The sequence below is a fragment of the Oceaniglobus ichthyenteri genome (genome assembly GCF_003057885.1).
Classification (GTDB): domain Bacteria; phylum Pseudomonadota; class Alphaproteobacteria; order Rhodobacterales; family Rhodobacteraceae; genus Oceaniglobus; species Oceaniglobus ichthyenteri.
Window position 1 is genome coordinate 1 of the sequence record NZ_QAGK01000002.1, and the last position, 57,671, is coordinate 57,671.

Below are 57,671 nucleotides of genomic sequence, written 5' to 3' on the forward strand. Positions count from 1 at the left end.
ATCGCGTCAACGGCGGTCTTCGCGTCCATTGTCCTCGGACCAATGGCGGACAATTCCCGCTGTCGTAGATGCCCCGCGCACAGGCCCCACCGAAGAAGGCAAACGCCTTGTCGTGGGCGACGTACACCATCTCCTGCGTTTCGCGAGGATAGGCCGGACATACGGCATTCGGCTGTGACACAGGCGAACATGGGCGACCTTGACGGTCGTGGTGACGCCATCGATCAGAACAACTTCATGGCTCCAGTCGAATTGGTAGGCTTACCGGGATCGAAGCTCAGAGGAACATAGGCCGCGGCGGAAGCTTCCCGGGTCGCCTTCGACCAACGCGCCGCATAGCGCCGCACCGCATCATAGCTGCCGTCATAACCCCGGTTGCGCGGTTCTTCGTAAATCCGAACCAGTGTCAGCCGCTGGCGCTTGGGTTGCCGGTCATTCTCGGCCAGCATCTCATCCAGGTCGGAACGCCAGGGATCGATCTTGGGCCGGGGCTGGATGGATCGGTCATAGCTGAACTCGGTCGCGCCCGACCGGACCACCTTGCGCACCGTGTTCCTCGACACCCGCAGTTCCCGGCAGATCTGTTTGATCGACTTCCCCTGGATGAAATGCGCCCGCCTGATCTTCGCAATCGTCTCCACAACCAACATCCCCAACTCGCTCCCTCAAATCCGTCGAGGAAGCTTCTGAACAGAAATATCAGGGGGGTCACTTTTGGACGCCGATTACCCCAATACAGGGCTCAATCTTGCATGCCGGTTCACAGCCTCAAAAACAGAACGATCAAGGACAACCTCAGTATCCTTCGGGTTTATTGGGATTGGCTGGTTGATCGTGGCTACGCGTCCGAGAACTGCCCCATCCCCTTCACAAATGTCACGCTACCCGCCGAGAAACGCAAAGCAGCGGCGGAAAAGGTACGCCTCCCTTTCACCGCATCGGATATTAGGAAATTGCACCAAGCTATCGAAGCTGGACGTTGTGAGATGATGTTGGCTACGTTCAAGCTGGCAATCTACACCGGGTGCCGGATCGAAGAACTGACGGCTCTAGAAGCCGCCAACGTGACGGAGGACGTGATCAAGATCGACCGAGTGAAGACGCCTTCGGGCAGACCAATCATCAGCCGAGCAAAAACGCCCTTGTCGCTCCACCGCTTCCAACGGTTGTAGAGGGTATTTGCAGGGCCATACTCCTTAGGTGCATCGCGCCACCTCAACCCATTGCGATGGATGAAGATAATGCCACTCAACACTCGTCGGTCATCGACGCGCGGCTTACCATGGCTCTTGCGGAAGAAGGGCTGCAGTCGCGACATCTGCGCTTCGCTCAGCCAGAAAAGGTTGCTCATAGAACAGTCTCTTTGCGGAGGCTGATCACACGGAAAATGGCAGATCAATGGATCCTGACCCTAAATGTGTCAACTGCACTCTTTCTGCATCTTGGCGGGGGCGATCGCCAAGGCGTCCATCGGCCTGGACCAGGTCAAGTAGTTCGACTGGACCGACGATCGGTGCATGGCAGCCGAACTCAGCCTACCGAATATCTCGCGATAGGCGTTGACAGTGGATAGACGCCCATCCGCGAGTTCGTCGAACGTCACGCCGGGTACATTGGAATAAAACGCCATGAAGGTGCGCAATCTTTCTTTCATGCATGTCCTCTCTGCACTTTCGTGATCGAGGAACGCGCCCGGGCCATGGTCGCCGTGGATCAGTACAATCTTAGGTCCAGGCGGATAGGCATCAATCTGTTGCAGAAGGGCATTTTCGATATAAAGCGCCTTCTGACGATAACCGGCGATGTAATCCGCGCGCCCTTTCGGCAGCATCGCCACAGCAAGATTCCCGTCCATATAGCTGATGGTCGTGACCGGCCGCTCACTACCGTCGGCATTCAGGCTGAACGGCGGATGGGGGGCCAGAAGGTGCTGATAGTGGAAGTACGGCGTCGCAAGATCGTCCAGTAGCCCCGGTTTCATACTATTCTGGAGAATCTCGTTGTGCACACTGGCAAAGGTGGTCGCGCCCCCCGGAACAAGCATTGCTTCCAGTTCCGTCAGGCCGATGCGGTTGGGTCCGACATGGGCCAAGGCACCAGTGTCGAGAAAGCCGTACCCGGACCTGTTGCGCGTCATCGTGTATCCCGCGTTTCGCAGAACGGTCGCCACGGGGCCGTTCGAAATGGTGTATCCAAGGTCGCGACGCAGCACGTTCGCCGATCCGCGCGCACCCACGTCGACGCTGCCGCCTGACATAATCGACGCCATAGAGGGCAAAGTCTGACTATAGGGGGCGGGTACGTTTCGCAGCACTGTGAAACCGCGTGTTTCGAGTTGGGTGAAGAACCGTTCGCTGTTGTGGCCATAGATGTCCGACAGAACGTCGGGCGCACCGTATCCGTCGAGGACGACGTGGATTATTGAGGGCTTTCGATCAAGAACGACCTCGCCAAGCGAGTCGTCCGATGCGACGACGGTTCGCCTTTCCAATGTCGCGTTCACCACGGGCCATGCCGCGCCACTCAGCAGGAACAGACCCATGATCGAAGCCGCCAGCCCGATGTTGCGATAAGCTTGCGCACGATCAACCAGACCGACCACCGCGAAAATGCCGATCAGCATCAGGATGACCGCAATGTCGACGTAAAGCGTCAAAACTGCGCAGACAATCAATGTAACGACGAGTGACGCCTTCGGTAGCGACTTCAGAATACATGCGAAGACACCGATAGCCAGTAGAGCCGCCAACCCCAGTAGGAACGCCGCGCGATAGGCTTGCCATGTGGGATAGGTTCCATTGTAAACGGACCAGACCGAGAAGGGAACGATCGCGATCAGCGCAACCGGACCGATCAAAGTAAAAGCGCGCGATATCATTTTGCGTGCGCCCGGTATTCGAAGATGATGCGTCCACTGCTGCTGATTGCGGTTTCGTTTTCGATGGTTGCGATCCCGCTTAGGTGGGCGCGGAATGCGTCGACCGTATAAGTGTCGAAGATATCTTCGCGATGGGCGAGCATCGCTTGAACCGTCGGGTCGCTTTTCGGCACGAATTCGATCAGACCGGTCTGGGCCCGACCCACAATCCAGGAAATCGCCTGATGCAGAGCGATGTTCTTGCCGATCACCAGATGATGAATGAAGGCAAGCGCGATCACCGCATCGCCTTTGGCACGGGCCTCAAACCCCTGCCGTTCCTGTTGCGCCCAACCCTGCGTTGGGCTGGGATTGGCGGCGTCGAGGAACAGCGGAAGGAACGGAAGGTCACCGGCACGCGCGCGTTTCCATGCAGCGGCCAGTGCACCGTGGTCGAAATCATACCCAATCACCCGCTTCGCCCCCGCGTCGATGGCTGTGGCGCTAAAATCGCCGCTGTTGCATCCAAGATCGATCAGAACAGAAGGCCGCGTCCACGATGCGAAGTCCCAGACCACATGGCGCTTGGTCTTGCGTTCGGTTTCGGCATAGGTGTTGCCGTCAGCATAGTCGCTCCAGACGGTCGCGCCGGCGTCCTTGGGGGTTAACGATGCGATCCAATTGCGCAGTTGCCGCAAAAGTCCTTCGTACCCCATTCGGCTGAGCGATCCCTTCCGTTTCTGGCCTCCACGGGCGACGGCTTCGCTCTGGTTGCCCTTACCCAGCATCGCGGGAAGGAAGACATGGGCATTCATCCTAAAGGACAGGCGCGCCCGCGTGGGGAGCAGTCTTGCCAGAGCTGAGGTCGGAATGCCCTCAAGGCGACCGCGATACCATTCGTTAAACGAGATACCACATACGGCGCTCAGGAGCAGCGGATTGAGGAACTGTTCGCAGAACTGATTATGCCCCAGCCAAAGTTCACCCTCCACGTAGGGGCGGAACGACAGGTGGTCGATAAAGATCGGCCTCGATCCGACGAACTGTATATTATAGGCCGTTGCATCGGAGAGCGTCAGCCCCGCGGCAAGCGCGTCCAGCATCAGCTGAAGGTGGTGCAATGCCGCGTCCTGAAGCTGCTGGAAACACCACTCATAGGGATGTGAGATATATTTCAGGCGTGGATGTTCGAGTACATGAATTGCATCGGGGAACGCGCTGAGGATAGCGGGCGATGTCACTTCACGCAATCCCACGACGCGGCCCTGCTCAATCATTTGATCGAGAAATCCGGTTTCGCGGACGGTTTCATAAGCTTTGGCGCCGCACCTGCTGACCGTGCGATATATCTTGCCGTCCCAATCATGGACGGCACCTGCGGGATCCCGAAATGAACCAGGGATGGGCGCAGCAAAGGTCATTCTAATTCATCGCCTTCAGCGCCTGCGGGTCGACCAAACACACGGCCAATAGCGGCGCGCACACGTTGCAGATATAACCCCCCGATGGTGGCGACAGCTACGAAACTACCGACCAAGCCTTGGACGATAAGCGTACCGGTACCCGGATCGATGTAGGCATGCGCCGGAGCGGACCACGCAATGAACGGCATTCCGACGGCAATCAGGTGTCCAACATATTTCATGATGATTTCCCTTGTTTCTGTCTGCCTCAAGATTATCGGTGTCAGAGGCAAATATTGGGCGCAATAATGGAAACAAAGTGGCCCTGCCGATGAATTTTAAATCGTCTATATTCATGAAATTACTAAACCGCGCTTCCCGCCAATCTGGGAGCGCGCGAAATATCTGAAAGATGTCTTCAATCACCGTTGCTGCCATGTCGGAGGAACAATTTGATCATCCGAAATGTCCCCTCGACGTGATGCCACATCCGCCTTTCTGAATTTACATTGTGCAACTCCGCGCGCTCTCCAATGCCCGGATATTCAGCGTCAGCCGGCCCATGGACGTGGTGGTGTTGAAGGACTGCGTGACAGACACGAAGGTGACGCCGTGCCTGTCGAATATCTCGACCAGCTTTGAGAAATCCATCAGCGCGCGGGACAGGCGGTCGATCTTGTAGACCACGACGATGTCGATCAGCCCGTCCTCAATGTCGGCGATCAGATCTTTCAGCGCGGGGCGTTCCAGCGTGCCGCCGGAGAATCCGCCGTCGTCGTAGCGGTCGCGCAGGCAGACCCAAGCCACCAGGAGTTTGACGACACTCCGTCACGGTCTGACCGCTTTGCCTTGCGCGTTGCTCAAAGCAAGCGCGATTTACCGCATCATTGTACGCCTGATCCCTAACCGTGAGACCGAGCCTCAGCTCCATTCCGCACTCGTTGCGCAGGGGTTCAGTAGGGCCACCACAGCCCGCAGCGCTCACCAGAGCTGCCAATATGGCCCATCTCATCGTTTCTATCCATTGATGTCTTTCCTGCGAAGTCGAGGCCCTATCGGAAGCCCGAGTTTTTCAAGTACCTTGCAAAACTCCGACCTGCCGCGCTGAAAATCGCTCCTGATCGACTCGAACGACCCGCCGTCTCGGGCGAGAGAGCCATCATCTGCGAGGCAATTCTCCAGCGCTTGACTTTGCGTCATTCCCCTTTCGTCCATCAAGTCAAAGACGCGAAGTACGAGCCTGATCCTTCGAAGTGTACTTTCTCCTGTTAGTTTGTTTCCAGGTTTTCTTTTCTTCTCTCGGAGGCCGGCAGCGACGAAGGTCCTCCCATCAGGTGTCCGCAGCTCGCCTGTAATTTCGATCAGTCAGCGAGGGGTTCAAAGTTTGCGCGCTCTCCTGCGATCCTCAGTGCCTCAAGTTCATCGTGATTCTCATCGGCGAAAAGGAACACCTCAAGCATGCGCCTTGTGGTCGGGGTCAAGGCCGGATGGTGGGCCTCGCCGGTCAGGTACTTCTTGAGAGCGTCGCGGGTGGCTTTGGGCAGCTTCATCCAGTCGCCCCGAAATTCACGACATTTCCGATCTGCATACCCTCGCCACGCAGGAAGCCACCCCAATCGGCCATCATGGCGCGCCGCCGGTCGAGCATGTCGGATCGTTGATAGGCCCGCTCCACTTCGGAGCCAATGAAATGTCCCAGAGCGATTTCGGCCATGTCACGGGGATAGCCCGTTCCGCTGCCCATTGCCTGAAGGTCGAGCGCAGCCCGTGCGGCACAGCTGGACGCTTGCTGGCAGGGTCTGGGTAGCCTTGGTCGCCCGCCTTCTCCTGTGCCGGCTGCATGCGCCGCATGACGGCCGAAATGGACATGTCCGACAGCATCCCGCCGCGCGGCGCGAAAAACACGAAAGGAGAGCCATCAAGGCGCGGCAGGCTTTCCAGCAAGATCGCTGCTTGGGGGGGGGAGCGGAACGCGGTGCGGTCTGCCGTTCTTCATGCGCGAAGCCGGGATCGTCCAAACTGCCCGTGTCGCAGACGACGCAAGCGTCGAAGCGTCTCCAAGGTCGATTTCGCTCCACATCATGCCCCGCACCTCGCCGGAGCGGGCCGCGGTCAGGGTCAGAAACCGCAGCGCCTGCGCGGCCATCCCTTCGCGTTGCGCGAGGTCGTCCCACCAGCGCGAAACATCCGCAAGAGCAAGTGCCGGTCGGTTGTCCGACTTCGCCACCTTTGCGGGCTTTGGCAGCATTTCGGACAGGTTGCCTCGCCACCGTGCCGGGTTATCTCCCGCGCGGTGCCCAGCCACAGTCGCCTAGGACAGCACGTTCTCGATCCGGCCCCGCAGACGGCAAGCGGTTTCGGTTTTGGTCTTCCAGATCGGCTCCAGCACGTCCTGCACAGTGATGTCCGAAACCAGCTTTGGCCCAAGTATCGGGGCGGCATAAATGCCCAGCGTCGAACGCCACTGCTTGCGGTGCTTCTCGTTCCGAAACTCTGACAGCTTGGCCGTCAGGTGGGTGTCCACTGCATAGGCGAAACGCATGCCCTCGCGCGCCTTGCGTTTCTCGGCCAGTGGATCGCCGCCCAGCAACGCCTTGCCTCGGTTTTCAAGCGCCAGCCTGCGCGTCGTCGCCAGCGGCACGGCAGGCGGACTGCCAAAACCGAGCTCGCAGCGCTTGCCGCGAATGACGATGCGCTAAACCCACTGCCGCGCGCTGTTCTTGGCGACCCTTAGAAAGAGCCCTTGTCCGTCGAAGTATTTGCCCGGCTGTGCCACCGTCTCCACGAAAAGTGCCGAAAGCGCCTTTTCTGGTGTTCGAATATTCTCACGCGGCATCAAATCCCCCAATACATCCTCCACAATAGCGCGGATCGGCTAGAATTATGCCGGAACATGACGCACAATGGAAGGTGTTTAACGCCTAGTATTGCGAGACATTTAGGGAAGTTTACGAAAGTCGCGGGAAATGAGCGTGGCGGACTTCGTCTCCGCCCCTTACAACTGTAAGTGACTGATTTTTAGAGGTATAACACGAAATAATACCCCCTACGTGTTACCCAAAGTATATTATAGCAAACGCTTAAATTCGCTTGCAGAGAGTACTTCTGAGTCCGGCCACACCGGGCGATTCGACCCGGTTCGGGTCTCATAAAGCGCGTGTTTCGCGCATCATCTTTTCATTTAACCGCCCCGCATCCGCGACCGTCCCATTCGAAGGGCGAGCGTCGCGCGTTGCATCCCGCCTTCGGCTTGGCGCAGGATTGCAAGGATCTGGGGTTAGTGTATCTGCTTGTCTTAAATCTAAATTTCCTCAGGCACCTTCCTGAGAAAATTGTGCTTTTGCCGCACCTTACGTGCAGGGGGGATTACCGGCCGTCTGCATCTCTATGCTATTGATGTGGACGACCCCAATCGGCAAGCATTTGAACTTTTGACGTCCGGGCTTGTCCTGTCGACATCCGGTAGGCGGTAGATGGCTTCCGCTGCAGGCACCGATGCATCGCCGATCGCGTCAGGTTCAGGACCGACGGCTAACAACGCAAACCGGAAACGCATTCCCTGTTCACGCGCGACCATAGGCTTCGGTCATGGCCATTTTCATGGCATCCTCGGGCGCGCGATCGCCCCAGGCGACCAGTTGGAATGCCGGATAAAACCGTTCGGCAGATGAAACGGCCATGCGGATCATCGTGTCAATCTGTTCTGGCCCCGCCAAATGCCCGCCAGCCAACACCAGGCCATAGCGATAGACCATAAGCCGTTGCGCTTGCCAAAAGGTAAACGCCCCCGCCCAACAATGATCGTTTGTGGCATTCAGAACCTCATAGATTTGTGGCAGCCGGTTTTCGGGTGGCTCCATCTCAAAGGTACAGATCAGGCGCAGGGTCTGATCATAGCCCGACCAGGCCAGGGTGATCGAATAGGTGCGCCACTGCCCCTCAACCGCCATGGCGATCTGGTCGTCGGCGACACGGTCAAATTCCCAAGCGTGATGTTCGGCCAGGGATTCAACGATATCAATAGGATGAAGATCTTCGGAATCGAAGTATTGCTCTGCCAGCGACATATGTGCCTCGTACGATTGTTATTGCTGCGTTTTTGGGTTTTCCCATTACAGCTTTTTATTTTGCCTAAGGGCGGCGGTGCCTGTGTGCCGACCCTAACAGACAGGGTGTGAGGAATGGAATCACCTGTAAACCCCTTTGTTGGGGATAAAGTGCGATCGTCGTGGATAAGTGATGAAGAATGGCGGTGAACCGCCTAGTATTTTGACGTCACGCGCCACCAACATGAAAAACGCCGCCCAAAGGACGGCGCTCCATAGGTAATTTGCAAATCAGCGATCAATCCAGATGTGACGTTTCCGTAAGAAGAGTGGTCAACTCTCCCTTCATGATGCCCAGTTCGGCCTGTAGTGCGCTATTTCTCGGGTCTCGTATGGCCGCATCGAAATCGGCCAGCACCTGTTTTTCCCCCCAGCGCACCTGATCCATGACATCGTCGTCGATGTCATCGAACCAACTGCGCAGAGTTATAACGGCCTCTTGCAGCGATGACATCAGGGAACCGCCTTGGGGGGTATCCCCCTGAAGGCGCACCATTTCTTCCAATCGGTTCATCTGTTGGTGGTGAAGATCATGAAACCGTTGCGCCACGGGGTAAAATTCGGGGTCGGCTTTTTCAACCATCTTAACAAAGCCGGCGTGAATATCGCAGGTTCGGGTATGCAGATCGACAAGCGTAGAGTCAGCCATGGTGTGATCCTTTCAAACGAGGGGCTGTGATATCAAACCACAGTCCCCCCGCCAGTTCCCGGATCAGGCGCTCTTATTCTCCATCGCATCCAGACGCGCCTTGAGCACGTCATTTTCTTCGCGGGCCTTTTGCGCCATGGCGCGCACGGCGTCGAATTCTTCGCGGGTCACAAAATCGCGATCGGCCAACCAGCGGTCCATCATTGATTTCATGGCGGTTTCCGCCTCGGTTTTGGCACCTTGGGCCACGCCCATGGCGTTTGTCATCAATTGGGAAACGTCGTCAAATATCTTGTTACGGGTCTGCATTTCGCCCTCCGGTATGCGTTTGACCTTATATGAGGGCAGAGCGCGCAATTCTCAAGGTTGACTTCACCTCGGGTTGGGGGTGTTTCTGGCCATATGATGTATGCCATTCCCTTTCCCGATATCAGCCCCGATCTGTTTGCCATCGATATTGGTGGTTTTACCCTTGCGCTGCGGTGGTACGCGCTGGCCTATATTGTGGGCATTGTGGCGGGGTGGCGTTTGGCCGTGATGGCGGTGAAACGGCCGCATTTGTGGCGGGGGAACGTGGCCCCGCTGCAGCCCGGCGATATCGAGGATCTGATCACCAATGTGATTTTGGGCATCATCATCGGCGGGCGACTGGGGTTTGTGCTGTTTTATCAGCCCTCTTATTACCTGTCCAATCCGCTGGAAATTCCGATGATCTGGCAGGGCGGCATGTCGTTTCATGGGGGCATGTTGGGCGTGGCCCTGGGGGGCGCGCTGTTTGCCTGGCGCAAAGGCGTGTCGCTGTTGGTGATTGGCGATCTGATGGCGCTTGGCACACCGATTGGGTTGATGTTGGGGCGGATTGCCAATTTCATCAACGCCGAACTGTGGGGCCGCCCCACCGACGCACCCTGGGGAGTGATTTTTCCCGGCCCGCGCGCACAGGATTGCCCCGGCATTGACGGGTTGTGCGCGCGCCACCCGTCGCAATTATACGAGGCGGGGCTTGAGGGGCTGGTGTTGGGTGCAATCCTGATTGCGCTGGTGTTTGGCGCGCGGTGGTTGAAAACACCGGGTGCCGTGATGGGCGTGTTTCTGGCCGGTTATGGATTGGCGCGCAGCTTTGTTGAGCTGTTTCGACAGGCCGATGCACAGTTTATAACCCCGACAAACCCTTGGGGCTATGTCTGGCAAATCGGTGATTGGGGGCTGAGCATGGGGCAAATCCTGTCTCTGCCGATGATCCTGATCGGGCTGGGCCTGATCATCCGCGCACGGCACAGCCGATGAACGCGCTGAACGATCTGTTGTTGCGCCAGATCGCGGCGCAAGGTCCGCTCAGCGTGGCCGAATACATGACCCTTTGCCTGCTCCACCCCGAGCACGGCTATTACACTACCCGCGATCCGTTGGGTGTGTCGGGTGATTTCATCACTGCGCCCGAAATAAGCCAGGTTTTCGGCGAATTGATTGGCCTGTGTCTGGCGCAGGCCTGGCAAGACCGGGGCGCACCATCGCCGTTCATTTTGGGCGAACTGGGGCCGGGACGCGGCACGTTGATGGCCGACATGCTGCGCGCCACAAAATCGGTGCCGGGGTTTCACGCGGCGATGCAGGTGCATCTGATCGAGGCATCACCGGTTTTGCGCACCGAACAGGCGCGGCTGCTTGGCGGCTACGCCCCGCATTGGCATGAGCATGTGACCGATCTGCCCGATTTGCCGCTGTTTCTGGTGGCGAATGAATTTTTCGATGCTCTGCCGATCCGGCAGTTCCTGCGCGATGGGGGCGCCTGGCGCGAACGGGTGATTGGCGCACGCGACGGCACGTTGGTCTTTGGGCTGACCGACCCGGTTGCGCCCCCTGCCCTGTCGGCGCGTCTGGCCGATACCACCGATGGCGACATGGTTGAAACCAGCGCATCGGCCACGGCACTGGCGGGTGAGCTGGGCCGCCGGATCGCCGACTTTGGCGGCGTGGCGTTAATCATCGATTACGGCAGCGATAAATCCTTGGGTGATACGTTTCAGGCGGTGCGCGCCCATCAAAAGCTGTGCCCCCTGACCGACCCCGGCACTTGTGATCTGACCGCCCATGTGGATTTTGGCGCGCTGGCCAAAGGCCTGGTCTGCAAAACCGCACCTCTGACCACCCAAGGCGCGTTTTTGAACGCATTGGGAAGCGGTGCGCGCCACGGCGCACTGGCGCGGGGCAAATCAGAGGCAATGATCGAATCACTGATTGCCGCGCATCGCCGGTTGACGCATCCGTCAGAAATGGGACAATTGTTCAAGGTGCTGGCGCTTTACTCTGACACCGGTCCAGCCCCTGTGGGAACAGAGCCATGACCATAGAAAAAATCACCGCCGATGCCCTTGCCCCTGTGCATCACGGGTTTTTCACCCGGCGCGGCGGGGCCTCATCCGGTGTGTTTTTGGGGCTGAACTGCGGCAGGGGATCGACCGATCAGGTTGATGTGGTGCGGATCAACCGCGCCCGCGTCGCCGAAGCGATGGATGTGCAAACCGAACATCTGATCGCGCTCAATCAGGTGCATTCCGCCGATGTTGTGCATGTGACCGCGCCGATAAACGGCACCTTGCCCCGTGCCGACGCCATGGTCACCGCCACGCCCGGCCTGGCCTTGGGGATACTGACCGCCGATTGCCAGCCGGTTCTGTTTGCCGATGCCAAGGCAGGCGTGATCGGCGCGGCCCATGCGGGATGGAAGGGCGCATTGGACGGCGTGCTGGAGGCGACGGTGGATGCCATGGTCAACATTGGCGCAAGCCGTGACCGGATCACCGCCGTGATCGGCCCCACCATCAGCCAACGCAATTACGAAGTCGGCCCCGAGTTTTTCGAAACCTTTTTCGATGAAGACCCCGATCACGCCCGATTCTTTGCCAATGGTCAAAATGACAGGATGCACTTTGATTTGCCGGGGTTTGGGCTGTTTTGTCTGCGCCGTGCGGGAATCGCCGAGGCCGAGTGGACCCGCCAATGCACCTATGCCGATCCCGATCGGTTTTATTCCTATCGCCGCAGCGTGCACCAGCGCGAGGCCGATTATGGCAGGCTGATCTCGGTGATCCGTCTATAAAGGGTTAATTGTGTCTTAAAGGACCAAATGTGGCAACAATCAGACAAGGTTGCCCAGATGTTAACCCTAATTGCCCTGAAATGAACCCGACCTTAACCATATCCCGCCCCGGAGCGGCCTGATTTGCCCACCATAAAAGGATCATCGAATGAAACGCAGGCCACACCGGCCGCCCCGAACAGAAAGTAAGGAAAACATCATGGCTATCAAACGTCGTTGGTTGCAGAGCGCCCTGGAAGAAACCAAGAAGCCATTGCCAAAAATGCCTTGGCAGGCCCGTAAAATGGCATCCGCCATGCCCCGAGTGTCAACTCTGTTGCACACCCACGAAGAAGCGACCGCCTGATCCGACCACGCATTTGCATGACCGGATTGGCGCGCGACCCAAGGGTTTTGAGGCGAGAATTCGGCACAGACAAGGCCACCCATGGGCAAAAGCTGTTTACCTAGATCCTTGATTTATCACGATCTATTTTGACATCGGCGGTGATTTATGTTCATAAGATGTACCAACTGCACATTCGGTGGGGGCCGATGCAGTGTGGACAGACCGAAAGGCTGCTTCGCATGACATATTCCCGCCACGTGCTGCCTGGCACGACCACAGATGCCCCGCCAACCCAGTGGACAGTGCGCCGTCGCGCCCCTGTTTCCCCGCGGGCCGAAAACCGCCCGACGCGCCGGTTCAGCGTGCAATGGATCGACCGGTCCGGACAGTTTGATGATATGGTCAAACTTGCCCCTGCCATCCCGCTGTTTGAATCCGCGTTTTGCGCTTTGGGCCGTGGCACGTTGATTCCCACCATCGATGGCCCCTGCGCCGTCGAAGATCTGTGCCCCGGCATGTTGGTTGAAACGTCAACCGGGCTGGCGCCTTTGGTTTGGATCGGCGCGATGACAATCGCCCCCGGCAGCGCCGCACAAGATGAATCGCCCCTTCGGATGTTTCGCATTGCCGCCGATGCCTTTGGCCTGGGCCGCCCGATGCCCGATTTGTTGCTGGGTCCGGGCGCGCGGTTGTTGAACCGCAATCCGTCCGTACGCACCAGCCACGGCACCGATGCAATTCTGGAACCTGTCGCGCCTATGGCCGACGGGATGAGCGTGATTGAAATCACGCCCGTTTCAACCATACAGACCTATCATCTGGGGTTCCTGTCGCACCGCACCTTTATTGCCAATGGGGTTGAAGTGGAATCGATGCACCCCGGCGACATCAACCCAAACAGGATTGATCCGCCGATGATGGCCCATTACCTGTCGCTGTTTCCACATATGCGCCAGATTTCCGATTTTGGCCGCCTTGCCTTTCCCCGCGTGGGGCCACAGGCGCAAGACGGGGTGTTCGCCGCCTAAGCCTCTTTGGTCAGGCGCTGTTCCAGAATTTCAAACGGAACGCCCGGTTCATCCTTGGCACAGCGGATCACCAGCGACGTTTTCACGCTGGCCACATTCGCCGCCGACGTAAGCTGTTCGGTCAAAAAGGTTTGAAATGTCGACAGATCAGGCGCGACACATTTCAAAATGAAATCAACCTCACCGTTCAACATATGGCATTCGCGCACCAGCGGCCATTCCCGACAGCGGGTTTCGAACGCCGAAAGATCAACCTCGGCCTGACTTTGCAGACCAACCATCGCAAAAACCTGAACCTCAAACCCTAGGGATCGCGCGTTCACATCCGCATGATACCCGCGAATGAATCCGGATTCTTCCAACGTGCGTACGCGCCGCAAACAGGGCGGTGCCGAAATGCCGACCCGTTTGGCCAATTCAACATTGGTCATCCGCCCATCTGCCTGAAGCTCCGCCAGAATTTTACGGTCGATCACATCTAACTTATGCGAGGCCATGCACGCGTTTCCCTTTTTTTGCGAACCTTACAAAACAGAAATATCGGGCGCAACAATATTTCAACTTTGCGCAACATCCTTAGCCTGATCAGCCACCCGATTGCAACCGGGGTTGGGGGTTTCAACCGCCCCCCGGGCGGCTTATATCTGGGCGATACACATTTTGGGGGTCATCATGGCATCTGCACGTCACGTCAAGGTTTTGATCATCGGTTCCGGTCCTGCCGGGTATACCGCAGCAATTTACGCAGCCCGCGCCATGTTGGACCCTGTATTGATTCAGGGCTTGCAGCCCGGCGGGCAGTTGACCATCACCACAGATGTTGAAAACTGGCCTGGCGATGCCACCGTCATGGGCCCCGATCTGATGGTGCGCATGGAACACCACGCCAAGGAAGTCGGCGCCGAAATCATCTCGGATTATGTCTCGTCTGTTGATTTGTCAAAACGCCCGTTCACAGCACAAACCGACAGCGGCACCACCTATACCGCCGATGCGCTGATTCTGGCGACCGGCGCACAGGCAAAATGGCTGGGTCTGGAGAGCGAGGAAAAGTTCAAGGGATTTGGCGTGTCGGCCTGTGCCACCTGTGACGGGTTCTTTTATCGCGGCGCCGAAGTGGTGGTTGCCGGGGGCGGCAACACGGCTGTGGAAGAGGCGCTGTTTTTGACGAAATTCGCCTCAAAGGTCACGCTGGTCCATCGCCGCGACGAATTGCGCGCCGAAAAAATCCTGCAACACCGCCTGTTCAACAACCCGAAAATCGAAATGTTGTGGGATCATCAGATCGAAGAAGTGGTGGGCGATGAAAACCCATTGGGCGTCACCGGCGTGCGGGCGAAAAACGTGAAAACCGGCGCGATTACCGAAATCCCGTGCAAAGGGTTCTTTGTGGCCATCGGCCATGCCCCCGCATCGGAATTGGTGAAAGACAAACTGGAATTGCACAATGGCGGCTATGTCGTCACCAAGGCTGACAGTACGGCAACATCAATTCCGGGCGTGTTTGCCGCGGGCGATCTGACCGATCACATTTATCGCCAGGCAGTCACCAGTGCCGGAATGGGCTGTATGGCCGCGCTTGAGGCCGAACGTTTCCTGGCAGAACAGGGCGAACAAGACGGGGTCGATACCACCCTGCCCCTGGGCCACGGCGCGCCCGAAACCGCCGGCGCCTGAGCGGGGCCATGTCGGCTGCGCATGGCAGCCCCCCATTGCGCAAAACGGCACATGAATATGGCGATTTGCCGTATTTATGCGCCGGTTTGCCGCGCTGATCCACTATGCAAACCGCGAAAACTTTGCGATAGGGCGGGTGCAACCCGTCAAAGCGCCGTTTTTTTATGATCAAACCTGAGTAGGCATTATGCAAAAAAATAATCTTGCACCGATCCCAGAGCTTTATGTTTCCTATGAATCCGCCCAGAAACTGAAGGTGGAAGCCGCCGAATTACCCTCCTGGGATCTGACGCCGCGTCAGATTTGCGACCTCGAACTTCTGATGAACGGCGGTTTCAATCCGCTCAAGGGGTTCATGAGTGAGGAAGATTATAACGGCGTTGTCGAAAACATGCGTCTGGCCGATGGCGCCCTGTGGCCGATGCCGATCAACCTGGATGTGTCCGAAAAATACGCCGATACCATCGAGATTGGTCAGGATATCGCCCTGCGCGATCAGGAAGGCGTGATTCTGGCAACGATGACCGTCACCGACAAATGGGTGCCGAACAAATCCGTTGAGGCCGAAAAAGTGTTCGGCGCCGATGACAGTGCCCATCCGGCGGTGAATTATCTGCACAATCAGGCGGGTGCCGTATATCTGGGCGGCCCGATCACCGGCATTCAGCCCCCCGTGCATTATGATTTCAAGGCGCGCCGTGACACCCCCAATGAATTGCGTGCCTATTTCCGCAAAATGGGCTGGCGCCGCGTTGTTGCGTTTCAAACGCGCAATCCCTTGCACCGTGCCCATCAGGAACTGACCTTTCGCGCCGCGCGCGAGGCCCAGGCCAACCTGTTGATCCACCCGGTTGTCGGGCTGACCAAGCCCGGCGATGTTGATCATTTCACCCGTGTGCGGTGTTATGAGGCGGTGCTTGATAAATACCCGCAGGCCACCACAACCATGAGCCTGCTCAATCTGGCCATGCGCATGGCTGGCCCGCGCGAGGCGGTGTGGCACGGCCTGATCCGCAAAAACCACGGCTGCACCCATTTCATCGTTGGCCGCGATCATGCCGGCCCTGGCAAAAACAGCCAAGGTGTTGATTTCTATGGCCCCTATGATGCGCAGGATCTGTTCCGCGAACATCAAGAGGAAATGGGCATCACCATGGTCGACTTCAAGCACATGGTATATGTGCAAGAGCGCGCCCAATACGAACCCAACGATGAAATCGAAGATCGCGACAACGTCACCATTCTGAACATTTCCGGCACCGAATTGCGGCGTCGATTGTCCGAAGGTCTGGAAATTCCCGAATGGTTCTCATTTCCCGAAGTCGTGAAAGAGCTGCGCCGCACCAAACCGCCCCGTGCAAAACAAGGGTTCACTGTGTTTTTCACCGGTTTCTCAGGGTCGGGAAAATCCACCATCGCCAACGCTTTGATGGTGAAACTGATGGAAATGGGCGGTCGGCCGGTGACATTGCTGGACGGTGATATCGTGCGCAAACATCTGTCGTCTGAGTTGGGATTCAGCAAGGAACACCGCGATCTCAACATCCGGCGGATCGGTTATGTCGCGTCGGAAATCACCAAGAACGGCGGCATCGCCATTTGTGCGCCAATCGCGCCCTATGCCACCACCCGCCGTGCGGTGCGCGAAGATGTCGAAAACTTCGGCGCATTTGTGGAAATTCACGTGGCCACGTCGATCGAAGAATGCGAACGCCGTGATCGCAAGGGCCTGTATAAACTGGCCCGCGAGGGCAAAATCAAAGAGTTTACCGGCATCTCTGACCCCTATGATGTGCCCGAAAATCCCGAAATGCGCATCGACACTGAAAACACCGAAGTCGATCACTGCGCCCATCAAGTGCTGTTGAAACTGGAAAGCATGGGGTTGATCGGCCTGTCAAACTAAGCCCACTCCAAACGAAAAAGCGCCCCGGGTGATGGCCCGGGGCGCTTTGCGTTTCAGTCACACTAGAATGAACTAGGTATCTGCAACCAATCCACGGCCTTTCAGCAGCGCCTCAACCCCGGGCATCCGCCCGCGGAATGCGGTGTACAATTCGGCCGGATCGCGCGATCCACCTGCCGACAGAATGTGGGTTTGCAGCGCGGCCGCCATATCCTTGTCAAACGGGCCGCCCGCCTCCTGGAATGCCTCGAACGCGTCGGCATCCATCACTTCTGACCACATATAACTGTAATAGCCCGATGAATATCCGTCGCCAGAAAACACATGGGCGAAATGCGGGGTGGCGTGGCGCATGCGGATGGCGCGGGGCATATCGATGCTTTCCAAAATCTCGGCCTGGCGCGCCATCGGATCTTCGGGCACGTCTTCGCCGTGAAATTCAAGATCAACCAACGCCGAGGCCACATATTCCACCGTGGAAAAGCCCATGTCATAGGTCGAAGCGGCCAAAAGCCGATCCAGCATGTCTTTTGGCATCGGCTCCCCGGTTTTGGCATGGGTGGCAAATTCGCCCAACACCTCGGGCACTTCCAACCAATGTTCGTACAACTGACTGGGCAGTTCCACAAAATCCCGCGCCACAGAGGTGCCGGAAATCGATTCATAGGTCACATCCGACAACATCTGGTGCAACGCATGGCCAAATTCGTGAAACAGCGTGCGCGCATCGTCATAGGACAACAGCGCCGGTTCACCGTCGCTGGGTTTGGCAAAGTTGCAAACGTTGATCACATGCGGGCGAATATCCCCGGCCAGTTTCTGCTGGCTGCGCAGGGCCGAACACCACGCGCCACTGCGTTTGCCGCTGCGCGCGAAATAATCGCCGATAAACACCGCCATGTGTTTGCCATCGCGGGTCACATCCCAGGCGCGGACATCGGGGTGATACATCGGCGCGTCTATGGGTGAAAACTCCAGCCCGAACAAACGGTTGGCACAGGAAAACGCAGCCTCGATCATCCGGTCAAGTTGCAGATAGGGTTTCAGCGCGGCCTCGTCCAGATCATGTTCGGCGGCGCGGCGCTTTTCGCTGTAATAACGCCAATCCCACGGCTCAAGGTCACCATTCACCCCGTCACTGTGCATCATCGCGGTCAGGCGGATCGCATCGGCATCGGCGGCGGATTTGGCCGGTTCCCACACTTTCATCAGCAAATCGCGCACGGCAGCAGGGGTGCCAGCCATTTCGGTTTCCAACTTGTAATCCGCAAAGCTGTCATAGCCCAAAAGATTGGCCCGCTCATCACGCAGGGCCAGGATTTCGGCGGCAATATCGCGGTTGTCTGTATCGCCCCCGTTTGCGCCGCGCGATTCCCATGCGGCAAAGGCGGTTTCGCGCAAATCGCGGCGCGGCGAAAACTGCAGGAATGGCACAATCAATGACCGTGACAGGGTGATCACCGGGCCTTTGACTCCTTTTTGCTGACCCGCGGCACGGGCGCTGGCGATCAGAAAATCAGGCAACCCTTCCAGATCGTCCTCGCCCAGTTCCATGTACCAATCGCGTTCATCGGCCAGCAGGTTTTGGGTGAATTGCGTGCCCAGCACCGCCAGTCGCTGTTTCACATCGGTCAGACGGTCCTTGGCAAATCCGGTCAGCTGCGCGCCCTGACGCACGAAACCACGCCGGGTCAGCATCAGCACGCGCTGCTGTTCATCGCTCAGATCCAGGGTTTCGCGGCCCAGCCACAGGGCCTCAATCCGCGCAAAAAGTTTTTCGTTCCCGGCAATTTCCGATCCATAGGCCGACAGCTTGGGCGAGAATTCACGCTGCAACGCCTCGCGCTCGGGGTTTGAATCGGCCCCGGCAAGGGTGTAAAATGTGCCCAACACCTGGCTAAGCTTTTGATCGGCCAATTCCAACGCTTCTATCGTGTTCGCAAACGTCGGATCATCCCGGTTCTCGGCAATGGCGGCGATGTTTTCACGTGCCTCGTCCAGTGCGGCGGTGCAGGCGGCATCGAACTGCTCGTCTTTGATATCGGCAAAGGGGGGCAGGCCAAAGGGGGTTTGCCAATCGGCAAGAAGGGGGTTGGTCACGAAACGCTCCTTGTTGGGTTTCCTCTAAGGTAGGGTATCGCGCCCGATCCTGCCAGTGTCAGCGTGGCGTTTGCCGCATCCGCGCCTCAATCTTGCGCAGTAACAGGGACAAAGACACCGTCATGATCAGGTATAACAACGCCACCACATTATAGGTTTCGAAATACCGAAAATTGCCCGCTGCCGTGACTTTGCCCAGTTGGGTGATGTCCATCACGCCCAAAACAGACACCAGGCTGGAATCCTTGATCATCGCGATGAAATCATTGCCCAGGGGCGGCAGGATCATGCGAATCGCCTGTGGAAACACGATATGGCGAAACCGTTGCCACCGGTTCAGACCCAGGGCATTGGCCGCCTCGATCTGCCCCACATCAACCGATAACAGACCGGCGCGAAACACTTCGGCGATAAAGGCGGAATATCCGATAACCAGAGCCAAGATCGCCCGCCAGATCAGCGGAAAATCCCGTGTGCGCGCCGGATTAAACCCGAGGGGTTCAAACACCCAGTTCCACGCCACAACCAAACCGGGGGCCAGCACAAACGCGACATACAGCAGCAACACCAGAATCGGGATGCCACGCACGATTTCGATGTAAAACCGCGCGCATTGGCGCAAAATCATCCAGCGCGACAGCCCCGCCAGCGCCAGCAGCAGCCCCAAGGCCGATGCCAGCGCAAAGCCGACAAAGGTGACAAACAGCGTGATGGCGATGCCCCGCGACAGGGTATTGAGAACCTGAAAATACAAATCATCGCGTACGACCTGAATCATCATCCAGGCCGCCAGGGCCGCCGCAATCAGCAACCACCACGGGAATTCGCGTTGGGGTGGCGCGTTCACGCCCGCCTAGCCGCCAATTTTATAGTCTAAAAACCATTTGGTGTTCAGAGCGTCCAATGTGCCATCGGCCCGCATATCGGCAATGGCGGCATTGATGGGCGCAACCAAGTCTGACCCTTGGGGAAAGATAAATCCGAAATCTTCGGCACCCATGGGTTCGCCCACGATTTTCAGCGCGCCATTGGATGCGGTGACATATCCGTTGGCGGCGGTGCTATCGCTGAGTGCGAGATCAATATCACCGGTGCGCAGGGCCTGAATGGCCGCGCCAAAGGTTTCAAACAATCGCATCCGGGGGTTGGATTCATCCCCGTCCAATACCTCATAAATGCCCACGTAAAACGGGGTTGTGCCCGGCTGTGCGCCGATCAACAGATCAGGATCAGCGGCAAATCCGGAGGCATCGTCAAACCGGGTTTCATCGCCCGCCACGATCATCATCATTTCACTGCGCAAATAGGGGTCGGAAAAATCCACAACCTCGGCGCGGTCTTCGCGGATGGTGATGCCGGTCATGCCCATATCATATTGCGCTTGGGCCACGGCGGGAATCATCGCATCCCAGCTGGTGTTTTCATATTCCACAACGATATTCAGCCGTTTGGCGATTTCCGCCATCGCGTCATATTCCCACCCGATAGCCTGGCCCGACGCCGGATCGACGAATTGCAAAGGCGGGTAGGCGTTTTCAGTCACCACTGCGATTGCGCGCCCCTGCAAATCGGGCAGATGGCCGTCGGCATGGGCGGCGCTCAGGGTGAATGTGGCCGCAACGGCCAGGGCGAACAAGGGTTTCATCGGGGGCAGGCTCCTGTTGGATTTGGCGCAACTTATGCGGCACCGCGCACAGGCTCAAGCCCTGTCAGAGACGCCGCATGTGGCACAATCGCGCCGCCGCTTCAGGGTGATCATGCGCGTTTCCTGATACAGTGCATCCCAGATCAACATCCGCCCGCGCAGCCCCTGCCCCGCCTTGGTGATCTCTTTTACCGCTTCGGCGGCCATCATCGCGCCGATCACGCCGGGCAACGGGCCAAGCACGCCCGCCTCGGCGCAACTGGGCGCAACATGGCGCGCGGCGGGTTCGGGGAAAATACATTGATAACACGGCGTGCCGTTGGTCGGGTCAAAAATGCTGATCTGCCCCTCCCACTGTGATAAAGCACCAGAAATCAAAGGGATACCCGCAGAATAAGCCGCGCGATTGACAAGATACCGGGTGTCGGAATTGTCGGTGCCATCCAGAACCAGATCGTAATCGGCAAACAGATCAGGGGCGATTTCACCATCAAGGCGGCGATGATAGGGGCGCACCTCTAACCATGGGTTCAACGCCTTCATCGCGGCTTCGGCGGAAAACACCTTGGGGATGCCAATCCGGGCGTCGGTGTGAATGATCTGGCGTTGCAGATTGCTGCCTTCGACCACATCGTCATCAATCACGCCAATGGTGCCAACTCCCGAGGCCGCAAGATACAGCATCGCCGGTGATCCCAGCCCCCCGGCGCCAATCACCAGAACCCGTGCGTTTTTCAACGCCCGCTGCCCCGGCCCGCCAATTTCGCGCAACATGATATGGCGCGCGTAGCGGTCCAATTCGGCCCCTTCAAATGCGCCGCTTGGGGCGGGGGGGCGGTTTTCCGGGCGCACCCGTCGGCGCAGCCGTTTCAGACCAAAGGAATACAACCAGATCAGCCCAGCCAAACCCGCCAGAACCAACCATTCGCCCGCCGACCCGCCGGTGGATTCGCGCAACGGGTGGCCATCGGGCAGGACGATTTGCAACGCCAGCACCGCCAGAAACAACAGGCCCACCATGATCTGACGCGCCTGAACCGGCACCTTCATCCAATGGCCAAAGGCCCAAAGGGCGGCCGCAAAGATCAAAACCAACGCCATGCTGTTATGCCACCCTTACCAATTTCAATCCGTCGTCCGGTTTCCCAAACGCCCGCGCACTTTCAGCCGCCGGTCGATCCGAATCCGCCCGCGCCGCGCGCTGTCTGTTGGCTGAACTGATCGACAACCTCAAACACGGGCCGCACAATCGGGACAAATACCAACTGGCCAATCCGTTCTCCGGGGTGAATTTCAATCGGCGCCGTGCCCGCCGGATTGCGGTTCCAAACACTGATCAGGATCTCGCCATTATAATCGGGATCAATCAACCCGACCGTATTGCCCAGCACCAGACCCTTTTTATGGCCCAACCCCGATCTTGGCAAAACCAGCCCGGCAAGGGAAAAATCATCAAAGGAAATCGCGATTCCCGAACGGATCAGAACAGCCGGTTCTTGAGGTGTGATGTGCGCAATGCCTTCGGTGCAGGCGTACAAATCCACACCTGCCGCGCCTTCGGTCTGGTATCGGGGCGGGCCCCAATCCGACACTCTGGAATCCATAATCTTGATCTGCACGCCAATCCTCCACGATACACCGGGGGCCGCATTAAACCATCTACCTTCCAAATGTCACGACCGCCGCTCAGGTCAAGCCGGCCAAATGCGCAAACCCCCGCCAGAATGCGTCGTCCACCCTTTCAACCGTGCCGCAGGCACAGTAAAGGTGACGGATGGATAAACCTTCCCCTCCGTCCGGTGATCGAATCGCCAAGGTTCTGGCCCGCGCCGGAATTGCCAGCCGCCGCGACGCCGAGCGGATGATCGAAGCTGGCCGCGTCAAGGTGAACGGGCGGCATATTTCATCGCCCGCCCTGAACGTGACCGAGGCGGATGTGATCACGGTTGATGACAAACCGGTTGAACCACCCGCGCCGCCGCGCCTGTGGCTGTATCACAAACCTGTCGGTCTGGTGACCACCGCGCGCGACGAAAAAGGCCGCCCCACGGTGTTTGATAATCTGCCCGAGGGAATGCCACGGGTGATGTCGGTCGGGCGGCTTGATCTGAACTCGGAAGGGTTGCTTTTGCTGACCAATGATGGCGGCATCAAACGCCAGTTGGAATTGCCCAGCACCGGCTGGTTGCGCAAATACCGGGTGCGGGTCAACGGCACCCCGAACGAACCCGATCTCGCCCCCTTGCGGCGCGGTGTTACGATTGATGGCGAACGGTTTCAGGGCATGGAAATCACCCTTGATCGGCAAAAGGGCGCGAATGCCTGGCTGACCGTTGGTCTGCGCGAAGGCAAGAACCGCGAAGTGCGCCGCGTGCTTGACAGTGTCGGGTTGAAAGTGGGCCGGTTGATCCGCATCAGCTATGGGCCATTCCGCCTGAACGATCTGAAACCCGGTGAGGTGGAAGAAATCAAAGGCCGCGTCATGCGCGATCAGTTGGGCATGGAAGGCGCGCCGCGTTTGAAACCCGCGCGAACACGCCAAGCCGGATCAGACAAGGGCGCCCAGCGAACCCGCAAATAAATTATCGGAACTTTGCCCGTGCTGCGCGCTTGTTTCCATTCGCATTGCAATTGGTGCTTTGTGGACCGGGTGATTGATTTTTAGGCATTGCCCCAATCGTCCGGGCGAATTGATCGAGGTATCGGCGGAAATTTTCCGGTAAAACGCGGCCCATTACGGGCTGGACCCTGTGAATATCCGGTGTGATGGCTTAGATTGGTTTTATTGAATCGAAGGGGCCTTTTGTTATGGCCAGATTGATAATCGTGCTGCTGTTTCTGGCGGTTTTGATGGGTTTGGCCATGGGTGTGGCCAACGGCGTGGGGCGTATGGCCCAGGCCGGGCGGGCGCAATTGGCGCGGGCCGAGATGGGGAATGGAACCATGCAACGACTATCCGGCATCCTGCTGCTGGCGCTTATCCTATATGTTTCGATCTGGGGAGGCGCCTGAGATGGCGCAACGATTTGGTGGCAAACACAGCCCCGATGGCCCCACAAACGCCCCAAACCGCCCCCAATGGGAGGGCAAATCGCCCTCGCGCGCCGGTGCCTTGGTCAACGCGCTGTTTGTGGCCCCTTTTCCATTGGTGATCTTTGCGTTTTTCAAAGACCCCGCTGGTCTGGCGTTTAATTTGGTCGCATTTGGCATTCTGATGCTTGCCGCATGGCTGACCCGCGAAGGCGTGTTGGCGCACGAGGCATTCGATGCCCGCAAGGTGGCCAAACGCCCCGCCATTCCCCGCAAATTGTTTGGCGCGGTGCTGACCGGGCTGGGCCTGGCGGTGGCGGGCGCTGCGGGGGGCGATCTGGTCGCACCGGTGATTTTTGCCGGGCTGGGCGGTGGGTTGCATTTTTTGGCGTTTGGCGCTGATCCCTGGCGCGACAAGGGCGTGGCCGGGGTTGATCAGTTTCAGGCCGACCGTGTGGCGCGCGTCGTGGACGAGGCCGAGGCGCATTTGAAATCGATGAAAGACGCCATTCTGCGCGCGGGCGACCGCCCCGCCGAAACCCGGGTGGATCGGTTTATCGCCACCGCGCGTGACATGTGCCGCACAGTCGAAGAAGACCCCCGCGATTTAACCGCCGCGCGCAAATTTCTGGGCGTTTATCTTTTGGGTGCGCGCGATGCGACGGCGAAATTCGCCGATATCTACGCCCGCACCCGCGATGCCAAGGCCCGTGCCGATTACATGGCGCTTCTGGATGATCTGGAACAGGGCTTCGCAGCACGCACGCAAAAGCTGCTTTTGGAAGATCGCAGCGATCTGGATGTGGAAATCGAGGTTTTGCGCGACCGTCTGGCGCGCGAAGGCTTGGCACGCGGTCCGATTGACCGTTAACTATAAATATTCCCGAGGGAGAGTAACCTATGCCCAACACCGTTGCCCAAAAGGCCGCCAGCACCACATCCGAAGTTGATCAGGTGGCGGCGGTTGTGCTGTCGGAACCCACGACCGAGGTTATTCCGTTTGAATTGGCCGAGGCCCCGGTGGCCGCTGAAATCGAAAGCCGGATCGCCGAGATCGATATGGATGATACGAATTCCATCGTATCCTTCGGATCGAACGCCCAAGCCGAATTGCAGGTGATCAGCCAATCCATGCTGGCCGATGTGCGCAACAAGGATGTCGGGCCCGCGGGCGACAGCCTGCGCCAGATCGTGACGACGATTCGCGGCTTTTCGGTGTCGGAACTGGATGTGCGGCGCAAACGGTCATGGTGGGAAAAGCTGACCGGGCAAATGGCCCCGATGGCGAAATTCACCGCCCGGTTCGAAGACGTGCAAGGCCAGATCGACAGCATCACCGACACGCTGCTGACCCATGAACACACCCTGCTCAAGGATATCAAATCGCTTGATATCCTGTATGATAAGACCCTCGCCTTCTATGACGAACTGGCCCTGTATATCGCTGCCGGCGAAGAAAAACTGAAACGCCTGGACGCAAATGAGATTGCCGAAAAGCAGGCCGAGGTTGACGCCGCGCCAGAAGACAAAGGTGTGATGATTGCCCAGCAGTTGCGCGATCTGCGCGCCGCGCGCGATGATCTTGAGCGTCGGGTGCATGATCTGAAACTGACCCGTCAGGTCACCATGCAATCCCTGCCCAGCATCCGATTGGTTCAGGAAAACGACAAATCTCTGGTGACGAAAATCAACAGCACCTTGGTGAACACCGTGCCCCTGTGGGAAACCCAACTGGCCCAGGCGGTGACGATCCAACGTTCGCGCGAGGCGGCGGAATCGGTGCGCGAGGCCAATGACCTGACCAATGAATTGCTGACCTCAAACGCCAAGAACCTGCGCGATTCAAATCGCGTGGTGCGCCAAGAAATGGAGCGTGGCGTGTTCGACATCGAAGCCGTGAAAACCGCCAATGCCGATCTGATCGCCACGATTCAGGAATCGCTGCAGATCGCGGATGAGGGTAAAGCCAAACGCGCCGCCGCCGAAGAGGAGCTGCGCAAGATGGAGGCCGAATTGAAAGACACCCTGTCATCGGCCAAGTCCCGGAGCACCGGCCCCGCCGACACCCCCGCCACGTCAATTCCGGGCTGAATGGAGTGCGGGCCGGGTGGGGCATAACGGGCGCATTTCTGGCGCTGATCGGGGCCGCGGGATGTGAGACACCCGTGGCGGTTGATCCGGTGCCGCGCCCGCCCGCGCGGCCCGAAAAACTGGCCCAGCCCGCCCCGAAACCCAAACCTGCAGCGGTTCCCGATGCCGAAAGCCGGGAATTGGCGCAATATTATCTGCGGGTTCAAAACAGTCTGCTGGCGCAGGGGCTGTTGCGCCGTGACGGCGGCGGGGCCGATACCCCGTTTGGCGCGCGCCAGTTGGTGGAAAATTTCATTCGCATCGCGCTTTATGAAGAATATGCCAGCGTCGGTGGGGCGCTGATTGCGCGTCCAACCGCCAGCCGCCTGCACCGTTGGGAAATTCCGGTGCGGATGGAGGTCGAATTCGGCGCCACCGTTCCCGCCGCCACCCGCACCAAGGACCGCGCCGTGATCGCCGGTTTTGCCGCCCGGCTCAGCCGTCTCACGGGCCTGCCGATCAGCCAGGTCAGTTCAGGCGGGAATTACAACATTTTCATCGTCAACGAGGCCGAGCGCCGCGCCCTTGGCCCGCGTTTGCGCAAACTGGTGCCCGGCATCAGCGATCTGGCGGTGCGCACGGTCACCGACATGCCGCGCTCGTCCTATTGTCTGGTGTTCGCGTTGGATGGCGATAATTCCGGGCGATACACCCAGGCCGTTGCGATTATTCGCGCCGAACATCCCGATCTGTTGCGCCTGTCCTGTCTGCACGAAGAAATCACCCAAGGGCTGGGCCTGTCAAACGACAGCCCCGCCGCGCGGCCATCCATTTTCAACGATGACGAAGAATTCGCGTTGCTGACCACCCATGATGAAATGCTGTTGAAAATGCTTTATGATAAACGGATGCGCCCGGGCATGAACCAGTTTCAGGCGCGCCGCGTGGCACAGATCATCGCCGCCGAATTAATGGGCGGCGAAAGTTGAACAAATGCGCAACCCGGCCGGTTCGGCGGATATGATGCCGACGCAACCGCACCATCGGGTCAAGGCCCTTGGCCCGCGCAAAAATTCATGGTTTGATCGCGCCGCGCAGACAAGAGGGTAACATGTCAATTTTCGATTTTCTGTCCGGCCAATTCATCGATGTCATTCATTGGACGGACGACACCCGCGATACCATGGTGTGGCGGTTTGAACGCCACGGTCACGAAATCAAATACGGTGCCAAACTGACCGTGCGCGAAGGCCAGGCGGCGGTGTTCATCCATGAGGGCCAGTTGGCCGATGTGTTCACCCCCGGTCTGTATATGTTGGAAACCAACAACATGCCGATCATGACCAGCCTGCAACACTGGGATCATGGATTCAAAAGCCCGTTCAAATCGGAAATCTATTTTATCAACACCACCCGGTTTTCCGATCTGAAATGGGGCACGAAAAACCCGATCATCCTGCGCGATCCCGAATTTGGCCCGACCCGCGTGCGCGCCTATGGCACCTATACGGTCAAAGTGTCTGATCCGGCACGGTTCATGTCGGAAATTGTTGGCACCGATGGCGAATTCACGATGAATGAAATCAGCTATCAAATCCGCAACATCATCGTACAGGAATTTTCCCGCGTTCTGGCCACATCGGGGATTCCTGTTTTGGACATGGCGGCCAACACCCGCGATCTGGGGCGACTTGTGGCGGAAAAGATCAGCGAAACAATCACATCCTATGGCCTTGTTATTCCTGAATTATATGTCGAAAATATCTCGCTTCCTCCGGCGGTTGAGGCGGTGTTGGACAAACGCACCTCGATGGGCGTGGTCGGTGATCTGAATCGCTATACACAGTTTCAAACCGCCGAGGCATTGGGCAATGCCGAAAGCGCGGCAGGCGCGGCAATGGCCACCGGAATGGGCGCGGGCATGGGCATGGCCATGGGCGGACAGATGGCGCAAACCGGCCCGTGGGGGCCACGCCCCGTCGCCCCAGCCCCCCCGCCCCCGCCACCTGTTGAACACGTTTGGCACATCGCCGAAAATGGCGCGACCAAGGGGCCATTTTCCAAGGCCAGCCTGGGGCGCATGGTAACCGACGGCACCTTGCGCCGCGATACCCATGTCTGGACCCAAGGCCAGGATGGATGGATGCGGGCCGAAGATGTGGGCGAATTGGCCCAGTTGTTCACTGTGATGCCGCCGCCCCCGCCGCCGGGCGTATGATGCCAGCCCGCGCGCCTTTGTACGGCTTGGATCCGGTGCTTCGTTTTTAACCAAAGGCTCCTGTGATGAGTATTGAAAACCATCGTTTTCCTTGTGACACTTGTGGGTCGGACATGCGGTTCGCCCCGGAACAGGGTCTGTTGATTTGCGATCATTGCGGCAATGAGGAACAGATCGCGGCAACCCGCCCCACCCTGCCCCCAATCCGCGAGCTTGATTTCAAGGACGCGATCGAGGCCCGCCTGCCTGAGATCGAAATTGAAACCACCCGTGTCACCCAATGCCCCAATTGCGGGGCCGAGGTGGAATTGGGTGCCGATACCCACGCCACCGAATGCCCGTTTTGCGCCACGCCGGTGGTTACCGACACGGGCGAACACCGACATATCAAACCGCGCGCCGTTCTGCCCTTTGCCCAGACCGAAACACAGGCGCGTGATGCGATGAACACATGGTTGGGGCGGCTGTGGTTCGCGCCCAACGGATTGCGCGAATATGCCCGTAAGGGGCGGAAAATGCAGGGTATCTATGTGCCCTACTGGACCTTTGATGCCGATACCAAAAGTGCTTATCGCGGCGAACGGGGCACGGTGTATTATGAAACCCAAACCGTCGTGCGCGATGGCAAACGCCAAACCGTACAGGTGCAAAAGGTACGCTGGCGCGCCGTTTCAGGGCGGGTGGCGCGATTTTTTGACGATGTGCTGGTGCTGGCCTCACGTTCACTTCCCAAACGGTTTACCGACGCGCTGCAACCTTGGGATCTTTCGGCCCTGATGCCATACACCCCCGAATTTCTGGCCGGATTTCGCGCCGAAGGCTATCAGGTGGAACTGGCCGAAGGATATGACGAGGCGCGCGCCTATATGGACCGCTCGATCGAACGCGACGTGCGGTTTGACATCGGCGGCGACCGGCAGCGCGTGCATGGAATTGAAACCGCCGTATCGGATGTGACGTTCAAACATATCCTGCTGCCGGTGTGGTTGGCCGCCTATAAATACAACGGCAAAACCTATCGCTTTGTGGTGAATGGCCAAAGCGGTCAGGTACAGGGCGAACGCCCCTATTCTGCGATCAAAATCACCATCGCAGTGATCTTGATTGCCATCGTTGCCGGTTTGGTTGGCTTTGTCTATGCCCAGCAGGGCTGAGTTTTTCTGCACGTTAGCGATAACAGTATCCAAACCTACCCAAAGGAGGCGCAGATGATCCTGTGTTGTGGCGAGGCCCTGATCGATATGCTGCCGCGTGAAACCACGGCCGGCGAAACCGCATTTGCCCCCTACCCCGGCGGCGCGGTGTTCAACACCGCCATTGCCCTTGGCCGGCTTGGCAACAAGGTGGGGTTTTTCTCGGGTTTGTCCGATGATTTGTTTGGTGAAATGCTGGTTGATAGTCTGGCCGCCTCGGGCGTTGATACCCGCCCGGCGCACCGTTCCGCGCGCTCCACGACATTGGCCTTTGTGAAGTTCGTCGATGGCAATGCTACCTATGCGTTTTACGATGAAAACACCGCCGGGCGCAGCCTTACCGCCGAAGATTTACCAACGCTTCACGACGAATCGGCGCTGTTTTTCGGCGGCATCAGCCTTGTGGTTGACCCGTGCGGCACCGCCTATGAAACACTGGCAGGGCGGGAAACGGCCAAGCGGGTGATCATGATCGACCCGAACATTCGCCCCTCATTCATCACCGAAGAGGCGGCATATCGCGCCCGGATCGAACGGATGATGCATGCCGCCGACATCGTGAAACTGTCAGATGATGATCTGCATTGGTTGCAAGGGTCGGGCGATCTGGCTGATCTGGCGGCTGGGTTGTTGGCCAAGGGCCCGTCACTGGTGTGCATCACCGAGGGCGCAAAAGGTGCCACGGGGTACACCGCCAATGGATCGGTGTTCGTGCCATCAGAAAAGGTAACAGTCGTTGATACGGTTGGCGCGGGCGATACGTTCAACGCCGGAGTGTTATCGGCCCTTGATGATGCCGGGGTGCTGAACAAATCCGCCATCGCGGCACTGTCAGAAGATTTGGTGCGCCGGGCGCTGACCCTTGGGGTAAAATCCGCTGCCATTACCGTCAGCCGTGCAGGGGCCAACCCGCCGCACCGGTCCGAATTATGAGGGCGCTTTTACAACGGGTGAGCGAGGCGCGCGTCACCGTTGAGGGCGCCGTGGTGGGTGAAATCGGGCCGGGCCTGCTGATTCTGGTCTGCGCGATGGCGGGTGATACGCAGGCCGAGGCCGATAAATTGGCCGCCAAAATCGCCAAGCTGCGGATATTCAAAGACGATGCCGGGAAAATGAACCGGTCTGTGTTGGATACCCACGGCGGCGCACTGATCGTGTCGCAATTCACCTTGGCCGCTGATACATCAAGCGGCAATCGCCCGGGATTTTCCACCGCGGCCGCCCCCGCCGAGGGCGAAGCGTTGTATCACCACTTTGCCGGGGCTGTTCAGGCACAGGGCATTGCCGTGGCCACAGGGCGGTTCGGGGCCGATATGAAGGTGGCATTGGTCAATGACGGGCCGGTGACCATCTGGATGGAAACCTGAGTTTTTCCTCAATCTGTTAACCCGGTGTTAGGGTTAAACACGCTAGATTACCGCATCCGGATAACCCGGGAATCGGCCTGATCGGAAATGGTTCAGGTGCGGGTCAAACAGGGGGAAATCCCTGAATGGATCGCCCGCGAAGTCCATGCGCCCCCCTGCACGAATTGCAGGGGGCGCATGTTGGACATTGCTACAGACCGTCCTTTGCAATGGCGCGGGCCAGAATGGTCACGGCCTGACCTTGCGCCGTGGCAATCGCGTTGGCATTTCCGGCAGTATAGGGCACCGAAATATCGAAACGCCGCGCCACATCGCGGCGGCCACCATTCGGGAAGGTCACAAAATATTGCCCGGTCATCTGGTAATTGCCGTTGGCCCGCGCCAGGGCTTGGGAAAACCGCACCTCAAGCCGGGCATCGGCATAATCGCTGAGCGGCCAGGGTTCGGCGGCCACATTGGCCCGGGTCAAAATCGACAATGCATCAGCCAGCCCTTGGGTGACGGCGCGGATCGGGTTATCGGCCCATAACAGGTTTTCATCGCTGACCACCTCACCATTGGGCAGTTCAATGGCGATTGTTTCAAGCTCGGCATAGAGCGGCAGATTGACCTCGCGCACCTCGACCGACCCCACGCCGATGCGAATCTTTTCGCCCGCTGGCACCTGTGGCACCGCATAGCGCAAAGTGGGTGTTGACGTGCACGCCGCCAGGGTAAGGGCCAGAACAGTGGCAAGGGCAATCTTCATATCAACGTCCAAACAACAATGAATTCGGGCTCCGCTCGATCGAGCGGGCCAGAGTGGAAACGGATTTGGCAGCGGCGCGGATGTCGCGCAGGGTCGATTTTGCCTCGCTGCCCAACTGGCCATTGGCGTCATATCCGCCAACCACCTTTTCGGCCTCGGCCAACAGGCGGTTCATGCGGTTGACGAGGCCCGGCAAATCTTCGGTTGCGCGGGCCACCGCCGAGGCGGCGTTTTCCGTGGCAACCAGGGTTTTATTGGCATTGTCGATCAACCCGCCGTTACGCATATCGTTCAAAACGCCCTCGATCTGGGCCAAGGCGGCGTTCAGCGCGCCGGGCACCGCCCGGGTATCGGCAGAGCCGATCAGAGTATTGGCACTGTCGATCAGAACTCGGGCGCGTTCGGCCAGTTGATCCAGCGGAATCTCACCGGCTGATCCGACCAATGTTTCAATTTCGGCGGCAATGGCATCGGCCCGGGCGGTCAGGCGCGGCAAATCGATGGCGGCGGCATCCAGACTGATCATCGCCGATTGCGCCGTGTTCAGCACCGGCATCAGGGCGTCGGTGATCCGGGTCACGGCATCGCTGGCCTGGGTCAATGCCGCATCGGCGGCGTCAATCACACCTGAAGCGCGCAAATCATCCAGCGTGCCGCGCGCCGCCTCGATTGCCGCACCCACCTGCCCGGGCAGGGCGCGGGTGGCGGCATCATTCAACAGGGCATTGGCGCTGGTAATCACGCCTCCGGCGCGCGTCACCAGATCATTCAGCGGCAGCGCGTTGGCCGTGACGATCAGCGCGCGCGCATCCTGCGCCACGCCTTCGAGTTCGGTGATCAACGCGGGTACACCCGCCAGCCCCGCATCAGCGGATTCAATCACCGGCATCAGCGCCGTTGCCACATCGCCGATCGCCTTTTCTGTTGCGGTGAGGGTGGTTGACACCTGTTCGATCACGCCGCTGGTGCGCAGATCTTCGATCACACCGCGGGCTTGGGCCACGGTGGTGCGCAATTCGTTGGGCAGGGCAAGGGTGGCGGGATCCGTGAACAGGGAATCGGCGCTGTTCAACACCGTCGTCGCCTGTGCGATCAGCGCGTCAAGCGGCAAACCGTTGGCCGTGATCAGCAAGGCATCGGCACTGCGCGACACAGCCTGCAGATCGGTGACCAAAGTATCAACATCCGACACCGCAAGGCTGACGGCATCTGCCGCCTGCTCGGCCGCATCCAACGCCGCAACCAACCGTTTTACGGCGTCTTGCTCTTCGATAGACAGCAACAGCCGCTCAAAGGACGCGACGCTGCCCTCAAGGCTGGCCATCACCGCCCCGGCCTGATCCGGCAGGGCCTGCACCGGGCCCGACCCGACCAGGCTGCGCATGTCGGAAATCAGCGCCAGAACCTCGGCCGGGGTGCCGGTGGTGCCTTCGTCGTTCAACAACCTGTTGACGCTGTCCATGACATTGATGGCCGACCCAAGCAGCTCTTCCACAGGAAGTTCGTTGATCCGGTTGAACACCCCTTCGGCGGTATCGTTGAAATCGGAAATATTCGCCTGAACCGACGGAAAGATCGGATAGGGATCGGCGGTGCGATCGATATCTTCGGGCAACAGCGGGCCATAAAAATCAGGCACCAACAGCGCCACTTTCAACCCGCCCGTCAGGATCGAGGCATTCTGCAACTGTGCGCGCACCCCGCGATCCACCGCCGCTTCGAGAAAATCCAGCGCCTGTTGCGGGGTTGACGACGCCGACAGGCCCAGTTTGCTGAGCCGCAGCGAAACAGTGGCCAACAGGCGCACCGCATTGTCGCCAAACCGTTCTTCGTCCACCACGCCGGTGATGGCGGTAACCCGGCCCACATTGATGCCCTGAAATTCAACCGCCGCGCCCACGGCCAGACCGCTGACCGATCCTTCGAACACCACCGCCAGATCCAATTTTGGTCCTTCGCCGCCATCGGTGAACACGCTGTTGCGGGCGGTGTTTTCATCGGCAAACAGCTGAAATGTTTCCTGATCACCCACCGCCTCACCGCCGGAAACGATGGTATCAAACGCCACGCCCCCCGCCACCAGCGACGCCAGTGATGACACGCTGAGCTGCGCGCCGCTGGCGCCAAAGGAAAAGGTGAAACCCGACGTATCCCAGAATCGCGTCGCAGTGGTGATCAGCCGGTCTTCGGGCGCGCGAATGAATGCATCGGCAATCACCGCGACACCATCATCGGACAGGCGCAGATTGGCCACCTTGCCCACGGTGATCCCGCGATACAGGATCGGGGTGCCTTCGCTTAACCCCTCCACATTGGACGAACGTAGCGTGATCGCGATGCCCTCCTGCCCCGAACGGATCAGAGGCGGGCGATCCAACCCCCGAAAACTGGCGGCTGGCGCGTCGACGGTGGTGTTCCAGTTGCCCTCGATATAAACGCCCGACAACACGGTATCCAACCCCGATACCCCCTGGGCCGACACCTGCGGGCTGACCACCCAGAATTGCGCATCGGCGTCGACAAACCGGGCGACGTTCTTTTCCAGACGCACGGTCACAAGAACATCGTCCAACCCTTCGGAAAACCGCACATCTTCAACCAGACCCACCGCCACATCGCGATACCGCAGTTCGGTTTCGCCGGCCTTCACGCCAGAGGCGCTGGGAAATGCGATTTCAATCACTGGCCCACGGTCATTATAGGTGGTGAACACCACCCACAGCGACACCGCCAAAGCACCCACCGGCACCAGCCACACCAGTGACAATCGCTGCCACAGGCTTTTGCGGGCGGGCATGATTTCGGGCGTCGATGGTTGGATATTTTCGTCGGTCAAGGGGCCGTGTCCTTTGGGTTGTCCCAGATCAGCCGTGGATCAAAGCTGAGCGCGGCAAGCATGGTGAATATCACCGACAGCGCAAAAGTTATGGCTGCCGGGCCGGGATTGATCGTCGCAACGGTGCTTAATTGCACCAAAGAGCTGAGGATGGCCACCACGAACACATCAATCATCGACCAGCGGCCGATAAATTCGACCACCTCATACAGCCGATGCCGCCCATGGGCCGAAAGCCGAACCCGGTGCCGCAAGCTCAGCGCGAGATAGGCGATGGCGATGAATTTACCCACCGGAATCAACACCGAAGCGATGATGATGATCGCGGCAATCCCATAACTGCCGTGTTGGGCGATTTCCACGGCACCCGCCACAATGGTGCTTTCATCGGTCATGAACAGGGTGCGTGTGCGCAACATCGGATAGATATTGGCCGGGATGTAACAAATGATCCCGACCAGCCACCAGGCCCAGACCCGTTGCAGGCTGCTGTTGTCGCGTGAGGTCAGCCGCCCACCGCACCGCCCACAGCGGGTGTGCCCCATGGGCCAGACCCGTGTGCAGCGCGTACAGGCGATCAGCCCACTCTGACGCGCGGTGACAACCGGTGCCGCGCTCATGCGCGGTCGCCTTGATCAAGGGATTTCCAGATCGACCAGCGACACATATAGCCATCCTGAAACATGCTGACCACGACAAGGGCGGCAAACATCCAGAACGCCGGGCCAAAATCAACCCGTGCCAGATCGGAAACCTTGACCAGGGCGACCGCCACGCCGATCACGAAAATTTCCGCCATCGACCACGGTCTAAGCGCCTCGGCCCAGCGAAATGCCATCGCGGCCCGCGACCATGGCGCGCGGTCAAACACCACCGGCGTCAAAACATAGACCACCAGAAATGCGCGCAAAATCGGGATCAGCACGATCAGCAGCGTCACCATGACCGACAAGATCACCATCGGCCCATCCATGAATGCCAGCGCCGCATCAAACACCGAACTGGCGTTTTTCAATCCCGCCACCCGCACCTGCAGAAACGGAAAAAACGTCGCCCCCAACATCAGGATCATGATGCCAAGTGACATGGCAATCACCCGCAGCCCCGCGCCTTTGTGCGGCTGGATCAATACGGTATGACAGCGCACGCACATGGCCCGCTCACCGGGGCGCGGCGCCTCGGCACAATGCAGCGCGTCGCATTGAGGACAGGCGATCATTTCTTGCGCATTATCGGAAAAAGACAACGAATCGTTCATGAACAGCTTTCTAAGACACCGAGAGTTTAGCAGTATCCCGCCCAAGGTGCAGGGGCATTTGCGCTGTTTCCCCCCGCCCTGCATCAAACATTCGCGATATCGCGTTGAAAATCCCCCGAAATCGCCGCATGGCGCTATGCCAGCCGGATCGCCATGTCGATCATCCGGTTGGAAAATCCCCATTCGTTGTCATACCAGCCGAAAATCCGCGCCATGCCTCCCGGCTGTACCATCAGTTCCGGCCCAGCAATGATCAGGGATTCGGGGCGCGCGCGCAAATCTGTCGAAACCAAGGGCCGGTCGGTCCAGCCCAGAACAGGCCCGACCGCGCCGCGCAATGCCGCCTCAATCGCGGCGTGATCGGGTTTGCCATGCAATTGCACGATCAGATCCACCGCCGAAACACTGGCCGTGGGCACACGCACCGCCGCACCGGTGATCCGCCCGGTGAGGTGCGGCAGCACCGTGTCGATCAGCGCCGTGGCGCTGGTGGTGGTGGGCACCATCGAAAGCGCGCCCGCCCGGCTGCGCGCGAAATCACCGCGCGGCGTGTCAATCATCGGCTGACTGCTGGTATAACAATGGATCGTGGTCATATGGCCATGATCAACGCCAAATGCACTGTCCAGCACCGCCAGCAAAGGTGCCAGCGCATTGGTGGTGCAGGATGCGTTTGAAACGATGGGGTAATCCCCCGCCGCGCCTTCGTTTGCGCCCAATACCACCGTTGCATCCGCCGCCGCCGATGGCCCCGAAATCAATACCCGCCGCGCCCCGGCGCGCAGGCCGCGTTCGGCCACGGCGCGGCTGTTGGCCTTGCCCGTGCATTCCAACACCAGATCGACATCGCCAAAATCAAAGGTTGAAATGTCATCGCCATGATAGAACGGGATCGCGGTGCCATTGATTGTCAGCGCGCCATCGCCAACGCTCACCGTTCCCGGGAATGGGCCGAAAACACTGTCGTATTCAAACAGATAGGCACATAAATCGGCCGCTGCGATATCGTTGATCGCCGCAATCGTCACCCCGCTGTCGCGGCGCGATGTGAACAGCGCGCGCACAATCGTACGCCCGATCCGTCCAAATCCATTGATCGCAATCCGCATCGTCCCCCCATCACGGCGATATCGTCTGACCGCGCCGCCGATGTCAAATCAGTTCCCGTGTCGTCGCATATCACAGCAACAAGGGGCAGAAACCACCCTGCCCCTTTTTCTTGCTCTTAAATATCCAATAACAAGCCCTTAAAACGCTTTGCCACGGGCCGATACCGGCCACAGCGTTTCAACCTTGCCGTTGCGCACGCCCACATACCAATCGTGCACGTTACAGGTTGGGTCGCAATGGCCCGGCACCAGCTTCAGCTTGTCGTTTACCTTCAGCACACCATCCGGGTCGGCCACGACGCCGTGTTCATCGGAACATTTGACGTATTTCACATCGTCCCGCCCATAGATCGTGGGCAGGCCCGAATCCACCGATTGCGCCTTTAGCCCGGCATCAACAATCGCTTTGTCGGGCTTGGCGTGGCTCATCACACTGGTCAGAATGAACAATGCGTTTTCCCATTCGCCTTCGTCGATGCGGTTGCCGTCCTTGTCCAAAATCCGGCCATAATCGGCATCCATGAACGCATATGATCCACACTGAAGTTCGTTATATACGCCCGAGGCCCCTTCGAAATAATACGATCCGGTGCCGCCACCACCGACGATGTCACACTCCAGCCCTTCGGCCTTCAACGCGTCAACCGCGTCTTTCACCATATCGATGGCAATCTGGGTTTTGGCTTTGCGCTCGTCATAGCTGTCAAGATGCTGCATCGCGCCCTGATAGGCCTGAAGCCCCGAAAATTTCAGCCCCTCGGCGGCATCAATCGCCTTGGCAATTGCCACAACTTCCGGGGTGGTGGTGACGCCACAGCGCCCAGCGCCGCAATCAATTTCCACCAGGCATTCGATCTGCGTGCCATGCTTGACCGCGGCCGCCGACAGATTGGGCACATTGTCCAAATCATCGACACAGACAATCGTGCGCGCACCCAGTTTCGGCAGACGCGCGAGGCGGTCAATCTTTTCCGGCTGCGTCACCTGGTTTGACACCAGAATATCCGTGATTCCGCCACGGGCGAACACCTCGGCCTCAGACACCTTTTGACAGCACACGCCACAAGCCCCGCCCAGATCCTGTTGAATTTCCTGCACATCCACGGACTTGTGCATTTTGCCATGGCTGCGGTGACGCATTCCGTTGGCCTTGGCAAAGTCGCCCATCTTCTTGATGTTGCGCTCCATCGCATCCAGATCCAGCACCAGACAAGGCGTGCAAATGTCCGCCTCATCCATGCCGATATGGGCCGGAATGTCATAGCCCACTTCGAAATCGTCCAAATTCACATCTTTCATGTCGAATCCTCCTCAGGCCCCTACATCCAGGGCAGTTTTTTCAAATCTACATTGCCGCCGGTGATGATCACGCCCACCCGTTTGCCGCGAAACACCTCGGGGTTTTTCAGGATCGTCGCCAGGGGCACAGCGCAGCTTGCCTCCATCACGATTTTCATCCGCTGCCAGGTCAAAAGCATGGCGGCGATGATTTCATCCTCGGACGCAGTCAGAATATCGGTGACATGGCGCTGCACGAAATGCCATGTCAGCTCTTTCAATGGCACTTTCAGCCCGTCGGCAACGGTCACAGGCGCGTCATCGGCAATGATATGCCCGGCCCGAAACGACCGCGCCGCATCATCGGCCTGTTCGGGTTCGGCGGCGTACACCTTAACCTCGGGCGCAATGTTGGACAGGGTCAGGCAGGTGCCCGAAATCATGCCACCACCGCCGATGGGTGCAATCACCGCATCCAATCCGTCGGTCTGCTCCAGCAATTCGCGGCTGCACGTCCCCTGCCCGGCAATCACCCGCGGGTCATTATAGGGGTGCACGAAATCGGCGCCGGTTTCGGCATGGATCTTGGCAAACACCTCTTCGCGGCTGGTTGTCGATGGCTCGCATTCCGTGATGATCCCGCCATAGCCCAAAACCGCATCCTTTTTGGCCTGGGGGGCGGTACGCGGCATCACCACATGGCACGGAATACCCCGCCGCCCGGCGGCATAGGCCAGAGATGATCCATGATTGCCGCTTGAATGGGTGGCGACACCGTTGCGTGCCTCGGCATCGCTTAACCCGAACACCGCATTGGACGCACCGCGCACCTTGAACGCGCCGGCCTTTTGAAAATTCTCGCATTTGAAAAACAGTTCGGCCCCCGTCAGCTCGTTCAGATAGGACGAGGTCAGAACCGGCGTGCGGTGAATATGGGGGGTGATCCGCTCATGGGCCGCAATCACATCGTCATAGGTCGGGAGTATCATATCACCACTGTCCTTCATTGTGCTGCTGCCTTCATTTTGGCATTGGCCCCCACCATAAACGCCTTTTGCGCCGCCGCAACGCCACTGCCCAGGGGAATATCCAGGCCCAGATCGGCCATGCACATCTCGGCCGTGGCAATCCCGCTCAGGGTCATCACATCGGTGAGCGATCCAAGATGGCCAATGCGAAATACCTTGCCCGCAACCTCGCCCAATCCCACCCCGAATGCCACACCGTAAGCATCGGCAGCATGGGTCACGATATCGGTGGCGTTAAACCCTTCGGGGGTCACAATCGCGCTGACCGTATCAGATTGCACATCATCCGACACCGCGCACAGGTTCAGCCCCCATGCCGCAACCGCCGCGCGCACCCCGCTGGCAATCCGGCGATGGCGGGCAAAAACATTGTCCAATCCTTCGTCCAGCAACATATGCGAACTGATCAGCAACCCATTCATCAGCCCCACAGCGGGGGTATAGGGATAGGCGTTGTTGGCATATGCCTTTTCCATATCGCGAATATCAAAGAAGGTGCGCTTTAATTGCGCCATTTCTACAGATCCGCGCGCCTTGTCGGAAAATCCGACAATCGCCAAACCGGCAGGCAGCATGAAACCCTTTTGCGATCCGGTCACCGCCACATCGACACCCCAGGCATCGAACTGAAAATCCATCGACCCGATGGAACTGACCCCATCCACCAGCAACAGCGCCGGGTGATCGGCCGCGTCCATCGCCCGGCGGATCGCGCCGATGTCCGACACAACGCCAGTGGCGGTTTCATTATGGGTGGCCAGTACGGCCTTGATTGCTTTCCCTTTGTCCCCGGTCAGGATCTCTTCGAACCGATCCGCCGGAATGCCGTGACCCCACGGGGTTTCCACCACCTGAACATCCAATCCGAACCGTTGGCACATATCAATCCAACGATGCGAAAACATACCATTGCGCGCGATCAAAACCGTGTCACCGGGTGACAAAGTGTTGGTGATCGCCGTTTCCCACCCGCCCGTGCCGGTGGACGGAAAGATAAACACATGGGCGCTGTCCGATTTCAGAACCTTTTGCACATTGGCCCGCGCCGGGTGCAAAATGCGCCCGAAAATCGGCGAGCGGTGATCGACCGTCGGCATATCACACGCTTTGCGCACAACTTCTGGAATGTTCGTCGGGCCGGGAATGAAAACGGGGTTCTGAAAGCTCATCGCATCCTCCTAGGTGGCGTTACACCTGTTCTACGTTGCCTCCATCCGCATCTCAATTTTTTTGAATTTGATTTTCAAATTATGAAAAATCGAAACTTCTGAACATTTTCAATAGTTTGAATTTTTCACCCCTTGGTGATATTTTTCAAAAATGTGAAAGGCGGCATATTTCATGCCTTTCGCCCGCCACAAGCGCCAGACAAAAAATGTCGTGGGGCCGCAAGGCCCCTCCGCCTGGTCACACTAACCGATGATCTCAAACCGGGTCACATCAACCATGCCGCGGTCGGTGATTTTCAGCATCGGAATCACCGGCAGCGCCAAAAACGCCAGTTGCAAAAACGGCTCATCCAGCACCACGCCCAATGACACCGCCGCCGCGCGCAGGGCCACCAATCGCGCGTGCACCGTTTCAAACGGCTCCAAACTCATCAATCCCGCCATCGGCAGTGCCAGTTCGGCCAACACCGCGCCATCCCGCACCACGACAAAACCACCTTCAATCTCGCCCAGCCGGTTTGCGGCCAGCGCCATGTCATCGTAATTCACCCCGACCACCGCGATATTGTGGTGGTCATGACACACGGTCGATGCAATCGACCCAGCCTGAATGCCAAAGCCGCGCACAAACCCATTGGCGATATTGCCGTTCTTTCCATGCCGCTCAATCACTGTGATCCGCGCCAGATCGCGCGCCGGATCAGGGGCCTTATCGCCGTTTTCAACCGCGATATCCTCGTGCAAATGTTCGGTGATAATCTTACCCGGAATCACCCCAATCACATCACTTTGCGCGCGGTTACTGGTGGTGCGAAAATCGCCCGCCCCCACAGGCGGAGCTTTCACCGATTGCTGCCCTATCGGGGCCAAAACCCGGCGCGCCTCAAACGCCGCAGCATCCATCACCACGCCGCCGCACAACACCGCCTGCACATCACAGGCCTCTAACGATCCAACGGCCACAATATCCGCCCGCTTGCCCGGTGCGATCTGCCCGCGATCTTTCAGCCCAAACGCCTCGGCCGCCGAAAGCGACGCCGCGCGATAAGCGGCCAGCGGGCTAACCCCGCGCGCAATCGCCGTGCGGATCATGTAATCAAGATGCCCCTGCTCGGCGATGTCCAATGGATTGCGATCATCGGTGCAAAAACAGCAATAGGCACTGGTCGCATCGTTTAATATCGGCAGCAATGCCTCTAAATCCTTCGATACCGATCCTTCGCGGATCAACACCCGCATCCCCTTGCGCAGCTTTTCCAATGCCTCTTCGGCGCTTGTCGCCTCGTGTTCGGTGCGAATACCGGCGGCGATATAGGCGTTCAGGTCGCGCCCTGACAACAGCGGCGCGTGCCCGTCAATGTGTTGGCCGCGAAACGCCTCAAGCTTGTCCATACACCCCGGATCGCGGTGAATAACACCCGGATAATTCATGAACTCAGCCAGGCCCAGCGCCGCAGGATGATCCAGCAGCGGCAGCAAATCCGCCGCTGAAATCGCCGCCCCCGCCGTCTCCATATCGGTTGAGGGTACACAGGAAGACAGCTGCACCTTGATATCCATCACCGTTTCCATTGCCGCATCCAGAAAATACTGTATCCCCGGCACCCCCAGGACATTTGCAATCTCATGGGGGTCACAGATGGCGGTCGTCACACCGTGCGGGCCAACACAGCGGTCAAATTCAAACGGCGTGACCAGCGAACTTTCGATATGCAAATGCGTGTCGATAAACCCCGGCACCAGGGTGAGGCCGGTCAGATCCATCACCTCGACCCCGTCATATGTATCGCCGATGCCCACAATCTGCCCGTCGGTGATCGCCACATCGCCACTGATCCGCGCGCCGGTGACAACGCAAAAAACCGTCGCCCCCCGCAAGACCAGATCACAAGGCGCGCCGCCTTGGGCGGTTTCAATCAGACGAGACAGGCTGGGATCGGGCATCAGATGCCTCCTTCATGGGTAAATGTGTGACAGATTGGCACCAAATCACGTCAAACGTCCAGTGTTCGCGCCCTGAAATCGCCTGTTGACGCGGCTTGCCTTTTTTCAGGCAGAAAATCGCGCTATGTTATTATTTAAGCGCCCATGTGATCGGGAAGTGTGATGCAACCAGAAGAAGAGTTGCATCACAAAAGACAGGCAAAACATCTCTTTCGTCATCAGGTTTATAATCATGATGGCATCATAGTTCCTCCCTGACTGGACAGGCCGCGGTTCGCCGCGGCCTTTTTTTGTGGCGCCACAAATACAACCTAAGCGCGATCAAATTCATTCCACATCCAGCGGATCAATCAGCTCAGGCCCCGCCGCCCGGTTTGAATTTACGCTCCGGTCCACCCGGTGCCAGATCAGCGCATCGTCGGGCGCGGCCGTCATCAAAACCGCCGCCCCATGCCCCGCCTCGCCCAGCCACAGCGCCCAATCCTCGGGCGCCACGATCACCGGCATCCGGTGGTGGATTTCTGCCATTGCCGGGTTGGCGGCGGTGGTCACCACGGCGCAGGTCGCCATCGGGTCATCATTTCCCCACACTTGCCAGATCCCGGCCATCGCCAAGGGCGCACCATCGGCGCGGGCGATGTACCAAGGCAATCGGTTGCCTTCGGCATCCTTGGTCCACTCATAAAATCCACTGGCGGGAATCAAACACCGCCGGGCGCGCGCGGCGTCGCGGAACGCGGGCTTTTGTGCAATGGTTTCGGCGCGCGCATTGATCAACAGCGGCCCATCGTTTTCGGCCTTGTACCAATTGGGCAAAAACCCCCATCGCATCGCCGAAAGCCGCCGCGCGCCGTCTGATGCTACCACATGCACACGATTTGTCGGGCACACGTTATAATTCGGCACCTCGGGCAAATCATTGCCCGGCGCCGCCTGAAACATCTGCGCCATCGCATCATGGGGCAGCGTGACTGCCATTCGTCCGCACATAACCCACCTTAACAAACAATCAGGCCGTCCGACATGACGAACGGCCCTTGGTTTTTTCTTGCCAAAAATATCCAAATCCAACCGACGCCAGAAACACGCCAGCAGATTTGGCGCGCTTACTTTTGCGTGATGCGCCCTTCGACCACGGGCGAGACTGGCGCATTTGCCGCCATATATTCGGCCAGCACATCGGCCACGTCCGGACCGAAATCATAGGCGTTTTCCGCATCGCGGAACATGCTGAACCCATCGCCGCCATTGCGCACGAAATTGTTTGACACCACGCCATAGGTTGCCGCCGGATCAATCGGTTCACCGCCGACCATCACATCGGAAATCCGGCTGCCCACGGGCTGACTCAGATCGAAGGCATAGGTCATGCCGCCCACCTGTACGAACCGGCCTGAGGCCTCTTCATGCTGGCTGACTGCGTTTTCCAACGCTTCCAACATCACCGCACCGGTCACCTGAAATGTCGACAGGGTATTTTGAAACGGCAGCACGGTCAAAACCTCGCCCATGGTCACCTCTCCGGCATCAATGCTGGCGCGCACGCCGCCGCTGTTTTGAATGGCGATCTGAATGCCTTGGTCGGCCACGCGGGCCAGCATGGCATCGGAAATCAGGTTGCCCATCGCACATTCCTGCACCCGGCACACCGTACGGTCGCCATCAATCGCCTCGGTGGTTTCGGCCACCACCTTGTTGCGGATTTCATCCAAAGGCACGGCGGCCTCGGCCACACGATCCTTGGTGGCGGAATCCTCGGCCACGTTGCCATCCATGATCAATGGCGCGCCCTCGGCGGCGGTAATCACACCATCATCATCAAAGGTTACATTCAATTCACCCAGGAATTTGCCATAGGCATAGGCCTGTACGATGGCGGTATCGCCCACCATGGTGGGGTATTTGCCAACCGCGCCGTCCATATCGCCCAACAATGTGTTGGTGTGTCCGCCGACAATCACATCAACACCGGTGGTGTTTGCCGCCACCTCCTGATCCACGCCAAAGCCGGAGTGGGACAGCACGATAATCTTGTTCACGCCCTGTTCGGTCAGCTTATCGACTTCGCCCTGCACGGCATCGCTGGGATCGGTGAAAATCACGTTGGGGCCGGGGCTGGCCAATTCATCGGTGTTTTGGGGGGTCAGCCCGATCAGGCCGATCTTTTCACCGCCCTGTTCGATCACCACCGATTTCTGGATCACATCGGCCAACAGGGGTTCGCCGGAAATATCAGCATTGCTCATCAGAATGGGAAAATCCAGCGCTTCGGTAAAGCCGCGCAAAACCTCGGGGCCATCGTCGAATTCGTGGTTGCCCACGGTCATCGCGTCATAGCCCATTTTGTTCATCATTTCGGCGGCCAGTTTCCCCTTGTAATAGGTATAAAACAGCGTGCCCTGAAACTGATCGCCGCCATCCACAAGGATGCTGTTGTTTGACCGCGCCCGTGCATCGGCAATGGCGGTGACCAGCCGTGCTGATCCGCCAAAACACTCGCCTGCGGTGTTGTCTTCGGCCGAACAGCCGGAATCATACTTGCTGATCGGTTCGAAGCGGGCGTGAAAATCGTTGGTGTGCAGAATCGTCAGCGAATAATCGGCCTGTGCCACACCGGCCGACAGCGCCAGCGCGGCAACGGATGAAAGCAAACGAAGTGTCATGATAATCCCCCAGGGTTGGTTATGCGGATCAGATTGGCCAATGCCGCCGCGTCTGTCAAAGGCCAATGCACCGGTTGGCGTAATGGCGCACCACTGCCTTGACCCCCGCTTAGCGAAAGGGCATCACACCCGGATGCAAATATATAAAATCTTTCGTGCCGCCGAATGGGCGGCCCTGTCGGAACTGGGCACCACCGCTGGCGCGCCTGTCGACATCGCTGATGGCTTCATCCACTTTTCCACCGCCGCACAGGTTCAGGAAACGCTGGATAAACACTTTGCCGGGGAAACCGGGCTGGTGCTTTTGGCCTGTGAATCCGATGCGATGGGCGACAGTCTGAAATGGGAGAAATCCCGTGGCGATGATCTGTTTCCCCATCTCTATCGGGGGCTATCATTGGGTGATGTGATTTGGAACCGACCTATCAACAGCGATGGCGGCACCCACAGCCTGCCCGAGGGTGTTATCTGACATGATCGAGCGGATCGGCCTGTCTTTGTTGCACCGGTTTGACCCGGAATTTGCCCATGGCCTGTCGATCCGCGCGCTGAACATGGGGCTGGCCCCGGCCCCCGGCCCGGTCACATCGCCCCGGTTAAAGACAACGCTGGCGGGTCTGTCCCTGTCCAACCCTGTGGGATTGGCCGCCGGGTTTGACAAGAACGCCCAAGCCATCGCGCCCCTGTCGCGCGCCGGTTTCGGGTTTCTTGAGGTGGGCGCCGCCACCCCGCGCCCCCAGCCGGGCAACCCCAAACCGCGCCTGTTTCGCCTGCGCGAAGATCGCGCCGTGATCAACCGGTTCGGGTTCAACAACCAAGGGATGGAGGCCATCGCCACCCGGCTGGCCCGGCGCACAGCAGGGATTCCCGTTGGCCTGAATCTGGGCGCCAACAAAGACAGCGCTGATCGCGCCGCCGATTTTGCCACTGTTCTGGCCCATTGCGGGCCGCATGTGGATTTTGCGACGGTCAATGTGTCATCGCCCAACACCGAAAAACTGCGTGATCTGCAGGGGCCTGCGGCATTATCGGCGCTATTGAATGGTGTCATGGAAACCCGCGCCACCCTGCCCGACCCAATCCCGATTTTCCTGAAAATCGCGCCGGATTTATCCGATGCCGACCTGGCCGATATTGCCGCCGTGGCCCGCGATACCGGGATTGACGGGATCATCGCCACCAACACGACCCTGTCGCGCGACGGTTTACAAAGTGCGCACAAGGGCGAGGCGGGCGGGCTTTCGGGCGCGCCGTTATTCAACCGCTCCACCTTGGTTTTGGCAAAGCTGTCGCAGCTGACGGGCGGGCAAATCCCGCTGATCGGTGTGGGCGGTGTGGCCAGTGCCGCCGATGCCTATGCCAAAATCCGCGCCGGGGCGCAGGCGGTGCAGCTTTATAGCGCGCTGGTGTATAGTGGCCTGTCGCTGGTGGGTGAGATCGCGCGGGGTTTGGACGATCTGTTGGCGCGTGACGGTTTTGCCACCGTCGCCGATGCCGTGGGCAGCGGGCGCGACGACATGCTTCAGGCCGCCGCGCGTTCCACCGAAGGGTAACGCAGGCCCAGGGTAATGCCCCGCGCCGCAAAACTGATCAGCATCGCCGCCCACAGCCCATGATTGCCGAATGCCGGTGCCAGCAAAAGTACGGCGGTGAAATAAATCACCGTCGACACCGCCATCATATTGCGCATGTCGCGGGTGGCCGTTGCCCCCACAAACACCCCGTCCAGCATCCACGCCCCCACTCCGACAATCGGCGTCAGGATCAACCAGGGCAGGTAGCGCCGCGCCTCTTGCTGTACCTGTGGCGCGGTGGTCATCAGATCAATGATCGCGCCGCCAAACAGCGCAAAAACCACCGACAACAACAGCACAACCGCCAACGCCCAGCCCCCCGTCAACAGGGCCGAACGGCGCAACATATCAGGACGCCGCGCGCCCTTGGCCTGACCCACCAAGGCCTCGGCGGAAAAGGCAAAGCCATCCAGACCAAAGGCGGTGATATGCAGAAATTGAATTAAAATCTGGTTTGCGGCCAAAGGCACATCGCCAAATTTCGCACCCCAGAACATGAACGACAGGATGATGGATTCCAGCAGCAAGGACCGGATCAGAATATCACGGTTGACCAGTGCCATGTTCCACAGGCGCACCCGGTCAAACACCCGGCCCCAATCGCGCCAGGCCGGCACCGCAAAAGCCGCGCGGCAGAGATAAAGGCCCAAGGCAAGGCCGCTCCATTCGGCCAGGAACGTGGCCAGTGCAACGCCCGGCACACCCCAACCCAGGCCCAGAACGAACCACAGATCCAACCCGATGTTCAGCCCGTTCATCCACAGTTGCAACACCAAAACCGCGCGGGTGCGTTCCGCCGCAATCAGCCACCCGGTGATCCCATAAAGCGCAATCGCCGCCGGGGCCGACCAGATGCGAATCGCCATATATTCGCGCGCCAGCGTTTCAACCTCGTCACTGGTTGGCGCAACGGCAAAGGCCGCGGCAAAAATCAACGCCTGCACGGCAATCAGAATGACACCCGCGCCGATCCCGATCATCAGCGCGCGCGACAGAAGCGCCGCCACCTCGCCCTTGTCCCCCTGACCAATGGCCTGTGCGGTCAGGCCCACGGTGCCCATGCGCAGAAATCCAAACACCCAATAGATAGCCGATAAAACCACCGCGCCAATGCCCACCGCACCAATCGGCGCGGCCGCGCCCAATTGGCCGACAACGCCGGTATCCACCGCACCCAAAATCGGCACCGTGGCATTGGACAACACAATGGGCAGCGCCAGATTCAGCACCCGGCGGTGGGTCAGACGCGGTGTTTCAGTCATTTTTTTGGGTCAGATCCGGCATGATGAAATGCCCGGTCCCCTGGGCAAACAAACGCGCGCGATTGTCCTGCCACGCCTCGACATGCACCGACGCATAGCGCCGCCCGGTGCGGTTGATCCGCGCCCGGGCATAGGCATCGCGCGGCAAGCCCGAGCGCAGGTAATCAACGGTGAAATCAACGGTCTTTGGCAGGCGGGGCAAATGCGCTGCATCAATACGCCCCGCCTCAAGTTCGGGCCACAATATGGCCCAAGACAGTTCAATGATCGCTGTCACCTCAAGAAAGGCGGCCGTGGCGCCGCCGTGAAGGGCGGGCAAAACCGGATTGCCGATCAACATATCGGAAAATGGCAGAATCGCCGTCAGCTCGTCACCGCGCCGTTCAAACGCAATGCCCATGAATTTGATATACGGCACATTGCCGACCAACGCGGCAAGTGCGCCATCGCGGCGCTGTTTGATCACCTGCACGGGTTCGGGGGGCGGGCGGCTCATGACTCGGCCTTTCGGGTAAAGGTGAACGCGCCGGTGGCCGCGGCCACGGGGCGGGCGGAATCGTCATCCATCGCCTCGGCCCGCACAAAGGCCACGTTGCGGGTAACATGATAACAGGTGGCGCGCGCGCGAATGGTCTGTCCCGGTGTGGCGGCGCGCATGTAATCGATGCGCAAATCCAGCGTCGCGGTGGATTGGTTGCCCTCGGGGTGGCTCATCACTGCGGTGCCACAACAGGTGTCCATCAAGGCCGATACCGCGCCACCATGAATCACCCCGGTGGCCGGATCGCCGATAAACCGCGGATCATAGGGCATTTCAATTTCCACCACACCATCCCCCATCGTGACAATCTGCATACCCAAAGCCCGCGAATAAGGCAAAGCCGCGACAAACTGTCGTGCGGTGTCAAGTGTGAAGGGCTGTATCATGGTCAACATCCTGTGCGGTGGCCCCCCGGTTATTGGCTTTGCCGACCAATCAAACAACCCAAAAGTTTCTGGCGGTTTCCTGCCACTGGATTTGCCCCTGCTCAACCTATAGGATAGCTTTGCCACAGGAGACCCCCCAGCATGACCGATCATCGCTTATCGTTTAAGGAAATGTGCGCCAAATTCGAAGTTACGCCGCGCACCTTGCGGTATTACGAATACATCGAATTGCTGCAGCCCGAAAAAGAAGGCCGTGCACGGTTTTATCATGCCCGCGAAGTGGCGCGGATGAAATTGATTCTGCGGGGGCGCCGTTGGGGATTTTCGCTTGAGGAAATACGCCAATGGCTGTTGATCTATGACAAGCAGGGCAGCGCGGCGCAAATGGTCGAATGGCTGCGTCTGGCCGATCGGCAGCTGGAAACCCTGCGCGCCGAATCCGATCAGTTGACGCGCACGATATCCGAACTGCAAAATGCCCGCGATCAGGTGGCCAAGACGATTCCCGAAGAATAAGCGCCGTTTGACACGGTCTGTCTGGCCGCGCCCGGGTGGGAATCAAAGCAGTTTGGCCAACATAATATTGCGCATTCCCCAAGGGCAGCTTTTGCATTGTTTCACCCCTGACAAAGTGACGCGACGTTTCGTTTACGTATACGTCAACCAATCTTGTATGCTGGGTCTGATCGCCACATCTCGGGTTCAACGCATGACCCGATAGGAAGACAGATGACCACCACGATGACGATTCGCCAGATGTGCGATACTTTTGATGTAACCCCGCGCACCTTGCGGTTTTACGAGGCGAAAGAGCTTTTGTTTCCGCTGCGCGAAGGCCAGAAACGGTTATTCACCCGCCGTGACCGCGCGCGCCTGACGCTGATCCTGCGCGGCAAACGGTTTGGATTTTCGCTCGAAGAAATCCGCCAATTGCTGGATCTGTACGATGCCGATGACCAACAGGAAACGCAGTTGCAAAAAACCTATGAGCTTGCGCAAAATCGGCTGACGCAGATGAAACAGCAACGCGCCGAACTCGACGATGCCATTTCCGATCTGACAAGACAGTTGAAGTGGGGCGCCGAACGGCTGGCCAAACTTCGCGTGAAAGAAGACGCCCTTTAAGGAGAGTCCGATGCCAACCTACGCCGCGCCCCTGAAAGACATGCAGTTTATTCTGCATGACGTGTTGAACATCTCGGCCAGCGATATCGCCGGTTACGATGAGTTGGATCGCGATTTCACCGGTGCCGTCTTGGGCGAGGCCGGAAAATTGGCCGAAAACGTATTGGCGCCGCTCAATGAGGTGGGCGATGCACAGGGCTGTACCCTTGAAAACGGCGCGGTGCGCACGCCCGACGGGTTCAAGGCCGCCTATGATCAGATGCGCGCGGGCGGCTGGATGGGGCTGGATGCCGATCCGGCATATGGCGGTCAGGGCATGCCATATCTGCTGCACAGTGCCACGGGCGAGATTTTCGTCTCGGCGAACATGGCGTTCAACATGTATCAGGGTCTGACCCATGGCGCGATCTCGGCGATACATACGCACGGGTCCGACGCGCAAAAGCAGATGTATCTGCCCCGGATGATCGAAGGCTCGTGGTCGGGCACCATGAACCTGACCGAACCCCAGTGTGGCACCGATCTGGGTCTGATCCGCACCAGGGCCGAACCACAGGACGATGGCAGCTATCTGATCACCGGGCAAAAGATATGGATTTCGGCGGGCGAACATGACCTGACCGACAATATCATTCATCTGGTTCTGGCAAAAATTCCTGGTGGTCCGGACGGTGTAAAAGGCATCTCATTGTTTCTGGTGCCGAAATTTCTGGTCAAGGATGACGGCAGTCTGGGCGCGCGCAACGCGGTGTCGTGCGGCGGGCTGGAACAAAAGATGGGCATTCACGGCAATGCCACCTGTGTGATGAATTACGATGGCGCCACCGGGTTTCTGATTGGCGCGCCGCACAAAGGCATGCGCGCCATGTTCACGATGATGAACGAGGCTCGGCTGGGTGTGGGTCTGCAAGGGTATGCCCAAGGCGTTGTCGCCTATCAGAACGCCCGCGCCTTTGCGCTGGACCGTCTGCAAGGGCGGGCCGTGACCGGGGCCGAGGCCCCCGACAAACCGGCCGATCCGATCATCGTTCACCCCGATGTGCGGCGCAATCTGATGCATCAGAAAAGTTTTCTGGAAGCCGCGCGCGCCCTTACATTGTGGGGCGCGTCCCTGATTGACCGCGCCCACCGCAACACCGATGCCGAGGCCGACGCGATGATTTCGCTGCTCACCCCGGTGTTAAAGGGGGTGCTGACCGACCGAGGGTTTGAAACCACCGTTCTGGCACAGCAAACCTTGGGTGGGTCGGGGTTTGTGCGGGAAACCGGACAGGAACAGTTCGTGCGCGATGCCCGGATCACCATGATCTATGAGGGCACGAATGGCATTCAATCGCTTGATCTGGTGGGGCGAAAACTGGGCCTGAATGGTGGCAAAACCATGATGGCGTTCTTTGATCTGATCAAAGGGTTCATCAAGGAACATCAGGATGACGAGGCGCTGAAATCCGATTTCCTTGATCCGCTGAAATCGGCAAGCAAGGATTTGCAGACCGGCGCGATGTATTTCATGCAGAACATGAAAACGCCCAATGCGGCCTTGGCGGGGTCTTATGATTTCATGCACCTGTTTGGCCATGTCTGTCTTGGATATATGTGGGCCAGAATGGCGCGCGCTTCGATTGCGGCCTTGGCGGCGGGCGATACGGACACGGCGTTTCACAATGCAAAACTCACGACCGGCCGCTATTACATGGCCCGCCATCTGCCCGCCACAGCGCTGCATTTGGCGCGAATCACATCGGGGGCCGAAACGGTGATGGATCTGGACGCGGCAGACTTTTAGACTGACCCGGTGATAAAGGAGCCGCCGATGCCGAAACGTTTCCGCCAGACCCGCCGTCTGCCTGTCGCCCTGACCGAGGATGCCTATCGGCGGCTGAAACGCTTTGCCGATGAGGCAGGACTGGAAGAGGGTGAGGCGCTGAGTTTTCTGTTCGAACATTTCGACAGCGTGACCCACAAGGAAAACCTTACCGCACGGTTGCGGCTGTTTCTGGCAGAACTCGACGCGCGCAAACGATAAGCGCGGCTGAATCCAGCAGATTTTTTTGATCCGTTGCCCGGCCTTGTGCACCGGCGCCCATTGTGCTGACCCGGTGCCCGATCATCCCCCCGCCCCAAACAAAACAGATATCCGGCGCGTTTTGACGTGCCAATTCAGCTTGGCTGACGACGCCTTTTGTAAGTAAATTCGTTCTACATATCAGAACGCAGTATCGTCATTCAGAATAATATTGACAGGCGCGTTAACATTCTGTTTGCTGACATCAGAAACAGCCACAGGAATTGTCATGGATACGACGGTCGCAAAGGCATTCTCGCTGCTGGAGGAACTGGCAAAAAGCGATGCGCCCCTCGGCGTGACAGAGCTGGCGCAGCGTTTGGGCCTTGGCAAAAGCAATGTGCACCGTTTGTTGCAAACCCTTGTCGCCCTGAAATACGTGCAGAAAACCGACGGTTCGGCCTATGTCGCCACATTGCGGATGTGGGAATTTGGCACAAAGGTGGTGTCAAACATCGTGGTGCGCGATGTCGCCCGCCCTTACATGCGGCAGTTGTCAGAGCTGACCAAGGAAACCGTTCACCTGTCGGAATGCCAGGGCGGCGATGTGATCTATCTGGAAAAAATCGAAAGCAAGGAACCGGTGCGCGCCTATACCCAATTGGGCGGGCGGGCACGTGCAAATTGCACCGCCACCGGCAAGATCCTGATGGCGCATCTGCCACCCGATGATGTGCATGAGATTTTCCGCTCGGTCACCCAATGCACGCCGAACACGATCATGGATGTTGACCGGTTCTTGCAAGAAGCCGCAATCAATCGAAAACGGCGCTATGCGTTGAACAATGGAGAATGGCGCGCCGATATCAACGGGCTTGCCTCTCCGGTTGCCGATCGCAGCGGCGCGGTGGTGGCCGCCATTGGCATTTCGGCCCCGGCCAGCCGGCTGAGCACTGCTGAAATGGAAAAATATGCACCCGATGTCATCGAAACCGGGCGCCAGGTTTCTTTGCAACTTGGCTGTTCGCCCGAAGATTGGGGCGCCCTCGCTCAAAACGTCACCGAACTGGCCGCGCATTCATAGTGCCGGGCGGTTTGGATTATTTCAAGGAAAGCTGCCTGTATGACCGCGTTGAATAATATCAAGGTAATCGAATTTTGCGAAGTTGCGGCAGGTCCGTATTGCGGCATGTTGTTGGCCGATATGGGCGCGGATGTGATCAAGGTGGAACGCCCCAGCGGCGACACCATGCGCACCTGGCCCCCGCTGACCGATGGCTACAGCGAAAATTTCGCCTCGGTCAATCGCGGCAAACGTTCTGTTGTTCTGAACCTGAAAGATCCCAGCGATATTGCCCATGCCCGGCAGCTTATCCTTGGGGCGGATGTGGTGATCGAAAATTTCCGCCCCGGCGTGATGAAACGCAATGGCCTGGATTATGAAACCATGTCGGCGGTGAACCCCGGGCTTGTCTATTGTTCGATTTCGGCGTTCGGGCAAACCGGCCCGCGCGCCACCGAAGGCGGATTCGATCTGACCATGCAGGCGATGAGCGGCGTGATGAGCGTGACCGGAGAGCCCGGAGGCGCGCCGGTGAAATGCGGTGTGCCGCTGTGTGATTTCGTATCGGGCCTTTATGGTGCGTTTGGCGTGGCATCGGCCCTGATGCAGCGGGCCACCACCGGAAAGGGCCAGCATATCGATGTGTCGATGCTGGGCGCGACTTTGGGGGTTTCTGCCCTGCAAACCAGCGAATTTTTCGGCACCGGACGCGCGCCCCGCAAACTGGGGTCGGCGCATCCACGCAACGCCCCTTATCAGGCGTTCGAGGCGCAGGATGGGTATTTCGGCATGGCCGCAGGCAACAACAGTTTATGGTATGCGGTCTGCGATGCCGTGGGGCGCGCCGATCTGAAAGACGAAGAAAAATACGCCACCCCGACATTGCGCGCCCAAAATCAGACCGAATTGCGCGTGTTGCTGGAAGACATATTCAAAACCAAACCGAGCGCGCATTGGTTGGATGTTTTCACCAAGGCCGGTGTGCCGTGCAGCGCGATCAACACCTATCCTGACGCCTTGGCCGATCCGCAGGTGGAACATATGGGGTGGGTGCAACCACTTGAGCTTCCCGGTGGGGCGATGACCAAAACCTTTGGTCCGGTTCTGCGCATCAACGACCGCGCCCAAACCATCCAACGCCGCCCCCCCCAGTTGGGCGAACACACCCAAGAGGTTCTGAGCGAACTGTCGGAAACTGCGAAAGCGCGGGGTTGATATGGAAGATCCAAACGCCAAAGTGCTGATTGAAAACCAAGGCGATGTTCTGTCGGTGATCCTGAACACCCCCGCCAAGGGCAATTGCCTTGCGCCCGACGTTGTGGATCAATTGATAGACCTGTTCAGCACCGCCCAAAACGTGCGCATGGCCACAATTCGGGGCAATGGCAAAAACTTCTGCACCGGGTTTGACCTGTCTGACATTGAAACCCTGTCTGACGGTGATCTTTTGTGGCGATTGGTCCGGATCGAACTGTTGCTGCAGACCATTCACAAATCACCGATTCCGATTGTTGCCTTTGCCCAGGGCCAGGTGGTCGGCGCCGGGGCCGATCTGTTTGCGGCCTGCTGGCGCCGGGTGGCCGTGCCAGAGGCGCGGTTTCGGATGCCCGGCTGGAATTTTGAACTGGCGCTGGGCACCCGCCGCCTTGCGCAGATTGTCGGTACGGACAAGGCGCAGGATATTCTGATCGATACCCGCACATTTTCGGCCACCGAAGCGGTGAACATCGGGTTCGCCACCGACACCGCCGATATCAAAGATTGGGCAACGCTTGAAACCGCCTTGGCACAAAGGGCGCGCGCCCTGCCCGCCTATGCCGTCGGTGAAATGCTGGGGCTAAGCCGGGCCGACACCGATGATCTGGATTTGGCCGCCGTCGTGCGCACTGCGGCGCGGCCCGGCCTGAAACAACGGATATTTGATTACCGTGAAACCGCATTGCGCGCCGCTCGGGAGAAGCGTCGCGCATCGTAAGCGCCTGCGCTTGCCGTTTCGCCAGGGGAACATGCCCGATGTTGCCCTGGATTGGCCTTCCGCCCCGGCGGTGGCCCAAAGGACAGGGCAAAAGTGGCGGGCCTCTGCCCGTCACACAACAGAGGAGGAGAACACGATGAACATCTTTATGAAACTGGCGACGACCAGTGTTGTGACCGCCCTTATGGGCACCGCCGCAATCGCCCAGGCCGCGATACCGGAAATGCCCACGGGATACGGCAAACGCCCGATTACCGTGATTGTGCCTTATGGGGCCGGTGGCGGGTCTGATCAACTGACCCGCGCCATGGTCAAGGCGATGGAGGAAGAAACCGACCTGAGCTTTCAGATCGTCAACAAACCCGGGGGCGGTGGCACCGCCGCGATCCCAGATTTCATGATCGCCCCCGCCGATGGCTATACCATTTTGCAACATATCGACACGGCTGTGGTTGCCTTTGCCAAAGGCGACATTCGCGAAAATCCGACCGAAGACTGGATTCCGCTGTGCACCACGCAAATCACCTTCAGTCAGATTTACATCCGCCCCGACGAAACCCGCTATACCGATTGGGACAGCTTCCAAACCTATGTTCAGGACAATCCCGGCGAAGTGACCATGGGCCTTTTGGGCATCGTCGGATCGATGGAGTTGGTGACCATGCGCCAATTGTCCGAGGCGCTGAATCTGGATCTGCGGCAGGTGACGTTTGACAAGCCGGCCGAAACCTATGGGTCGCTCATCGGGTCGCAAGTGGATGTTTTGTTTGAACAACCCGGTGACGTGCGCAGTTTTATCGATGCCGGTCAGATGAAACCGATCCTGACCATTCTGGATGAACGCCCCGGCGTTTTTGCCGATGTTCCAACACATCTGGAAGTCGGCGCCGATTTCGACGCCCTGACCCGGTTCCGCGGCTTTTATGTGAAAAAGGGAACGCCCCAGGACCGTGTTGATTACCTTGAGGCGGTGTGCGCCGCATCGTTTGATAACGAAGGCTATGCAAAGTTCAATGAAGCGAAATTCATGAACCTGATCAACAGCTATCGCGACAGCGAAGGCACAAAGGCGCTGATCGACAAGTCGGTCGAAAGCTATAAGGCGATCTATAAAGAGATCGGCCTGATTGAATAAAACTTGGATGCAATCGTAGAGGTCTGCGGCTTTGCGATGGCCGCGGACCCTAATCTCTGATGGACGCCCCAAGGATAATCAGATGTCTCAATCAATAAAAGCCAATTCAATGTGGGCAGATTTCAGACCCTACGCCCGCTATGTTGCAGAATGGTGTTTCTGGATCGTTCTGATCGGTCTGTACTTTCAACAAACCGCATATTTCGATGAAGAAATCTCAAACTATCGTTTCGGGGCGTCGGGATGGCCAAAGGTAATCGCGTTTGCCGCGCTCTTTGGCGCGACATTCCAACTGGTCATTCAAATACACGCTCTGCGCGCAGGATTGACTGACGATGATACCGAGGTTGAACGAATACAGGTCACACGTCGGCAATGGCTGCACCGTATTGTGATCTTTTGCTGGCCATTCGTCTTTCTATATATCACGCCGATATTGGGTGCATATGTGTCCCTGCCTGTTTTCATCGTGGGATTCTTACTTCTGCTTGGCGTCTACAGGATTAAACCAATCGCCTTGGTCTTGCTGATCGTCTATGGGCTTACGCTTTTGATATTCACCCGGTTTTTCTTTGTCGCTCTGCCACTGGGCAATGAATACATATTCTATGACATCAATGTGGCGATCATCGAATTCGCGCGAATTGGCAGGTAACGCAGATGGATCTTTTCATACAAGGCACGATGTCGCTGTTTGGCAACGGAACATCGATTTCAATTTTCTTTCTCGGCCTGTTCGGGGGGATGTTGTTTGGCGCAATTCCCGGGGTAAACATGTTGACGCTGGGCGCGGTTCTGTTGCCCTTTACCGTCACGATGAGCGCTGAAAACGCGGTGATGCTGTTTTCGGTGATTTATTGCGCCGGCGTGTTTGGCGGCGCGATCACGGCGATTTTGTTCAACATTCCCGGCGCACCGGAAAACGCCCCGACCTGTCTTGACGGCTATCCGATGACCCTGAATGGCAAGGCAGGCAAGGCGATTGGCGCCGCCGTCAGCTGTTCGGCCCTGGGCGGTACGGTGTCGGCGGTGGTGATGATGATGTTCACCGGGGTTGTCGCATCTTTCGCCGTGCGCGCGTTCGGGCCGCCGGAAATCTTTGCACTGATCGTTTTCGGGTTGACCGTTTCGGCCTCGATCGGGGCAAAAACACTGTGGAAGGGGTGGTTGTCGATCTTTGCGGGTCTGATGATTGCCACCATTGGCACAGACCCTATCGGCGGCGTGCCGCGTTTCAGCAACGGGTCGATTTTGGGATTGGATTATCAGTCCTATTATATGTCTGCCGGCATTCACTTTATTCCAATGATCCTTGGGTTTTTCGCTGTTTCCGAAGTTCTGGGCCAAGCCATCGCAATCAGCAAAGGAGAGCGCAAACGCCCGAAAGCGTCAATTGAATTTCCAACGATTGCCGAATTCATCACCGTACGCTGGACAATATTCAGATCTGTCCTGATCGGATTGTTTGCCGGCGTCTTGCCCGGCATTGGTGCCACACTGGCGGCCTTTCTTGGCTATAGCCAGGCGCGGCAATGGTCAAAGAACAAGGCCAATTTCGGCAAGGGTGAATTAGAAGGCGTAGTCGCGCCCGAAACGGCAAACAATGCAGCAACCGGGGCGGCGATGATTCCATTGTTGGCTCTTGGTTTGCCGGGCGGTGCATTGACCGCAATGATCATGGGTATTTTCCAAATTCACGGCATGGAACCCGGACCGTTGATTTTCATCACGTCCGGCGATCTGGTCTGGATTACATTTGCCGCAATGTTCTGGGCGAATATCCTGATCCTGTTTCTGGGCTGGTTCCAGACCAAAACCGTTGTTCACATACTGCGCGTGCCATTTCGGTGGTTGGCGCCGGGCATCCTTGTATTGGCAATTATCGGATCTTATGC

At 58.4% G+C, this 57,671-nt stretch carries 57 protein-coding genes and 3 pseudogenes (1 of these 60 running past the window's edge); 28 read left to right on the top strand and 32 right to left on the bottom strand.

The window, feature by feature from the left end; translation table 11 throughout:
• The 12 genes and pseudogenes from istA to C8265_RS03075 form a co-directional block, all read right to left on the bottom strand.
• Positions 1–650: pseudogene (gene istA / locus C8265_RS03020) on the bottom strand (IS21 family transposase); the annotation flags it as partial.
• Positions 651–1,036: 386 nt separating this feature from the next.
• A pseudogene (locus tag C8265_RS03025) lies at positions 1,037–1,351 on the bottom strand (transposase); the annotation flags it as partial.
• Between the two features lie 69 nt (positions 1,352–1,420).
• Positions 1,421–2,878: a hypothetical protein gene (locus tag C8265_RS03030; protein WP_108482533.1), complete on the bottom strand. Its 1,458-nt coding sequence runs from the start codon at positions 2,876–2,878 to the stop codon at positions 1,421–1,423.
• A complete protein-coding gene (locus C8265_RS03035) occupies positions 2,875–4,278 on the bottom strand; it encodes a class I SAM-dependent methyltransferase (RefSeq protein ID WP_108482534.1) in 1,404 nt (467 codons plus the stop codon). The genes C8265_RS03030 and C8265_RS03035 overlap by 4 nt, the downstream gene beginning before the upstream one ends.
• A complete protein-coding gene (locus C8265_RS03040) occupies positions 4,275–4,502 on the bottom strand; it encodes a hypothetical protein (protein WP_206050253.1) in 228 nt (75 codons plus the stop codon). Before C8265_RS03040 ends, C8265_RS03035 begins: the two co-directional genes overlap by 4 nt.
• Before the next feature lie 298 nt (positions 4,503–4,800).
• Positions 4,801–5,061, bottom strand: a pseudogene (locus C8265_RS03045) (recombinase family protein); the annotation flags it as partial.
• 560 nt (positions 5,062–5,621) lie between these two features.
• Entirely contained in the window at positions 5,622–5,810 is a 189-nt protein-coding gene (locus tag C8265_RS03055) for a hypothetical protein (protein ID WP_108482536.1), read from the bottom strand.
• 73 nt (positions 5,811–5,883) lie between these two features.
• Positions 5,884–6,204, bottom strand: a complete 321-nt coding sequence (locus C8265_RS19940; protein ID WP_338065761.1) for a hypothetical protein — start codon at positions 6,202–6,204, stop codon at positions 5,884–5,886.
• 367 nt (positions 6,205–6,571) lie between these two features.
• On the bottom strand, positions 6,572–6,901 hold the full coding sequence (locus C8265_RS19945) for a phage integrase central domain-containing protein (protein WP_338065762.1): 330 nt from the start codon (positions 6,899–6,901) through the stop codon (positions 6,572–6,574).
• A gap of 922 nt (positions 6,902–7,823) precedes the next feature.
• Positions 7,824–8,327, bottom strand: coding sequence for a type III secretion system chaperone family protein (locus C8265_RS03065; protein WP_108482537.1), 504 nt, complete (start codon positions 8,325–8,327; stop codon positions 7,824–7,826).
• A gap of 277 nt (positions 8,328–8,604) precedes the next feature.
• Positions 8,605–9,015 (bottom strand): DUF2383 domain-containing protein, encoded by a 411-nt coding sequence (locus tag C8265_RS03070; protein WP_108482538.1) that lies wholly within the window; start codon positions 9,013–9,015, stop codon positions 8,605–8,607.
• Positions 9,016–9,078: 63 nt separating this feature from the next.
• A complete protein-coding gene (locus C8265_RS03075; RefSeq protein WP_108482539.1) occupies positions 9,079–9,324 on the bottom strand; it encodes an accessory factor UbiK family protein in 246 nt (81 codons plus the stop codon).
• A gap of 93 nt (positions 9,325–9,417) precedes the next feature.
• Between C8265_RS03075 and lgt the strand changes: the two genes are divergently transcribed.
• From lgt to C8265_RS03095, 5 genes are all read left to right on the top strand, one after another.
• Positions 9,418–10,302, top strand: coding sequence for a prolipoprotein diacylglyceryl transferase (gene lgt, locus C8265_RS03080; RefSeq protein ID WP_108482540.1), 885 nt, complete (start codon positions 9,418–9,420; stop codon positions 10,300–10,302).
• Entirely contained in the window at positions 10,299–11,360 is a 1,062-nt protein-coding gene (locus tag C8265_RS03085; protein WP_108482541.1) for a class I SAM-dependent methyltransferase, read from the top strand. Before lgt ends, C8265_RS03085 begins: the two co-directional genes overlap by 4 nt.
• Positions 11,357–12,115: a peptidoglycan editing factor PgeF gene (pgeF, locus tag C8265_RS03090; protein WP_108482542.1), complete on the top strand. Its 759-nt coding sequence runs from the start codon at positions 11,357–11,359 to the stop codon at positions 12,113–12,115. Before C8265_RS03085 ends, pgeF begins: the two co-directional genes overlap by 4 nt.
• A gap of 199 nt (positions 12,116–12,314) precedes the next feature.
• Positions 12,315–12,461, top strand: a complete 147-nt coding sequence (locus tag C8265_RS19400; protein WP_164512254.1) for a hypothetical protein — start codon at positions 12,315–12,317, stop codon at positions 12,459–12,461.
• Between the two features lie 221 nt (positions 12,462–12,682).
• Positions 12,683–13,471 carry a Hint domain-containing protein gene (locus C8265_RS03095; protein WP_164512255.1) on the top strand — a complete coding sequence of 263 codons (789 nt, stop codon included), beginning with the start codon at positions 12,683–12,685 and terminating at the stop codon, positions 13,469–13,471.
• On the opposite strand, the gene C8265_RS03100 is transcribed toward C8265_RS03095, so the two are convergent.
• Entirely contained in the window at positions 13,468–13,968 is a 501-nt protein-coding gene (locus C8265_RS03100) for an Lrp/AsnC family transcriptional regulator (RefSeq protein WP_108482544.1), read from the bottom strand. The genes C8265_RS03095 and C8265_RS03100 overlap by 4 nt on opposite strands.
• A 175-nt stretch (positions 13,969–14,143) precedes the next feature.
• Here C8265_RS03100 and trxB point away from each other — a divergent pair, with 175 nt between their 5' ends.
• Both trxB and C8265_RS03110 read left to right on the top strand, forming a co-directional pair.
• Positions 14,144–15,148 carry a thioredoxin-disulfide reductase gene (trxB, locus tag C8265_RS03105; RefSeq protein WP_108482942.1) on the top strand — a complete coding sequence of 335 codons (1,005 nt, stop codon included), beginning with the start codon at positions 14,144–14,146 and terminating at the stop codon, positions 15,146–15,148.
• A gap of 187 nt (positions 15,149–15,335) precedes the next feature.
• On the top strand, positions 15,336–17,054 hold the full coding sequence (locus tag C8265_RS03110; protein WP_108482545.1) for a bifunctional sulfate adenylyltransferase/adenylylsulfate kinase: 1,719 nt from the start codon (positions 15,336–15,338) through the stop codon (positions 17,052–17,054).
• Positions 17,055–17,126: 72 nt separating this feature from the next.
• Here the strand turns inward: C8265_RS03110 and C8265_RS03115 are convergent, their stop codons facing one another.
• The 5 genes from C8265_RS03115 to dut form a co-directional block, all read right to left on the bottom strand.
• Entirely contained in the window at positions 17,127–19,154 is a 2,028-nt protein-coding gene (locus C8265_RS03115) for a M3 family metallopeptidase (protein WP_108482546.1), read from the bottom strand.
• A 58-nt stretch (positions 19,155–19,212) separates the two neighbouring features.
• Positions 19,213–20,001 carry an amino acid ABC transporter permease gene (locus C8265_RS03120; RefSeq protein WP_240610957.1) on the bottom strand — a complete coding sequence of 263 codons (789 nt, stop codon included), beginning with the start codon at positions 19,999–20,001 and terminating at the stop codon, positions 19,213–19,215.
• 6 nt (positions 20,002–20,007) lie between these two features.
• Positions 20,008–20,799, bottom strand: a complete 792-nt coding sequence (locus tag C8265_RS03125) for a transporter substrate-binding domain-containing protein (protein ID WP_108482547.1) — start codon at positions 20,797–20,799, stop codon at positions 20,008–20,010.
• Positions 20,800–20,853: 54 nt separating this feature from the next.
• A complete protein-coding gene (locus tag C8265_RS03130) occupies positions 20,854–21,900 on the bottom strand; it encodes a HesA/MoeB/ThiF family protein (RefSeq protein WP_108482548.1) in 1,047 nt (348 codons plus the stop codon).
• Positions 21,901–21,962: 62 nt separating this feature from the next.
• The gene (dut, locus tag C8265_RS03135; protein ID WP_476703831.1) at positions 21,963–22,418 is read right to left on the bottom strand and encodes a dUTP diphosphatase; all 456 of its coding nucleotides are present in this window, start codon (positions 22,416–22,418) and stop codon (positions 21,963–21,965) included.
• A gap of 155 nt (positions 22,419–22,573) precedes the next feature.
• Here dut and C8265_RS03140 point away from each other — a divergent pair, with 155 nt between their 5' ends.
• From C8265_RS03140 to dtd, 9 genes are all read left to right on the top strand, one after another.
• The gene (locus tag C8265_RS03140; RefSeq protein ID WP_108482550.1) at positions 22,574–23,380 is read left to right on the top strand and encodes a pseudouridine synthase; all 807 of its coding nucleotides are present in this window, start codon (positions 22,574–22,576) and stop codon (positions 23,378–23,380) included.
• Positions 23,381–23,607: 227 nt separating this feature from the next.
• Positions 23,608–23,811 (top strand): hypothetical protein, encoded by a 204-nt coding sequence (locus tag C8265_RS03145; protein ID WP_108482551.1) that lies wholly within the window; start codon positions 23,608–23,610, stop codon positions 23,809–23,811.
• Position 23,812: 1 nt separating this feature from the next.
• Positions 23,813–24,700 (top strand): 5-bromo-4-chloroindolyl phosphate hydrolysis family protein, encoded by an 888-nt coding sequence (locus tag C8265_RS03150; RefSeq protein ID WP_108482552.1) that lies wholly within the window; start codon positions 23,813–23,815, stop codon positions 24,698–24,700.
• Positions 24,701–24,729: 29 nt separating this feature from the next.
• Positions 24,730–25,920: a toxic anion resistance protein gene (locus C8265_RS03155; protein WP_108482553.1), complete on the top strand. Its 1,191-nt coding sequence runs from the start codon at positions 24,730–24,732 to the stop codon at positions 25,918–25,920.
• A gap of 5 nt (positions 25,921–25,925) precedes the next feature.
• Positions 25,926–26,888: a DUF2927 domain-containing protein gene (locus tag C8265_RS03160; RefSeq protein ID WP_240610958.1), complete on the top strand. Its 963-nt coding sequence runs from the start codon at positions 25,926–25,928 to the stop codon at positions 26,886–26,888.
• 122 nt (positions 26,889–27,010) lie between these two features.
• Positions 27,011–28,117, top strand: coding sequence for an SPFH domain-containing protein (locus C8265_RS03165; protein ID WP_108482554.1), 1,107 nt, complete (start codon positions 27,011–27,013; stop codon positions 28,115–28,117).
• A gap of 65 nt (positions 28,118–28,182) precedes the next feature.
• Entirely contained in the window at positions 28,183–29,271 is a 1,089-nt protein-coding gene (locus C8265_RS03170; RefSeq protein WP_108482555.1) for a TFIIB-type zinc finger domain-containing protein, read from the top strand.
• 54 nt (positions 29,272–29,325) lie between these two features.
• On the top strand, positions 29,326–30,243 hold the full coding sequence (locus C8265_RS03175) for a carbohydrate kinase family protein (RefSeq protein ID WP_108482556.1): 918 nt from the start codon (positions 29,326–29,328) through the stop codon (positions 30,241–30,243).
• The gene (gene dtd / locus C8265_RS03180) at positions 30,240–30,677 is read left to right on the top strand and encodes a D-aminoacyl-tRNA deacylase (RefSeq protein ID WP_108482557.1); all 438 of its coding nucleotides are present in this window, start codon (positions 30,240–30,242) and stop codon (positions 30,675–30,677) included. The genes C8265_RS03175 and dtd overlap by 4 nt, the downstream gene beginning before the upstream one ends.
• 190 nt (positions 30,678–30,867) lie before the next feature.
• Here dtd and C8265_RS03185 read toward each other — a convergent pair whose 3' ends face one another.
• The 11 genes from C8265_RS03185 to C8265_RS03235 form a co-directional block, all read right to left on the bottom strand.
• Positions 30,868–31,425 carry a PqiC family protein gene (locus C8265_RS03185; protein WP_108482558.1) on the bottom strand — a complete coding sequence of 186 codons (558 nt, stop codon included), beginning with the start codon at positions 31,423–31,425 and terminating at the stop codon, positions 30,868–30,870.
• 1 nt (position 31,426) lies between these two features.
• The gene (locus tag C8265_RS03190; protein WP_108482559.1) at positions 31,427–34,261 is read right to left on the bottom strand and encodes a PqiB family protein; all 2,835 of its coding nucleotides are present in this window, start codon (positions 34,259–34,261) and stop codon (positions 31,427–31,429) included.
• Positions 34,258–34,881 carry a paraquat-inducible protein A gene (locus tag C8265_RS03195; protein WP_108482560.1) on the bottom strand — a complete coding sequence of 208 codons (624 nt, stop codon included), beginning with the start codon at positions 34,879–34,881 and terminating at the stop codon, positions 34,258–34,260. The genes C8265_RS03190 and C8265_RS03195 overlap by 4 nt, the downstream gene beginning before the upstream one ends.
• Entirely contained in the window at positions 34,878–35,519 is a 642-nt protein-coding gene (locus C8265_RS03200; RefSeq protein ID WP_108482561.1) for a paraquat-inducible protein A, read from the bottom strand. Before C8265_RS03200 ends, C8265_RS03195 begins: the two co-directional genes overlap by 4 nt.
• A 134-nt stretch (positions 35,520–35,653) precedes the next feature.
• Positions 35,654–36,628, bottom strand: a complete 975-nt coding sequence (locus C8265_RS03205; RefSeq protein WP_108482562.1) for a type I glyceraldehyde-3-phosphate dehydrogenase — start codon at positions 36,626–36,628, stop codon at positions 35,654–35,656.
• A gap of 138 nt (positions 36,629–36,766) precedes the next feature.
• Entirely contained in the window at positions 36,767–37,927 is a 1,161-nt protein-coding gene (gene bhcC, locus C8265_RS03210; protein ID WP_108482563.1) for a 3-hydroxy-D-aspartate aldolase BhcC, read from the bottom strand.
• A 20-nt stretch (positions 37,928–37,947) separates the two neighbouring features.
• Positions 37,948–38,913, bottom strand: coding sequence for a beta-hydroxyaspartate dehydratase BhcB (gene bhcB, locus C8265_RS03215; RefSeq protein ID WP_108482564.1), 966 nt, complete (start codon positions 38,911–38,913; stop codon positions 37,948–37,950).
• Positions 38,910–40,103 (bottom strand): L-aspartate--glyoxylate aminotransferase BhcA, encoded by a 1,194-nt coding sequence (gene bhcA, locus C8265_RS03220; RefSeq protein WP_108482565.1) that lies wholly within the window; start codon positions 40,101–40,103, stop codon positions 38,910–38,912. Before bhcA ends, bhcB begins: the two co-directional genes overlap by 4 nt.
• A gap of 243 nt (positions 40,104–40,346) precedes the next feature.
• The gene (gene ade / locus C8265_RS03225) at positions 40,347–42,047 is read right to left on the bottom strand and encodes an adenine deaminase (RefSeq protein ID WP_108482566.1); all 1,701 of its coding nucleotides are present in this window, start codon (positions 42,045–42,047) and stop codon (positions 40,347–40,349) included.
• 327 nt (positions 42,048–42,374) lie between these two features.
• Positions 42,375–43,037, bottom strand: a complete 663-nt coding sequence (locus tag C8265_RS03230; protein ID WP_108482567.1) for an SOS response-associated peptidase — start codon at positions 43,035–43,037, stop codon at positions 42,375–42,377.
• Between the two features lie 116 nt (positions 43,038–43,153).
• Positions 43,154–44,710 (bottom strand): bifunctional metallophosphatase/5'-nucleotidase, encoded by a 1,557-nt coding sequence (locus C8265_RS03235; RefSeq protein ID WP_108482945.1) that lies wholly within the window; start codon positions 44,708–44,710, stop codon positions 43,154–43,156.
• Between the two features lie 133 nt (positions 44,711–44,843).
• Here C8265_RS03235 and C8265_RS03240 point away from each other — a divergent pair, with 133 nt between their 5' ends.
• Both C8265_RS03240 and C8265_RS03245 read left to right on the top strand, forming a co-directional pair.
• A complete protein-coding gene (locus tag C8265_RS03240; protein WP_108482568.1) occupies positions 44,844–45,182 on the top strand; it encodes a DUF952 domain-containing protein in 339 nt (112 codons plus the stop codon).
• Between the two features lies 1 nt (position 45,183).
• Positions 45,184–46,263, top strand: a complete 1,080-nt coding sequence (locus tag C8265_RS03245; protein ID WP_108482569.1) for a quinone-dependent dihydroorotate dehydrogenase — start codon at positions 45,184–45,186, stop codon at positions 46,261–46,263.
• Here C8265_RS03245 and C8265_RS03250 read toward each other — a convergent pair.
• From C8265_RS03250 to C8265_RS03260, 3 genes are read right to left on the bottom strand one after another with little or no spacing between them, the layout of a single operon-like run.
• A complete protein-coding gene (locus tag C8265_RS03250) occupies positions 46,233–47,546 on the bottom strand; it encodes an MATE family efflux transporter (RefSeq protein WP_108482570.1) in 1,314 nt (437 codons plus the stop codon). The genes C8265_RS03245 and C8265_RS03250 overlap by 31 nt on opposite strands.
• A complete protein-coding gene (locus tag C8265_RS03255) occupies positions 47,539–48,042 on the bottom strand; it encodes a PaaI family thioesterase (RefSeq protein WP_108482571.1) in 504 nt (167 codons plus the stop codon). Before C8265_RS03255 ends, C8265_RS03250 begins: the two co-directional genes overlap by 8 nt.
• Positions 48,039–48,473 (bottom strand): PaaI family thioesterase, encoded by a 435-nt coding sequence (locus C8265_RS03260; protein ID WP_108482946.1) that lies wholly within the window; start codon positions 48,471–48,473, stop codon positions 48,039–48,041. The genes C8265_RS03255 and C8265_RS03260 overlap by 4 nt, the downstream gene beginning before the upstream one ends.
• Before the next feature lie 141 nt (positions 48,474–48,614).
• Here C8265_RS03260 and C8265_RS03265 point away from each other — a divergent pair, with 141 nt between their 5' ends.
• The 10 genes from C8265_RS03265 to C8265_RS03310 all read left to right on the top strand — a co-directional run.
• On the top strand, positions 48,615–48,989 hold the full coding sequence (locus tag C8265_RS03265; protein WP_108482572.1) for a MerR family transcriptional regulator: 375 nt from the start codon (positions 48,615–48,617) through the stop codon (positions 48,987–48,989).
• A 213-nt stretch (positions 48,990–49,202) separates the two neighbouring features.
• Positions 49,203–49,598 carry a MerR family transcriptional regulator gene (locus C8265_RS03270; RefSeq protein ID WP_108482573.1) on the top strand — a complete coding sequence of 132 codons (396 nt, stop codon included), beginning with the start codon at positions 49,203–49,205 and terminating at the stop codon, positions 49,596–49,598.
• 10 nt (positions 49,599–49,608) lie between these two features.
• Positions 49,609–51,384, top strand: a complete 1,776-nt coding sequence (locus tag C8265_RS03275; RefSeq protein ID WP_108482574.1) for an acyl-CoA dehydrogenase C-terminal domain-containing protein — start codon at positions 49,609–49,611, stop codon at positions 51,382–51,384.
• Between the two features lie 27 nt (positions 51,385–51,411).
• Positions 51,412–51,624 carry a hypothetical protein gene (locus C8265_RS03280; protein WP_108482575.1) on the top strand — a complete coding sequence of 71 codons (213 nt, stop codon included), beginning with the start codon at positions 51,412–51,414 and terminating at the stop codon, positions 51,622–51,624.
• 268 nt (positions 51,625–51,892) lie between these two features.
• Complete coding sequence (locus C8265_RS03285) at positions 51,893–52,687, top strand: IclR family transcriptional regulator (protein ID WP_108482576.1); 795 nt, start codon at positions 51,893–51,895, stop codon at positions 52,685–52,687.
• A 39-nt stretch (positions 52,688–52,726) separates the two neighbouring features.
• Positions 52,727–53,881, top strand: a complete 1,155-nt coding sequence (locus C8265_RS03290; RefSeq protein WP_108482577.1) for a CaiB/BaiF CoA transferase family protein — start codon at positions 52,727–52,729, stop codon at positions 53,879–53,881.
• Position 53,882: 1 nt separating this feature from the next.
• The gene (locus tag C8265_RS03295; RefSeq protein ID WP_108482578.1) at positions 53,883–54,641 is read left to right on the top strand and encodes an enoyl-CoA hydratase/isomerase family protein; all 759 of its coding nucleotides are present in this window, start codon (positions 53,883–53,885) and stop codon (positions 54,639–54,641) included.
• Between the two features lie 136 nt (positions 54,642–54,777).
• Positions 54,778–55,776, top strand: a complete 999-nt coding sequence (locus C8265_RS03300) for a tripartite tricarboxylate transporter substrate binding protein (RefSeq protein WP_108482579.1) — start codon at positions 54,778–54,780, stop codon at positions 55,774–55,776.
• An 82-nt stretch (positions 55,777–55,858) separates the two neighbouring features.
• Positions 55,859–56,431 carry a tripartite tricarboxylate transporter TctB family protein gene (locus C8265_RS03305; RefSeq protein WP_126623140.1) on the top strand — a complete coding sequence of 191 codons (573 nt, stop codon included), beginning with the start codon at positions 55,859–55,861 and terminating at the stop codon, positions 56,429–56,431.
• Positions 56,432–56,436: 5 nt separating this feature from the next.
• On the top strand, positions 56,437–57,671 hold the 5' portion of the coding sequence (locus tag C8265_RS03310) for a tripartite tricarboxylate transporter permease (RefSeq protein ID WP_108482581.1). The gene runs 289 nt beyond the window's last position; the window shows 1,235 of its 1,524 coding nt (coding positions 1–1,235); its start codon is at positions 56,437–56,439; its stop codon lies beyond the right edge, outside the window.

Coding starts and splice junctions, on each gene's coding strand:
- C8265_RS03030 (WP_108482533.1), bottom strand. CDS start 2,878: ATGATATCGCGCGCTTTTACTTTGATCGGTCCGGTTGCGCTGATCGCG.
- C8265_RS03035 (WP_108482534.1), bottom strand. CDS start 4,278: ATGACCTTTGCTGCGCCCATCCCTGGTTCATTTCGGGATCCCGCAGGT.
- C8265_RS03040 (WP_206050253.1), bottom strand. CDS start 4,502: ATGAAATATGTTGGACACCTGATTGCCGTCGGAATGCCGTTCATTGCG.
- C8265_RS03055 (WP_108482536.1), bottom strand. CDS start 5,810: ATGAAGCTGCCCAAAGCCACCCGCGACGCTCTCAAGAAGTACCTGACC.
- C8265_RS03065 (WP_108482537.1), bottom strand. CDS start 8,327: ATGTCGCTGGCAGAGCAATACTTCGATTCCGAAGATCTTCATCCTATT.
- C8265_RS03070 (WP_108482538.1), bottom strand. CDS start 9,015: ATGGCTGACTCTACGCTTGTCGATCTGCATACCCGAACCTGCGATATT.
- C8265_RS03075 (WP_108482539.1), bottom strand. CDS start 9,324: ATGCAGACCCGTAACAAGATATTTGACGACGTTTCCCAATTGATGACA.
- lgt (WP_108482540.1), top strand. CDS start 9,418: ATGATGTATGCCATTCCCTTTCCCGATATCAGCCCCGATCTGTTTGCC.
- C8265_RS03085 (WP_108482541.1), top strand. CDS start 10,299: ATGAACGCGCTGAACGATCTGTTGTTGCGCCAGATCGCGGCGCAAGGT.
- pgeF (WP_108482542.1), top strand. CDS start 11,357: ATGACCATAGAAAAAATCACCGCCGATGCCCTTGCCCCTGTGCATCAC.
- C8265_RS19400 (WP_164512254.1), top strand. CDS start 12,315: ATGGCTATCAAACGTCGTTGGTTGCAGAGCGCCCTGGAAGAAACCAAG.
- C8265_RS03095 (WP_164512255.1), top strand. CDS start 12,683: ATGACATATTCCCGCCACGTGCTGCCTGGCACGACCACAGATGCCCCG.
- C8265_RS03100 (WP_108482544.1), bottom strand. CDS start 13,968: ATGGCCTCGCATAAGTTAGATGTGATCGACCGTAAAATTCTGGCGGAG.
- trxB (WP_108482942.1), top strand. CDS start 14,144: ATGGCATCTGCACGTCACGTCAAGGTTTTGATCATCGGTTCCGGTCCT.
- C8265_RS03110 (WP_108482545.1), top strand. CDS start 15,336: ATGCAAAAAAATAATCTTGCACCGATCCCAGAGCTTTATGTTTCCTAT.
- C8265_RS03125 (WP_108482547.1), bottom strand. CDS start 20,799: ATGAAACCCTTGTTCGCCCTGGCCGTTGCGGCCACATTCACCCTGAGC.
- C8265_RS03130 (WP_108482548.1), bottom strand. CDS start 21,900: ATGGCGTTGGTTTTGATCTTTGCGGCCGCCCTTTGGGCCTTTGGCCAT.
- C8265_RS03140 (WP_108482550.1), top strand. CDS start 22,574: ATGGATAAACCTTCCCCTCCGTCCGGTGATCGAATCGCCAAGGTTCTG.
- C8265_RS03145 (WP_108482551.1), top strand. CDS start 23,608: ATGGCCAGATTGATAATCGTGCTGCTGTTTCTGGCGGTTTTGATGGGT.
- C8265_RS03150 (WP_108482552.1), top strand. CDS start 23,813: ATGGCGCAACGATTTGGTGGCAAACACAGCCCCGATGGCCCCACAAAC.
- C8265_RS03155 (WP_108482553.1), top strand. CDS start 24,730: ATGCCCAACACCGTTGCCCAAAAGGCCGCCAGCACCACATCCGAAGTT.
- C8265_RS03165 (WP_108482554.1), top strand. CDS start 27,011: ATGTCAATTTTCGATTTTCTGTCCGGCCAATTCATCGATGTCATTCAT.
- C8265_RS03170 (WP_108482555.1), top strand. CDS start 28,183: ATGAGTATTGAAAACCATCGTTTTCCTTGTGACACTTGTGGGTCGGAC.
- C8265_RS03175 (WP_108482556.1), top strand. CDS start 29,326: ATGATCCTGTGTTGTGGCGAGGCCCTGATCGATATGCTGCCGCGTGAA.
- dtd (WP_108482557.1), top strand. CDS start 30,240: ATGAGGGCGCTTTTACAACGGGTGAGCGAGGCGCGCGTCACCGTTGAG.
- C8265_RS03185 (WP_108482558.1), bottom strand. CDS start 31,425: ATGAAGATTGCCCTTGCCACTGTTCTGGCCCTTACCCTGGCGGCGTGC.
- C8265_RS03195 (WP_108482560.1), bottom strand. CDS start 34,881: ATGAGCGCGGCACCGGTTGTCACCGCGCGTCAGAGTGGGCTGATCGCC.
- C8265_RS03200 (WP_108482561.1), bottom strand. CDS start 35,519: ATGAACGATTCGTTGTCTTTTTCCGATAATGCGCAAGAAATGATCGCC.
- C8265_RS03205 (WP_108482562.1), bottom strand. CDS start 36,628: ATGCGGATTGCGATCAATGGATTTGGACGGATCGGGCGTACGATTGTG.
- bhcC (WP_108482563.1), bottom strand. CDS start 37,927: ATGAAAGATGTGAATTTGGACGATTTCGAAGTGGGCTATGACATTCCG.
- bhcB (WP_108482564.1), bottom strand. CDS start 38,913: ATGAAGGACAGTGGTGATATGATACTCCCGACCTATGACGATGTGATT.
- bhcA (WP_108482565.1), bottom strand. CDS start 40,103: ATGAGCTTTCAGAACCCCGTTTTCATTCCCGGCCCGACGAACATTCCA.
- ade (WP_108482566.1), bottom strand. CDS start 42,047: ATGCCCGATCCCAGCCTGTCTCGTCTGATTGAAACCGCCCAAGGCGGC.
- C8265_RS03230 (WP_108482567.1), bottom strand. CDS start 43,037: ATGTGCGGACGAATGGCAGTCACGCTGCCCCATGATGCGATGGCGCAG.
- C8265_RS03235 (WP_108482945.1), bottom strand. CDS start 44,710: ATGACACTTCGTTTGCTTTCATCCGTTGCCGCGCTGGCGCTGTCGGCC.
- C8265_RS03240 (WP_108482568.1), top strand. CDS start 44,844: ATGCAAATATATAAAATCTTTCGTGCCGCCGAATGGGCGGCCCTGTCG.
- C8265_RS03245 (WP_108482569.1), top strand. CDS start 45,184: ATGATCGAGCGGATCGGCCTGTCTTTGTTGCACCGGTTTGACCCGGAA.
- C8265_RS03250 (WP_108482570.1), bottom strand. CDS start 47,546: ATGACTGAAACACCGCGTCTGACCCACCGCCGGGTGCTGAATCTGGCG.
- C8265_RS03255 (WP_108482571.1), bottom strand. CDS start 48,042: ATGAGCCGCCCGCCCCCCGAACCCGTGCAGGTGATCAAACAGCGCCGC.
- C8265_RS03260 (WP_108482946.1), bottom strand. CDS start 48,473: ATGATACAGCCCTTCACACTTGACACCGCACGACAGTTTGTCGCGGCT.
- C8265_RS03265 (WP_108482572.1), top strand. CDS start 48,615: ATGACCGATCATCGCTTATCGTTTAAGGAAATGTGCGCCAAATTCGAA.
- C8265_RS03270 (WP_108482573.1), top strand. CDS start 49,203: ATGACCACCACGATGACGATTCGCCAGATGTGCGATACTTTTGATGTA.
- C8265_RS03275 (WP_108482574.1), top strand. CDS start 49,609: ATGCCAACCTACGCCGCGCCCCTGAAAGACATGCAGTTTATTCTGCAT.
- C8265_RS03280 (WP_108482575.1), top strand. CDS start 51,412: ATGCCGAAACGTTTCCGCCAGACCCGCCGTCTGCCTGTCGCCCTGACC.
- C8265_RS03285 (WP_108482576.1), top strand. CDS start 51,893: ATGGATACGACGGTCGCAAAGGCATTCTCGCTGCTGGAGGAACTGGCA.
- C8265_RS03290 (WP_108482577.1), top strand. CDS start 52,727: ATGACCGCGTTGAATAATATCAAGGTAATCGAATTTTGCGAAGTTGCG.
- C8265_RS03295 (WP_108482578.1), top strand. CDS start 53,883: ATGGAAGATCCAAACGCCAAAGTGCTGATTGAAAACCAAGGCGATGTT.
- C8265_RS03300 (WP_108482579.1), top strand. CDS start 54,778: ATGAACATCTTTATGAAACTGGCGACGACCAGTGTTGTGACCGCCCTT.
- C8265_RS03305 (WP_126623140.1), top strand. CDS start 55,859: ATGTCTCAATCAATAAAAGCCAATTCAATGTGGGCAGATTTCAGACCC.